Annotated in this window: 53 protein-coding genes and 1 pseudogene (2 of these 54 running past the window's edge); 33 read left to right on the top strand and 21 right to left on the bottom strand. The window is 58.9% G+C overall.

The window, feature by feature from the left end:
• The 5 genes from AO353_RS03445 to gap form a co-directional block, all read right to left on the bottom strand.
• Positions 1–2350, bottom strand: partial view of a TonB-dependent receptor gene (locus tag AO353_RS03445; RefSeq protein ID WP_054593693.1) — the 5' portion only. It extends 215 nt beyond the left edge of the window; 2350 of the gene's 2565 nt are visible here — the first part of the coding sequence; its start codon is at positions 2348–2350; its stop codon lies off the left edge, out of view.
• 120 nt (positions 2351–2470) lie between these two features.
• Positions 2471–3442, bottom strand: a complete 972-nt coding sequence (locus AO353_RS03440; protein ID WP_054593692.1) for a FecR family protein — start codon at positions 3440–3442, stop codon at positions 2471–2473.
• Between the two features lie 118 nt (positions 3443–3560).
• The gene (locus tag AO353_RS03435; protein WP_054593691.1) at positions 3561–4079 is read right to left on the bottom strand and encodes an RNA polymerase sigma factor; all 519 of its coding nucleotides are present in this window, start codon (positions 4077–4079) and stop codon (positions 3561–3563) included.
• 75 nt (positions 4080–4154) lie between these two features.
• Positions 4155–4619: a methylglyoxal synthase gene (locus tag AO353_RS03430; RefSeq protein ID WP_054593690.1), complete on the bottom strand. Its 465-nt coding sequence runs from the start codon at positions 4617–4619 to the stop codon at positions 4155–4157.
• A 24-nt stretch (positions 4620–4643) separates the two neighbouring features.
• Positions 4644–5645: a type I glyceraldehyde-3-phosphate dehydrogenase gene (gap, locus tag AO353_RS03425; RefSeq protein WP_054593689.1), complete on the bottom strand. Its 1002-nt coding sequence runs from the start codon at positions 5643–5645 to the stop codon at positions 4644–4646.
• Between the two features lie 224 nt (positions 5646–5869).
• On the opposite strand from gap, the gene edd reads away from it, so the two are divergent.
• The 11 genes from edd to AO353_RS03370 all read left to right on the top strand — a co-directional run bounded on the left by edd (position 5870) and on the right by AO353_RS03370 (position 19485).
• Complete coding sequence (gene edd, locus AO353_RS03420; protein WP_054593688.1) at positions 5870–7696, top strand: phosphogluconate dehydratase; 1827 nt, start codon at positions 5870–5872, stop codon at positions 7694–7696.
• Entirely contained in the window at positions 7693–8643 is a 951-nt protein-coding gene (locus AO353_RS03415; RefSeq protein ID WP_054593687.1) for a glucokinase, read from the top strand. Before edd ends, AO353_RS03415 begins: the two co-directional genes overlap by 4 nt.
• A 206-nt stretch (positions 8644–8849) precedes the next feature.
• Complete coding sequence (locus AO353_RS03410) at positions 8850–9581, top strand: response regulator (protein ID WP_019693222.1); 732 nt, start codon at positions 8850–8852, stop codon at positions 9579–9581.
• Positions 9582–9612: 31 nt separating this feature from the next.
• Positions 9613–11034: an ATP-binding protein gene (locus AO353_RS03405; RefSeq protein ID WP_162491278.1), complete on the top strand. Its 1422-nt coding sequence runs from the start codon at positions 9613–9615 to the stop codon at positions 11032–11034.
• A 130-nt stretch (positions 11035–11164) separates the two neighbouring features.
• Positions 11165–12424, top strand: a complete 1260-nt coding sequence (locus tag AO353_RS03400; protein ID WP_054593685.1) for an AGE family epimerase/isomerase — start codon at positions 11165–11167, stop codon at positions 12422–12424.
• A 117-nt stretch (positions 12425–12541) separates the two neighbouring features.
• A complete protein-coding gene (locus tag AO353_RS03395; RefSeq protein WP_054593684.1) occupies positions 12542–13849 on the top strand; it encodes an ABC transporter substrate-binding protein in 1308 nt (435 codons plus the stop codon).
• 122 nt (positions 13850–13971) lie between these two features.
• Positions 13972–14880: a carbohydrate ABC transporter permease gene (locus AO353_RS03390; RefSeq protein ID WP_019693218.1), complete on the top strand. Its 909-nt coding sequence runs from the start codon at positions 13972–13974 to the stop codon at positions 14878–14880.
• On the top strand, positions 14873–15718 hold the full coding sequence (locus AO353_RS03385) for a carbohydrate ABC transporter permease (protein ID WP_054593683.1): 846 nt from the start codon (positions 14873–14875) through the stop codon (positions 15716–15718). The genes AO353_RS03390 and AO353_RS03385 overlap by 8 nt, the downstream gene beginning before the upstream one ends.
• Before the next feature lie 3 nt (positions 15719–15721).
• On the top strand, positions 15722–16882 hold the full coding sequence (locus AO353_RS03380) for an ABC transporter ATP-binding protein (RefSeq protein WP_019693216.1): 1161 nt from the start codon (positions 15722–15724) through the stop codon (positions 16880–16882).
• 105 nt (positions 16883–16987) lie between these two features.
• Positions 16988–18334 carry a carbohydrate porin gene (locus AO353_RS03375; protein WP_054593682.1) on the top strand — a complete coding sequence of 449 codons (1347 nt, stop codon included), beginning with the start codon at positions 16988–16990 and terminating at the stop codon, positions 18332–18334.
• A gap of 296 nt (positions 18335–18630) precedes the next feature.
• On the top strand, positions 18631–19485 hold the full coding sequence (locus AO353_RS03370; protein WP_054593681.1) for a D-hexose-6-phosphate mutarotase: 855 nt from the start codon (positions 18631–18633) through the stop codon (positions 19483–19485).
• 72 nt (positions 19486–19557) lie between these two features.
• On the opposite strand, the gene AO353_RS03365 is transcribed toward AO353_RS03370, so the two are convergent.
• Entirely contained in the window at positions 19558–20418 is an 861-nt protein-coding gene (locus tag AO353_RS03365) for a MurR/RpiR family transcriptional regulator (protein ID WP_173859948.1), read from the bottom strand.
• Between the two features lie 206 nt (positions 20419–20624).
• Here AO353_RS03365 and zwf point away from each other — a divergent pair, with 206 nt between their 5' ends.
• The 4 genes from zwf to AO353_RS03345 all read left to right on the top strand — a co-directional run bounded on the left by zwf (position 20625) and on the right by AO353_RS03345 (position 24568).
• Positions 20625–22094: a glucose-6-phosphate dehydrogenase gene (gene zwf / locus AO353_RS03360; protein ID WP_054593680.1), complete on the top strand. Its 1470-nt coding sequence runs from the start codon at positions 20625–20627 to the stop codon at positions 22092–22094.
• Complete coding sequence (gene pgl, locus AO353_RS03355; RefSeq protein ID WP_054593679.1) at positions 22081–22794, top strand: 6-phosphogluconolactonase; 714 nt, start codon at positions 22081–22083, stop codon at positions 22792–22794. The genes zwf and pgl overlap by 14 nt, the downstream gene beginning before the upstream one ends.
• A gap of 17 nt (positions 22795–22811) precedes the next feature.
• Positions 22812–23477, top strand: coding sequence for a bifunctional 4-hydroxy-2-oxoglutarate aldolase/2-dehydro-3-deoxy-phosphogluconate aldolase (locus AO353_RS03350; RefSeq protein WP_024264889.1), 666 nt, complete (start codon positions 22812–22814; stop codon positions 23475–23477).
• A gap of 365 nt (positions 23478–23842) precedes the next feature.
• A complete protein-coding gene (locus tag AO353_RS03345; protein ID WP_054593678.1) occupies positions 23843–24568 on the top strand; it encodes an intradiol ring-cleavage dioxygenase in 726 nt (241 codons plus the stop codon).
• Between the two features lie 24 nt (positions 24569–24592).
• Here the strand turns inward: AO353_RS03345 and AO353_RS03340 are convergent, their stop codons facing one another.
• Together AO353_RS03340 and AO353_RS03335 are read right to left on the bottom strand one after the other, a co-directional pair.
• On the bottom strand, positions 24593–25774 hold the full coding sequence (locus AO353_RS03340) for an aminotransferase class V-fold PLP-dependent enzyme (RefSeq protein WP_054593677.1): 1182 nt from the start codon (positions 25772–25774) through the stop codon (positions 24593–24595).
• Positions 25775–25795: 21 nt separating this feature from the next.
• Positions 25796–26032, bottom strand: a complete 237-nt coding sequence (locus AO353_RS03335; protein WP_019693207.1) for a DUF3820 family protein — start codon at positions 26030–26032, stop codon at positions 25796–25798.
• Between the two features lie 203 nt (positions 26033–26235).
• Here AO353_RS03335 and AO353_RS03330 point away from each other — a divergent pair, with 203 nt between their 5' ends.
• The gene (locus tag AO353_RS03330; RefSeq protein ID WP_054593676.1) at positions 26236–26703 is read left to right on the top strand and encodes a PA2169 family four-helix-bundle protein; all 468 of its coding nucleotides are present in this window, start codon (positions 26236–26238) and stop codon (positions 26701–26703) included.
• Positions 26704–26770: 67 nt separating this feature from the next.
• Here AO353_RS03330 and AO353_RS03325 read toward each other — a convergent pair whose 3' ends face one another.
• Both AO353_RS03325 and AO353_RS03320 read right to left on the bottom strand, forming a co-directional pair.
• Positions 26771–27241 carry a MaoC family dehydratase gene (locus AO353_RS03325; protein WP_054593675.1) on the bottom strand — a complete coding sequence of 157 codons (471 nt, stop codon included), beginning with the start codon at positions 27239–27241 and terminating at the stop codon, positions 26771–26773.
• 42 nt (positions 27242–27283) lie between these two features.
• On the bottom strand, positions 27284–28228 hold the full coding sequence (locus tag AO353_RS03320; RefSeq protein WP_054593674.1) for an alpha/beta hydrolase: 945 nt from the start codon (positions 28226–28228) through the stop codon (positions 27284–27286).
• A 492-nt stretch (positions 28229–28720) separates the two neighbouring features.
• Between AO353_RS03320 and fadD2 the strand changes: the two genes are divergently transcribed.
• Entirely contained in the window at positions 28721–30409 is a 1689-nt protein-coding gene (gene fadD2, locus AO353_RS03315; RefSeq protein ID WP_054593673.1) for a long-chain-fatty-acid--CoA ligase FadD2, read from the top strand.
• A gap of 380 nt (positions 30410–30789) precedes the next feature.
• Positions 30790–32490 carry a long-chain-fatty-acid--CoA ligase FadD1 gene (fadD1, locus tag AO353_RS03310; protein WP_054593672.1) on the top strand — a complete coding sequence of 567 codons (1701 nt, stop codon included), beginning with the start codon at positions 30790–30792 and terminating at the stop codon, positions 32488–32490.
• Between the two features lie 227 nt (positions 32491–32717).
• Here the strand turns inward: fadD1 and AO353_RS03305 are convergent, their stop codons facing one another.
• Positions 32718–33095 carry a hypothetical protein gene (locus AO353_RS03305; protein WP_054593671.1) on the bottom strand — a complete coding sequence of 126 codons (378 nt, stop codon included), beginning with the start codon at positions 33093–33095 and terminating at the stop codon, positions 32718–32720.
• A gap of 197 nt (positions 33096–33292) precedes the next feature.
• Between AO353_RS03305 and AO353_RS03300 the strand changes: the two genes are divergently transcribed.
• The 3 genes from AO353_RS03300 to def all read left to right on the top strand — a co-directional run bounded on the left by AO353_RS03300 (position 33293) and on the right by def (position 35150).
• Positions 33293–33484, top strand: a complete 192-nt coding sequence (locus AO353_RS03300; protein ID WP_054593670.1) for a CsbD family protein — start codon at positions 33293–33295, stop codon at positions 33482–33484.
• 179 nt (positions 33485–33663) lie between these two features.
• On the top strand, positions 33664–34608 hold the full coding sequence (locus AO353_RS03295; protein WP_054593669.1) for a YihY/virulence factor BrkB family protein: 945 nt from the start codon (positions 33664–33666) through the stop codon (positions 34606–34608).
• Positions 34609–34610: 2 nt separating this feature from the next.
• Positions 34611–35150: a peptide deformylase gene (gene def, locus AO353_RS03290; protein WP_054593668.1), complete on the top strand. Its 540-nt coding sequence runs from the start codon at positions 34611–34613 to the stop codon at positions 35148–35150.
• A 20-nt stretch (positions 35151–35170) separates the two neighbouring features.
• On the opposite strand, the gene AO353_RS03285 is transcribed toward def, so the two are convergent.
• Together AO353_RS03285 and gstA are read right to left on the bottom strand one after the other, a co-directional pair.
• Positions 35171–35587 (bottom strand): GNAT family N-acetyltransferase, encoded by a 417-nt coding sequence (locus AO353_RS03285; RefSeq protein ID WP_054593667.1) that lies wholly within the window; start codon positions 35585–35587, stop codon positions 35171–35173.
• A gap of 287 nt (positions 35588–35874) precedes the next feature.
• Complete coding sequence (gstA, locus tag AO353_RS03280) at positions 35875–36483, bottom strand: glutathione transferase GstA (RefSeq protein ID WP_054593666.1); 609 nt, start codon at positions 36481–36483, stop codon at positions 35875–35877.
• Between the two features lie 99 nt (positions 36484–36582).
• Here gstA and AO353_RS03275 point away from each other — a divergent pair, with 99 nt between their 5' ends.
• The 3 genes and pseudogenes from AO353_RS03275 (at position 36583) to AO353_RS32015 (ending at position 39225) form a co-directional block, all read left to right on the top strand.
• On the top strand, positions 36583–37461 hold the full coding sequence (locus AO353_RS03275) for a LysR family transcriptional regulator (protein WP_054593665.1): 879 nt from the start codon (positions 36583–36585) through the stop codon (positions 37459–37461).
• Between the two features lie 444 nt (positions 37462–37905).
• Positions 37906–38676, top strand: a pseudogene (locus AO353_RS32020) (PAS domain-containing protein); the annotation flags it as partial.
• 9 nt (positions 38677–38685) lie between these two features.
• Complete coding sequence (locus AO353_RS32015; protein WP_371917621.1) at positions 38686–39225, top strand: methyl-accepting chemotaxis protein; 540 nt, start codon at positions 38686–38688, stop codon at positions 39223–39225.
• 77 nt (positions 39226–39302) lie between these two features.
• Here the strand turns inward: AO353_RS32015 and AO353_RS03265 are convergent, their stop codons facing one another.
• From AO353_RS03265 to AO353_RS03255, 3 genes are all read right to left on the bottom strand, one after another.
• Positions 39303–41213, bottom strand: coding sequence for an IucA/IucC family protein (locus AO353_RS03265; protein ID WP_054593663.1), 1911 nt, complete (start codon positions 41211–41213; stop codon positions 39303–39305).
• A gap of 170 nt (positions 41214–41383) precedes the next feature.
• Positions 41384–42127 carry an NAD-dependent epimerase/dehydratase family protein gene (locus AO353_RS03260; RefSeq protein ID WP_054593662.1) on the bottom strand — a complete coding sequence of 248 codons (744 nt, stop codon included), beginning with the start codon at positions 42125–42127 and terminating at the stop codon, positions 41384–41386.
• Positions 42128–42433: 306 nt separating this feature from the next.
• Positions 42434–43465 (bottom strand): LacI family DNA-binding transcriptional regulator, encoded by a 1032-nt coding sequence (locus tag AO353_RS03255; protein WP_054593661.1) that lies wholly within the window; start codon positions 43463–43465, stop codon positions 42434–42436.
• Positions 43466–43680: 215 nt separating this feature from the next.
• On the opposite strand from AO353_RS03255, the gene AO353_RS03250 reads away from it, so the two are divergent.
• The 3 genes from AO353_RS03250 to AO353_RS03240 all read left to right on the top strand — a co-directional run bounded on the left by AO353_RS03250 (position 43681) and on the right by AO353_RS03240 (position 47576).
• Positions 43681–44214 (top strand): gluconokinase, encoded by a 534-nt coding sequence (locus AO353_RS03250; protein WP_054593660.1) that lies wholly within the window; start codon positions 43681–43683, stop codon positions 44212–44214.
• Between the two features lie 82 nt (positions 44215–44296).
• Positions 44297–45649, top strand: a complete 1353-nt coding sequence (locus tag AO353_RS03245; protein WP_054593659.1) for a GntP family permease — start codon at positions 44297–44299, stop codon at positions 45647–45649.
• Between the two features lie 223 nt (positions 45650–45872).
• The gene (locus AO353_RS03240; RefSeq protein ID WP_054593658.1) at positions 45873–47576 is read left to right on the top strand and encodes a glycosyl hydrolase family 18 protein; all 1704 of its coding nucleotides are present in this window, start codon (positions 45873–45875) and stop codon (positions 47574–47576) included.
• 92 nt (positions 47577–47668) lie between these two features.
• Here the strand turns inward: AO353_RS03240 and alaC are convergent, their stop codons facing one another.
• On the bottom strand, positions 47669–48874 hold the full coding sequence (alaC, locus tag AO353_RS03235; RefSeq protein ID WP_054593657.1) for an alanine transaminase: 1206 nt from the start codon (positions 48872–48874) through the stop codon (positions 47669–47671).
• Positions 48875–49103: 229 nt separating this feature from the next.
• Between alaC and AO353_RS03230 the strand changes: the two genes are divergently transcribed.
• The 3 genes from AO353_RS03230 (at position 49104) to AO353_RS03220 (ending at position 51143) form a co-directional block, all read left to right on the top strand.
• Positions 49104–49766: a LysE family translocator gene (locus tag AO353_RS03230; RefSeq protein ID WP_054593656.1), complete on the top strand. Its 663-nt coding sequence runs from the start codon at positions 49104–49106 to the stop codon at positions 49764–49766.
• Between the two features lie 66 nt (positions 49767–49832).
• Positions 49833–50321, top strand: a complete 489-nt coding sequence (locus tag AO353_RS03225; protein WP_054593655.1) for a GyrI-like domain-containing protein — start codon at positions 49833–49835, stop codon at positions 50319–50321.
• Positions 50322–50645: 324 nt separating this feature from the next.
• The gene (locus AO353_RS03220) at positions 50646–51143 is read left to right on the top strand and encodes a GNAT family N-acetyltransferase (protein WP_054593654.1); all 498 of its coding nucleotides are present in this window, start codon (positions 50646–50648) and stop codon (positions 51141–51143) included.
• Between the two features lie 155 nt (positions 51144–51298).
• On the opposite strand, the gene AO353_RS03215 is transcribed toward AO353_RS03220, so the two are convergent.
• Positions 51299–51904, bottom strand: coding sequence for a pyridoxamine 5'-phosphate oxidase family protein (locus tag AO353_RS03215; RefSeq protein WP_054593653.1), 606 nt, complete (start codon positions 51902–51904; stop codon positions 51299–51301).
• Positions 51905–51937: 33 nt separating this feature from the next.
• Positions 51938–52423: a GNAT family N-acetyltransferase gene (locus AO353_RS03210; protein WP_054593652.1), complete on the bottom strand. Its 486-nt coding sequence runs from the start codon at positions 52421–52423 to the stop codon at positions 51938–51940.
• A 233-nt stretch (positions 52424–52656) separates the two neighbouring features.
• On the opposite strand from AO353_RS03210, the gene AO353_RS03205 reads away from it, so the two are divergent.
• On the top strand, positions 52657–53004 hold the full coding sequence (locus AO353_RS03205) for a YciI family protein (RefSeq protein WP_054593651.1): 348 nt from the start codon (positions 52657–52659) through the stop codon (positions 53002–53004).
• Between the two features lie 19 nt (positions 53005–53023).
• Positions 53024–54259: an RNA polymerase sigma factor gene (locus AO353_RS03200; protein WP_054593650.1), complete on the top strand. Its 1236-nt coding sequence runs from the start codon at positions 53024–53026 to the stop codon at positions 54257–54259.
• Positions 54260–54376: 117 nt separating this feature from the next.
• On the opposite strand, the gene AO353_RS03195 is transcribed toward AO353_RS03200, so the two are convergent.
• Positions 54377–55231, bottom strand: coding sequence for a LysR family transcriptional regulator (locus AO353_RS03195; RefSeq protein ID WP_054593649.1), 855 nt, complete (start codon positions 55229–55231; stop codon positions 54377–54379).
• A gap of 89 nt (positions 55232–55320) precedes the next feature.
• Here AO353_RS03195 and AO353_RS03190 point away from each other — a divergent pair, with 89 nt between their 5' ends.
• Positions 55321–55758: a multidrug/biocide efflux PACE transporter gene (locus tag AO353_RS03190; protein WP_054593648.1), complete on the top strand. Its 438-nt coding sequence runs from the start codon at positions 55321–55323 to the stop codon at positions 55756–55758.
• A gap of 46 nt (positions 55759–55804) precedes the next feature.
• Here AO353_RS03190 and AO353_RS03185 read toward each other — a convergent pair whose 3' ends face one another.
• Positions 55805–56109, bottom strand: the final stretch of a protein-coding gene (locus tag AO353_RS03185; protein ID WP_054593647.1) for an SDR family NAD(P)-dependent oxidoreductase. 454 nt of this gene lie beyond the right edge of the window; the window shows 305 of its 759 coding nt (coding positions 455–759); its start codon lies off the right edge, out of view; the stop codon is at positions 55805–55807.

Raw genomic sequence — 56109 nt, 5'->3', positions numbered from 1 at the left:
AGCCCGGCGTCTTGAACTGGCTGCTGACGCCATCCGGCGACTTGAAGCTGCTGCTGTCGACGAGGTTTTTCTTCTGCACCAGGGTCCAACTGAGCAAGGCACCGTAGTTGTCCTGGTCGTAACCCAGGCCGAACACGCCGGTCAGCGGGTTGACCGCGTTGAGCGGTTCGCCGGTGTCGTTGTTGCGACCATGGGCATAAGCCACCGAACCCCGGGTGTAGAGGCCTTGCGGTGCGCCGAAGGTGTCGAGGTTCAGACGGCCTTTGAGCTCAACGCCCTTGATGGTTGCGCGTTTGATGTTGTTGCTCTGGAACGTCAGCTCGTTGTAGCCCGGGGTGACGGCGTCTTCGTTGATGAAGTCGCGGTACTTGTTATAGAACACCGCCACATCGAAGTGACCGGACTCGAAGTTGCCACGCAGGCCGGTCTCGTAGCTCTGGCTTTTTTCCGGCCCCAGATTCGGGTTCGGCTCCACGCGGTAGCCGGTGGTGGTGTTTTCGAAACGGCCATACAGCGCCTTGGCGGTCGGGGTGCGGAAACCTTCGGCGTACTGACCGTACCAAGTGTAGTTGTCGGTCAGGGCGTAGGTCAGGCCGAACTTGGGCGATACGCGATGCCAGGTTTTGTTCTCGTCGCTAACTGAGCCTTTGCCGTCGGCGGCCACGGTGTTGAGGAATTCCTGGGTGATATGCGGCTTGAGCCGGGTGTAGTCGTAGCGCAGGCCCGGCAGGAAGGTCCATTTGTTCCAGCGGATCTGATCCTGGGCGAACAGGCTGTAGGTGTTGATGGTCGGGTCCGGGAAGTCGCTGGACTTCTTTAGCACATCGCTAGGACTGGTCGCGCCGATCGCTGTGCAACCACGGCCAACGGCCAGGCAGGTTCCGCTGCCGCTGCGCGAACCGCTGACTTTCTCTTGCTTGATGGTGGTGCCGTACGTCAGCAAATGGTCGGTTTCACCGATGTTGAAGGCCTTATCGAGCTGTGCGTCGAATACCCACTGCTTTTCTTCATAGAGGGTTTCGCGGCTGCGCATCACATTGCGGCTGAACGGGAAGTAGTTTTCCAGGGTGCTCTGATCGGTCTTGGCGATCTGGTAGTTCAGGCTCCACTTGAGGTGATCGACCAGCAAGGAGTCGAGGGCGAAGCTGTTTTCCAGGCCGAAGCGTTCGCGGGTGATGGTGTCGTTGCCGGTGCGCGAGCGGTACATGCCCATTGGCTGGCCATTGTTGAACGGGCCACCGACGGCGCTTCGCTGGTCGGTGTCGCGGTCGTCCTTGTACTTCTCGTAGGTCAGGCCCAGGCGCGCGTCATCGGCATAATTCCAGCCGGCTTTGGCCAGCACGTTGGTGGTGCGGACGTCTTCCGGGTTGGCGGCGGTGCGATTGAGACCCGTGCCGTTGTTGCTGCCGAAGGATTCGGTTTCGTGACCGTCACGCTGACTGAAGTGCAGCAAGCCGTCGAACTGCTCGGCGCGCCCGGCGACGCTGGCGGATTTGAGCCAGCTGTCGTCGGCAGAGTTGTAGCCGGTTTTCAGGCGGGCGCCGACGTCTTTGCCGGGCTTGATGATGTCGTTCGGGTCGAGGGTGAAGTAGCTGACCGCGCCGCCGATGGCGTTGCTGCCGTAGAGCACCGACGCCGGGCCGCGGAGGATTTCCACGCGTTTGATGATTTCCGGGTCGACGTAGTTGCGCTGGGTCTTGGCGTACGGACCGTTGAAGAAACCGTTGGGCACTTCGACGCCATCGACCTGGGTCAGGACCCGGTCACCGTCGATACCGCGAATATTGTAGCCGCTGATGCCGCCACGGGTGCCGGTGCCGCCGACCGAAACACCCGGTTCGTAGCGCACCAGTTCCTTGATGGTGTTGACGTTGTCGTGGTCCAGCTCTTCGCGAGTGTGCACGGTGACGGTGCTCGGTACGCTGTCGACACTCTGCTCCTGACGGGTGGCGCTGATGGTCATTTGTTGCAGGGCGAGGGTGCCGTCGACATTGCGTTTTTCCAGCACGATGTTGTGATTGCCCAACTTGCGATAGCGGAGGTTGGTCCCCACCAACAGGCGATCGAGGGCTTTGTCCGGGGGCAGCGAGCCGTGTACGCCCGGCGAGGCGACGCCTTCAGCCAGTTCGGCCGGCAAGCCGACCTGCCAACCGGTTACGGCGGTAAAGGCATTGAGTGCCGACACCAATGGCTGCTGGGCAATCGCGAACGAGTAGTCGCCCATGTTACGGCTCGGTTGTTCGACGGTGGCGGCCGAGACCTGTGCCGTGCCGGCCAACAGAATGGCGGCAGTCAGCAGGGACAGCACGCAGGAAGGTGAAGAGGACCGGCGGGTAAGGCGAGAGGACATCGATAGCGCTCCGTGTCGCACGAATCTTATAGGTGCAGACTCACATCAGAGATGCGAATCAATTGCATTGGCTATAACGAGACGAACGATGAAGCGCTATCGAGTAAAAATAATTCTCATTTAGTTCAGGATCACCAGTGCCGGAAATTCCTCGAGCCTGGCCGAGGTGATGTGGGCCAGCGAGCGCACCACGTCCAGCGGTTGGTCGAGACGGTAATTACCGGTCACCGCGACGTTGGCCAACTGTTCATTGGTGTTGATGATCCAGCCTGGGTAGTAGCGGCGCAGCTCGGCCAGCACTTGGCTCAATGGGCAGTTTTCAAACACCAGTCGGCCCTGGACCCAGGCCAGATCGGTCGCCGGGTCGAGTCTGGCCGGTTGATCGAAGCCATTAGGGCCGATACGAATGCTTTCGCCCGCGCTCAGGCGCACGCGGGCGTTGCTGTGGGTGGTGCGCAAGTCGACGTCGCCGCGTTGCACGCGAACCTGCGCAATGCCGTCCAGGTAACGCACGGCGAACGTGGTGTCGCGCACGCTGGCCGTGACCGGGCCGGCGTCGATTTCCAGTGGCAGGCCGCGATTGGCCGCCACCTCGAAATAGGCCTCGCCCTGATACAGGCGGGCAATGCGCTGCTGGTCGTTGATGGTGCTGGAGAACGCCGAATTGGTATTGAGCAGGACTTTTGAACCGTCCTCCAGTTGCAGGCGCTGACGCTCGCCGACCACAGTCAGATGATCCGCCTGAATCCGCATTGGCAGGTTGCTGAAGCTGAACAGCCCGAGGATCAACACTGCCGCCATGGCCAGCGGTTTCCAGTGCGGGCGCAGGCGCTCAAGTTTTGAGACCTTGCGTTTGGTCGTGCTCAAACCCAGCGCGGCTTGCGCGACCTGCGGCCCGTCCCAGATCGCCTGGGCCTTGGCGAATGCTTCGGCGTTGCGCGGGTCGGCGGCAAGCCAGTCGTGGAATTCGCGGCTTTGTTGCTCGCTCGGACTGTCCAGCACGATCAGCCAGTCCAGCGCCTGGTCCATGGCGCTGGTGCTGGCTGAGTCCCGCGCCGGGAGTGGCGGGTGGGAAGGTGGGCTGTCCGTCACGGGTGTTCCTCGGCTGCGTCTGCGCGCGGCTGGTTTTTGATAAGGGGAGTGCAAACGACGGCTAAGGGTAGCAAAGCCTGAGTCATGACGTCGTTGTGCAAAATAATGGCTGGCAGACTCAGTGCTCGTTGAGGCGATCAGCGACACCGACGCAGATCGCCATGATCAGCTTCAGGTCTTTTTGCACGGTGCTCAAGGACACGCTGAGCTGTTCGGCGATCTCCAGATAGCTGTGCCCATGCAGGCGGCTGAGGATGAAGATCTGCTGTTGGCGCGGGGTGAGTTGGCTGAGGCTGATGTTCAAGCGTTCGAGCAACTGTTCGGCATGGGCGGCGTCTTCGGCACTGCTGAGCGGCGCGGCGATGTTTTGCACGACATCCAGCGGAACGTCTTCGAGCATCGTTCGGGACTGAATGCGCCGTGCGCGCAAATGGTCCAGCGCCAGGTTGCGGGCAGTTTGAAACACGAAAGGTTCGAGGTGATCGATGGCCCGCTCACTTAACGCGCGGGTCACTCGCAGGTAAGTTTCCTGCAAGAGGTCCTCGGCAGTGCTGTGGTTGTTGACCATCCGCTCCAGGGTCCGCAGCAGCGAGACTCGCTGCGCGAGGAAGACATGGTTGAAGCGCGATTGACTCACAGTAGGACCTGATCCATTTCAAGCGAATGATAATGCTTATCATCTGCTTGAAAGGTCAAGCGCTACCGGTGAGAATTATTTGCGGCCTTGCAGGTACGCCGGGTAATCGGGGATCCGGTACGCGTGCGGCTGATCCATCAGCGGGCTGCTGAGCAGGTAGTCGGCGCTGCATTCATTGCAGGCCACTGGAATGTTCCAGACTGCGGCGACCCGCAGCAATGCCTTGATGTCCGGATCGTGAGGTTGCGGCTCGAACGGGTCCCAGAAGAACACCAGCATGTCGACCCGCTGCTCGGCGATTCGCGCACCCAGTTGTTGGTCGCCACCCAGCGGGCCGCTGATCATGCTTTCAACGGGCAGGTCCAGGCGCTTGCTCAACAGCATCCCGGTGGTGCCGGTGGCCACAAGCTCGTGTTGGGCGAGCTTGTCCTTCTGCCGCTCGGCCCAGTCCAGCAAGAACACTTTGCAGTGGTCATGGGCAACCAGGGCGATGCGTTTGCGCGCCGCCATGGTTTTTTGGGTAAAGCTGATACCGATCATCGGCTGCTCCACGGACAATCGGCCTTATTCGGCGTTGCACAGGGCGAGGCAGTTATCGAGCATGCGGTTGGAGAAACCCCATTCGTTGTCGTACCAGGCCAGCACCTTGAGCAGCTTGCCGCTGGACTTGGTGTGGTTGGCATCGAAAATCGACGACAGCGGATTATGGTTGAAGTCGCTGGAAACCAGCGGCAGGGTGTTGTAACCAAGGATCTTCGAGTGCTGGCTGGCTTCTTTGAGCAATGCGTTGACCTCGCCAGCGCTGGCTTCGCGCTTGAGCTGCACGGTCAGGTCCACCAGCGACACGTTGATCACCGGCACGCGCACCGACATGCCGGTCAGTTTGCCAGCCAGTTCCGGCAGCACCAGGCCCACCGCTTCGGCGGCGCCGGTCTTGCTCGGGATCATGTTCTGGGTGGCCGAACGCGCACGGTACGGGTCGACGTGGTAGACATCGGTAAGATGCTGGTCATTGGTGTAGGCGTGGATGGTGGTCATCAGACCGCTCTCGATGCCCAGCTCGCGGTGCAACACCTGAGCCACCGGGGCCAGGCAGTTGGTGGTGCACGACGCATTGGAAATGATCTGGTGCGATTGGCGCAGGATGTCGTGGTTGACCCCGTACACCACGGTGGCGTCGGCGCCTTTGGCCGGGGCCGAGATAATCACTTTGCGCGCGCCGGCGCTAATATGGGCGGCGGCTTTGGCACGGTCGGTGAACAGGCCGGTGCATTCGAACACGACGTCGACCTTTTCAGCAGCCCACGGCAATTCGGCCGGGTTGCGAATGGCGCTGACCGAAATCCGGTCGCCGTTGACGGTCAGGCTTTCCTGATCGTGCTGCACATCGGCATCGAAGGTGCCGTGCACGGTGTCGTACTTGAGCAGGTGGGCGTTCATCGAGCTATCGCCCAAATCGTTGATGGCGACGATCTGTAAATCCTGACGGTAGCCTTGGGTATACAGTGCGCGAAGGACATTGCGGCCAATGCGGCCAAAACCATTGATTGCAATTCGTAGAGTCATATGAAAAGCGCCTTCGTCATATTTGTTGTTGGAATTACAAGATTATTCGCAAAAAAATAGAAAACAAGCCTTTTTAGTGGCAATATTTTGTTTTATCTACAACGAGTGACCTGAATCAACTGGTCCGAGTGGTCAAGAAAACCGTCAGCGCGTCACGCGTCGATGCCTCTTGATCAGCATAGACACGAACAGGTCGCCACATCCGTTAGCCTGGAGTTCTACACATGCATCCCCGCGTACTTGAGGTCACTGAACGGCTTGTCACCCGTAGCCGCGCTACCCGTGAGGCCTACCTTGCACTGATTCGCGGCGCCGCCAGCGATGGCCCGATGCGCGGCAAGCTGCAATGCGCCAACTTCGCCCACGGCGTGGCCGGATGTGGCACCGAAGACAAGCAAAGCCTGCGGATGATGAACGCCGCCAACGTGGCGATTGTTTCGTCATATAACGACATGCTCTCGGCGCATCAGCCGTACGAGCACTACCCGGAACAAATCAAACACGCATTGCGCGAGATCGGTTCGGTCGGCCAGTTCGCCGGCGGCGTACCGGCCATGTGTGACGGCGTGACCCAGGGCGAGCCGGGCATGGAACTGGGCATTGCCAGTCGTGAAGTGATCGCGATGTCGACCGCTGTCGCGCTGTCGCACAACATGTTCGACGCGGCAATGATGCTCGGCATCTGCGACAAGATCGTGCCGGGCCTGATGATGGGCGCGCTGCGTTTCGGTCATCTGCCGACGATTTTCGTTCCGGGTGGGCCGATGGTGTCGGGCATTTCCAACAAGGAAAAAGCCGACGTGCGCCAGCGCTACGCTGAAGGCAAGGCCAGCCGCGAAGAGCTGCTGGAGTCGGAAATGAAGTCCTACCACAGCCCTGGCACCTGTACCTTCTACGGCACCGCCAACACCAACCAGTTGCTGATGGAAGTCATGGGCCTGCACTTGCCGGGCGCGTCCTTCGTCAACCCGAACACCCCGTTGCGTGATGCCCTGACCCGTGAAGCTGCGCACCAGATCACCCGCCTGACCAAGCAAAGCGGCAACTTCATGCCGATCGGCGAAATTGTCGACGAGCGTTCGCTGGTCAACTCGATTGTTGCGCTGCACGCTACGGGCGGCTCGACCAACCACACCCTGCACATGCCGGCCATCGCCATGGCGGCCGGTATTCAACTGACCTGGCAGGACATGGCCGACCTCTCCGAGGTGGTGCCGACCCTGAGCCACGTCTACCCGAACGGCAAGGCCGACATCAACCACTTCCAGGCCGCGGGCGGCATGTCGTTCCTGATCCGCGAACTGCTGGAAGCCGGCCTGCTTCACGAAGACGTCAACACCGTGGCCGGCCATGGCTTGAGCCGCTACACCCAGGAACCGTTCCTGGAAAACGGTGAGCTGGTCTGGCGCGAAGGTCCGATCGAAAGCCTCGATGAAAACATCCTGCGTCCGGTCGCCCGTGCGTTCTCGCCAGAAGGCGGCCTGCGGGTGATGGAAGGCAACCTCGGTCGCGGGGTGATGAAAGTCTCGGCCGTGGCACCGGAACATCAAGTGGTCGAAGCACCGGCGATGGTCTTCCAGGATCAGCAGGACCTGGCCGATGCGTTCAAGGCCGGCCTGTTGGAGAAGGACTTTGTCGCGGTGATGCGCTTCCAGGGCCCGCGCTCCAACGGCATGCCGGAACTGCACAAGATGACGCCGTTCCTTGGCGTGTTGCAGGACCGCGGCTTCAAGGTTGCGCTGGTGACTGACGGGCGGATGTCCGGCGCGTCGGGGAAAATCCCGGCGGCGATTCACGTCAGCCCGGAAGCCTTTGTCGGTGGTGCTTTGGCTCGCGTGCAAGAGGGCGATATCATCCGCGTCGATGGCGTCAAAGGCACCTTGCAGCTGTTGGTGGACGCCGATGAATTTGCCGCTCGCACACCGGCCAAAGGCCTGCTGGACAACGGCATTGGTTGCGGTCGCGAGTTGTTTGGCTTCATGCGCATGGCCTTCAGCTCGGCAGAGCAGGGCGCCAGCGCCTTTACCTCTGCCCTGGAGACCCTTAAGTGAAACTAGCGCTGGTCGGTGACATTGGTGGAACCAATGCGCGTTTTGCGTTGTGGAAAGACCAGCAACTGGAGTCGATCCAGGTGCTGGCGACGGCCGACTATGCCTGCCCGGAAGACGCCATCGGCGTCTACCTGAGCGGCCTCGGCCTGGCGCCCGGTTCGATAGGCGCGGTGTGCTTGTCGGTAGCCGGCCCGGTCAGCGGTGACGAGTTTCGTTTTACCAACAACCACTGGCGGCTGAGCCGCAAGGCCTTTTGCCAGACCTTGCAGGTCGACCGGCTATTGCTGGTCAACGATTTTTCGGCCATGGCGCTGGGCATGACGCGCCTGCAACCAGGCGAGTTCCGGGTGGTCTGCGAAGGCACGCCGGAGCCGTTGCGCCCGGCCGTGGTGATCGGTCCCGGTACTGGCCTTGGGGTCGGCACCTTGCTGGATCTTGGTGAAGGCCGTTGGGCCGCATTGCCAGGGGAGGGTGGACATGTCGACCTGCCACTGAGCAGTCCGCGAGAAACCCAACTGTGGCAGCACATCTACAACGAGATCGGTCACGTCAGTGCCGAAACAGCGCTGAGCGGCGGCGGTTTGCCGCGCGTCTACCGGGCGATCTGTGCTGTCGACGGGCATGAACCTGTGCTCGATACTCCGGAAGCCATCACTGCCGCCGGCCTTGCAGGCGACCCGATTGCCGTGGAAGTGCTTGAGCAGTTCTGCTGCTGGCTCGGTCGGGTGGCCGGCAACAACGTGCTGACCGTCGGTGGGCGTGGCGGTGTCTACATCGTCGGCGGGGTGATTCCACGGTTTGCCGATTTCTTTCTCAAGAGCGGTTTTGCCCGCTGCTTCGCTGACAAGGGCTGCATGAGTGAGTACTTCAAGGGCATTCCGGTCTGGCTGGTGACCGCACCGTATTCCGGTTTGACCGGCGCGGGAGTGGCACTGGAACAGGCTTGATACCTGTGGCGAGGGGGCTTGCCCCCGTTCGGCTGCGAAGCAGTCGCAAAACCTGACACCGCGGTTCTCGGATAATCCGCGTTCGCCGGGTTCAGGAGCGCTTCGCACTCCAGCGGGAGCAAGCTCCCTCGCCACAAAAGCTCGTTCGCGATGCATTTTTGATCAGGCATAATCCGCCCCAACACTAACAACAAGGATGCCGCCCCGTGAGCTCAGTCAACAAGTCGATTTTGTTGGTCGATGACGATCAAGAGATACGCGAGTTGCTGGACACCTACCTCAGCCGCGCAGGGTTTCAGGTGCGGACCACGCCCGACGGCGCCGGCTTTCGCCAGGCGCTGAACGAGGCGCCGAGTGATCTGGTGATCCTTGATGTGATGTTGCCAGACGAAGACGGCTTCAGCCTGTGCCGCTGGATTCGCCAGCACCCGCGCCAGGCCCAGGTGCCGATCATCATGCTCACCGCCAGTTCCGACGAGGCCGACCGGGTCATTGGCCTGGAACTCGGCGCCGACGATTACCTTGGCAAACCCTTCAGCCCCCGTGAATTGCAGGCGCGAATCAAAGCCTTGCTACGACGTGCCCAGTTCGGTCAGGAGCGCTCTGGCGGAGAGGTGTTGGCCTTCGATGAATGGCGGCTGGACATGGTCAGCCACCGGCTGTTCCACACCGATGGCGAAGAGGTGATTCTCTCCGGCGCCGATTTCGCGCTGCTGAAACTCTTCCTCGATCACCCGCAGGAAATCCTCGACCGCGACACCATCGGCAATGCCACCCGTGGCCGCGACCTGATGCCGCTCGATCGCATCGTTGACATGGCCGTCAGCCGTTTGCGCCAGCGTTTGCGTGATACCGAAAAACCTCCTCGCCTGATCCGCACCGTGCGCGGCAGCGGTTATCAACTGGCCGCCAATGTAGTCGCCAGCAATGGCCACTGAGTTCTTCACTCGCCTGATACGGCGGGTGCCGGTGCCGCGTTCGCTGCTTGGGCGGATGTTGCTGCTGACCCTGCTGGCGGTGCTGTTTGCACAGACGCTGTCGAGCGTGATCTGGGTTTCGCAATTGCGTGCCACGCAGCTGGAAGGACTGGTCACCGCGGCCCGCAGCCTGGCCCATTCGATGACCGCCAGCGTCAGTTACTTTCGTTCCTTGCCGGTGGCGTACCGGCCGCTGGTTCTCGACCAGTTGCGCAGCATGGGCGGTACTCGTTTCGTGGTGACGCTCAACGACAAACCGCTGGAAATGCAGCTGTTGCCGCCGACCCCGCGCAAAGAAGCGGTGCTGGCGGCAGTGGATGACGTGTTGCGCGAATCGCTGGGCGCGGACACCAATATCTCGGTGCAATTCGTCAGCCCGGACGATCTGCGGATCTTCAATGGCGGTTTGAAACTCGATGAATTGCCGCGTTCCTGGGCGCATTACGCGCTGACCCTGGAGCCAGTCAATCCACCAGTGCTGGTTACCCAAATCAAACTGGCCCAAGGCGAATGGCTGTACATCGCTTCGCTGTTGCCCGAGCCCTATACCAGTCTGGAAGAGCAGGGCCTGCCGTCGCAGCAGGTCTGGTTTATCGTGCTCACCAGCGGTTTTCTGTTGTTGTTTATTGGCCTGTTGGTGCACTGGCAGAGCCGGCCGCTCAAGCGTCTGGCACGGGCGGCGCGGGACATGTCGCTGGGCGCCGAAGTGGAGCCGGTGGCCGAGGGCGGCGGCAGTGAAGTGGTCGAAGTCGGCCGGGCATTTAACGCCATGCGCGAGCGCATCAGCCGCTACCTGACGGAGCGCAGCCAGTTGTTCAGTGCGATTTCCCATGACTTGCGCACCCCCATCACACGTCTGCGCCTGCGGGTCGAGTTGCTGGAAGACGAGCGGCTGCAAGCCAAGTTCGGGCGTGATCTGGATGAGCTGGAGCTGCTGGTCAAAGGCGCACTGCAATGCGTCAAGGACACCGACATTCACGAAAACATCGAGCCGGTGGACCTCAATCATGTACTCGATTGCCTGGTCGAGCCTTACCTGGCGCCCAACGGCAATGGTCGCGTAACCCAGCAAGGCCGGGCGCTGGCGCCGTATCCCGGCAAGCCGCTGGCGCTCAAGCGCTGCATTGGGAACCTGATCGACAACGCCCTCAAGTACGGGCAGAACGCCCATCTGCACATCGATGATGATGACAGCGCGTTTATCTTGCACGTCGACGACGAAGGCCCGGGCGTGCCTGAGCAGCGACTGGAGCAAGTGTTCGAGCCGCATTTTCGTCTGGCCGGACAGCAGCAGGGTTACGGGTTGGGGCTGGGCATTGCGCGCAATATCGCCCATAGCCATGGTGGAGAAGTCAGCCTGCAGAATTTGCGCGAGGGCGGACTGCGGGTAACGTTGCAGCTACCCAGAGATTGATGATCGTTCCCACTCTGCGTGGGAACGATCAATGTCACAAGTCAGTGACATACCCGGCCCCCTTCGTTACCTGCTCGCCACCGCCCGTTGTTTAGACTCTTCCCAGTCATAACAAAAAAAAAGGCACCCCATGAACACTGCCCCTCCTGCTTTCAGCAGTTGGCTGAACGCACCTGCCCATCAGCAATGGCTGGCCGACGAAGGCTTGCGCCTGCTGGCTTTCGCCAAGGCATCGAAGCTGCCCGAAGGCTTCGGTAACCTGGACGAACACGGCCAATTACCGGCCGACGCCCAGGCCCACACCATGAACACCGCCCGCATGACCCACAGCTTCGCCATGGCCCACATCCAAGGCTTGCCGGGGTTTGCCGAGCTGGTGGATCACGGCATCAATGCCCTCAATGGCCTGCTGCGTGACGCCGAGTTCGGTGGCTGGTTTGCGGCGCCCGATCACCGTGATGGCGATACCGGCAAGGCCGCTTATCTGCATGCTTTCGTGGCACTCGCGGCGAGTTCTGCGGTGATTGCCCAAAGGCCCGGTGCAGAGGCGTTGCTCAACGATGCCATCGCGATTATCGAGCAGCATTTCTGGAGCGAAGAGGAGGGCGCGATGCGCGAATCCTTTAATCGCGACTGGAGCGAAGAGGAACCCTATCGCGGTGCCAACAGCAACATGCACGCCACCGAAGCCTTTCTCGCGCTGGCCGATGTCACGCAGGACAGCCGTTGGCTGAACCGCGCCCTGCGGATTGTCGAACGGGTGATTCACCGGCACGCAGCGTCCAACGACCATTTGGTGGTCGAGCATTTTGATCGCGATTGGCAACCGTTGCGCGACTACAACCAGGCCAATCCGGCTGACCACTTCCGACCGTACGGCACCACGCCGGGCCATGGTTTCGAATGGTCACGACTGCTGTTGCACCTGGAGGCTGCACGCGGGCAGGCCGGGATGTTAACCCCCGGTTGGCTGCTGAGCGACGCGCAACAACTCTTCGCCAACAACTGCCTTCACGGATGGGACGTCGATGGCGCGCCAGGCATTGTCTACACCCTCGACTGGGACAATCGCCCGGTCGTGCGCCAGCGTTTGCACTGGGTTCATTGCGAAGCCAGTGCCGCTGCCAGTGTCTTGCTCAAACGCACCGGTGAGGCGCAATACGAAACCTGGTACCGGCGTTTCTGGGAGTTCAGTGACCGCTGTCTGATCGACCGGATTCACGGCAGCTGGCACCACGAGCTCGACCCGCAAAATCGTCCGAGCACCGAGATCTGGGGTGGCAAACCAGATCTTTATCACGCCTGGCAAGCGGTGTTGATTCCACGCTTGCCACTGGCGCCGAGCATGGCCAGTGCATTGGCTCAAGGCTCTGTCTCGGTACTTATGTAACCATGCGGTGACATTTTGCCGTCGCTTCGTTACCTGCCAAGCGATCTACGCTGTTTAAACTCATTTGCAGCGCAAGCACCAGACTTGCATGCATAACAACAAGAAAGGTACTGCTAGATGAATGCGATTTCTCGCCTCGCCACTGTCGTTTCTCTTGCCACGCTGTTTCCCCTGACTGCATTTCCTCTCAGCGCCCTTGCCGCCGATTCCAAAGGTTCCGTGGAAGTCGTGCACTGGTGGACTTCGGGTGGTGAAAAAGCAGCGGTCGATGTCCTCAAGGCTCAAGTCGAAAAAGACGGCTTCACCTGGAAGGACGGTGCAGTCGCCGGCGGTGGTGGCGCTACGGCCATGACCGTACTCAAAAGCCGCGCCGTAGCGGGTAATCCGCCAGGCGTTGCGCAAATCAAAGGTCCGGATATCCAGGAGTGGGGCAGCACTGGCCTGCTCAGCACCGATGCGCTGAAAGGCGTTTCCAAAGCTGAAAACTGGGATGGCCTGCTCTCGAAGAAAGTCTCCGATACCGTCAAATACGAAGGCGATTACGTCGCCGTTCCGGTGAACATTCACCGCGTCAACTGGCTGTGGATCAACCCGGCGGTCTTCAAGAAAGCCGGTATCGACAAAGCCCCGACCACCCTCGAAGAGTTCTATGCCGCTGGCGACAAACTGAAAGCTGCGGGCTTCATTGCCCTGGCCCACGGTGGTCAGCCTTGGCAGGACAGCACCGTGTTTGAAGACGTGGTGCTCTCGGTCATGGGCCCTGAGGGCTACAAGAAAGCCCTGGTCGATCTGGACCAGAAAACCCTGTCCGGCCCGGAAATGGTCAAGTCCTTCACCGAGCTGAAAAAACTCACCGGCTACATGGACCCCAACCGCGCGGGCCGTGACTGGAACATCGCTGCCGCCGACGTGATCAACGGCAAGGCCGGTATGCAGATGATGGGTGACTGGGCCAAGAGCGAATGGACCGCCGCCCACAAGGTAGCGGGCAAGGACTATCAGTGCGTGCCGTTCCCTGGCACTGAAAAAGCCTTCACCTACAACATCGACTCTCTGGCGGTGTTCAAGCTCAAGGCTGATCGCACCGGCGATATCGCCGCTCAGCAAGACCTGGCCAAGGTCGCGCTGGGTAAAGACTTCCAGAAGGTCTTCAGCATCAACAAAGGTTCGATCCCGGTGCGCACCGACATGCTCAATGACATGAGCGCGGCGGGCTTCGACTCCTGCGCCCAGGCGTCGGCCAAAGACTTCCTGGCTGACGAGAAGACCGGCGGCCTGCAACCGAGCATGGCGCACAACATGGCCACTTCCCTGGCTGTGCAAGGCGCGATCTTCGATGTGGTGACAAACTTCATGAACGACAAGAGCGCTGACCCGGCCAAGGCCAGCGCCCAACTGGCATCGGCCATCAAAGCCGCCCAGTAACACCAGGACCGCCGCGGGCCCGACCTGCGGCCAACCCCAGATCTTCGTCTCCCTGCACGGGCCATGGCTCGTGTAGTGGGGGCGCTCGGTCCGGATTTCACTTCTTCAACTGGATTATCCCGATGAGCTCTGTGGCGGTTTTCAGCAAAGCCTCACCGTTCGACGCACTGCAGCGCTGGCTTCCCAAACTGGTTTTGGCGCCGAGCATGCTGATCGTCCTGGTTGGCTTTTACGGTTACATCATCTGGACATTCGTTTTGTCCTTCACCAACTCCAGCTTCATGCCGAGCTACAAGTGGGTCGGCCTGCAGCAATACGTCCGGTTGATGGAGAACGACCGCTGGTGGGTCGCGAGCAAGAACCTCGCGGTCTTCGGCGGCATGTTCATCGGTATCAGCCTGGTGCTCGGGGTGTTTCTGGCGGTGCTGCTCGATCAGCGCATTCGCAAGGAAGGCTTCATCCGCACCATCTACCTGTACCCGATGGCGCTGTCGATGATCGTCACCGGTACTGCCTGGAAATGGCTGCTCAACCCAGGCCTGGGCCTGGACAAGATGCTGCGTGACTGGGGCTGGGAAGGCTTTCGGCTGGACTGGCTGGTGGATCAGGATCGCGTGGTTTACTGCCTGGTGATCGCTGCCGTATGGCAAGCCTCCGGGTTTGTGATGGCGATGTTTTTGGCCGGCCTGCGCGGTGTCGATCAGTCGATCATCCGTGCCGCTCAAGTCGACGGTGCGAGCCTGCCGACCATCTATTTGAAGATCGTCCTGCCAAGCCTGCGTCCGGTGTTTTTCAGTGCCTTCATGATCCTCGCGCACATCGCGATCAAGAGCTTCGACCTGGTGGCGGCGATGACCGCGGGCGGTCCGGGTTATTCCTCCGACTTGCCGGCGATGTTCATGTATTCCTTCACCTTCAGCCGTGGCCAGATGGGCATCGGTTCGGCGAGCGCGATGATGATGCTCGGCGCGATCCTGGCGATTCTGGTGCCGTACCTGTACTCCGAACTGCGAGGCAAACGCCATGAGTAATCAACTTGGCAAACCAGCCTTGAGCTTTAGCCGCATTGCGATCTACGCGACCTTGTTGCTGGCCGCTGCGGTGTACCTGATTCCGCTGGTGGTGATGTTGCTGACCAGCTTCAAATCCCCGGAAGACATCCGCACCGGCAACCTCTTGAGCTGGCCGCAAGTGATTGATGGCATTGGCTGGATCAAGGCTTGGGACGTGGTAGGCGGCTACTTCTGGAACTCGGTGAAAATTACCGTGCCGGCGGTGCTGATCTCGACCTTCATCGGTGCAATGAACGGCTACGTGCTGTCGATGTGGCGCTTCCGTGGTTCGCAGTTGTTCTTCGGCCTGCTGTTGTTCGGCTGCTTCCTGCCATTCCAGACCGTGCTGCTGCCAGCCTCGTTCACCGTCGGCAAACTCGGCCTGGCCAACACCACCACAGGGCTGGTGCTGGTGCACATCGTCTACGGGCTGGCGTTCACCACGCTGTTCTTCCGTAACTACTACGTGAGCATTCCGGATGCGCTGGTCAAGGCGGCGCGGCTGGATGGTGCGGGCTTCTTCACGATCTTCGGGAAGATCCTGCTGCCGATGTCGATTCCGATCGTGATGGTCTGCCTGATCTGGCAGTTCACCCAGATCTGGAATGACTTCCTGTTCGGTGTGGTCTTCGCCAGTGGCGATGCCCAGCCAATCACCGTGGCCCTGAACAACCTGGTCAACACCAGCACCGGGGTCAAGGAATACAACGTTGATATGGCGGCGGCGATGATCGCCGGGCTGCCGACACTGCTGGTCTACATATTCGCTGGCAAGTATTTCCTGCGTGGGCTGACGTCCGGCGCGGTCAAGGGGTAGAACATGGCAACTCTCGAATTACGCAACGTCAACAAAACCTACGGCAGCGGCTTGCCGGACACCCTGAAAAACATCGAACTGAAGATCGATGACGGTGAATTCCTGATCCTCGTCGGCCCGTCCGGTTGCGGCAAGTCGACCTTGATGAACTGCATCGCCGGCCTGGAAAACATCAGTGGCGGGGCGATTCTGGTGGATGACGCTGACATCAGCGGCATGAGCCCCAAGGATCGCGACATCGCCATGGTGTTCCAGTCCTACGCGCTGTACCCGACCATGAGCGTGCGCGACAACATCGCCTTCGGCCTGAAGATCCGCAAAATGCCGGCGGCTGAAATCGACGAAGAAGTGGCGCGGGTCGCCAAGCTGCTGCAAATCGAACACCTGCTCAGCCGCAAGCCCGGCCAGCTCTCTGGTGGTCAGCAACAGCGCGTGGCCATGGGCCGTGCGCTGGCGCGGCGGCCGAAGATTTATCTGTTCGACGAACCGTTGTCCAACCTCGACGCCAAGCTGCGGGTCGAGATGCGCACCGAAATGAAACTGATGCACCAGCGCCTGAAAACCACCACGGTCTACGTGACTCACGACCAGATCGAAGCCATGACTCTGGGCGACAAAGTGGCGGTGATGAAGGACGGGATCATCCAGCAGTTCGGCACGCCGAAGCAGATCTACAACGATCCGGCCAACCTCTTCGTTGCCAGCTTCATCGGCTCGCCCCCAATGAACTTCATCCCACTGCGTTTGCAGCGCAAGGACGGCCGTCTGTTGGCGTTGCTCGACAGCGGCCAGGCGCGTTGCGAGCTGCCGCTGGGCATGCAGGACGCCGGTCTTGAGGACCGCGAAGTGATCCTCGGCATGCGCCCGGAGCAAATTGTCTTGGCGAACGGCGAGGCCAATGGTTTGCCGACCATTCGCGCCGAAGTCCAGGTTACCGAGCCGACCGGTCCCGATACGTTGGTGTTCGTCAATTTGAACGAAACCAAAGTCTGCTGCCGTCTGGCGCCGGATGTTGCGCCGGCCGTGGGCGAGACCCTGACCTTGCAATTCGACCCATCGAAAGTGCTGCTGTTCGATGCCAAGACGGGCGAACGCCTGGGGACGGCCGGTCAAGCGAAAACCGGGACTCACAGCGACAACGTCGCTCAGTTCAAAGGGCGCTGAAGATCAAGTTGTGGGGGATTCGCGGCGGATGGGGACATCCGTCGCAACCGCTGTAAACCGCGTTAGATAAAAACAGTTAATAACAATAAAGACGAGGATGTAGGGATGAAAAAGAAGAACAACGCTCTGCTTATCTGCCAATTGTCGGCTGTTGCGGTGCTGACCATGGCCGGTAACGTACACGCAGCTGATGCATTCAGCGCCGACTCCAAGTGGATGACAGGTGACTGGGGGGGCGAGCGGACCAAGCTGATCGACCAAGGTATCGACATCAAGGCGGATTACGTCGGAGAAGTGGGCGCCAACCTTCACGGCGGCTACAACCACGACAAGACCGCACGTTACGCCGACCAGTTTGGCCTGGGCGTGGCGCTGGACCTGCAAAAGCTGTGGGGCTGGGACAACACCCAGGCCAAGATCCAGCTCACCAACCGTAACGGTCAGAACATTTCCAATGACCGTGTCGGCGACCCGCGTGCCGGCACCTTGAGTTCCTCCCAGGAAGTCTACGGTCGTGGCCATATGGTCCGTCTGACCCAATTGTGGGTCCAGCACCAGTTCCTCGACGGCAAACTGGACGTCAAAGCCGGTTACTTCGGCGAAGGCGAAGACTTCAACACCTTCCCTTGCGAGTTCCAGAACCTGGCGTTCTGCGGTTCCCAGGCGGGTAACTGGGCGACCGGTATCTGGTACAACTGGCCGGTCATGCAGGCGGCGGTTCGCGTGAAGTACAACATCACGCCTGAGTTCTATGCGCAGATCGGCGCATACAACCAGAACCCATCGCAACTGGAACACGGTAACGGCTTCAAGCTCAGCGGCAGTGGTACCAAAGGCACCGTCTTGCCGGTCGAACTGGTCTGGTCGCCGAAGGTCAACAACCTGCCGGGCGAATACCGTGTCGGTTACTACAAGAGCACTGCCGACGCCAATGACGTCCGTAAAGACGACAATGGCGATGATGCAGCGACCACAGGCAAGGCCTTCCGCAGCCACGACAGCAAGCATGGCTACTGGTTTGTGGCGCAACAACAACTCACCACCCACAACGGTGATGCTTCTCGCGGTCTGAACGTCGCGGCCAACGCGACGTTCCACGACAAGGACACTAACGTCGTCGACAACTACCAGTCGCTGATGTTTGTGTACAAGGGCCCATTCGACGCACGTCCAAAAGATGACGTCGGGATCGGTTTTGCCCGTATCCATGTCAACGATGACGTGAAGAAAAATGCCGAGTTGGTCAACGCCGCCAATGGTGTCAGCGACTACGACAATCCGCTGTTCTCGCCACTGCGTTCCACCGAGTACAACTACGAGATCAACTACGGTTTCCACGTTACCAACTGGCTGACGGTGCGTCCTAACCTGCAATACATCACTCACCCAGGCGGTGTTGATGAAGTCGACAACGCGCTGGTCGCCGGTTTGAAAATTCAGTCGGTGTTCTAACGCAGCTGCGATAAGCTCCTCTCCATGTGCGCATTTTTGCGGACGGCCAAGGCTGTCCGCTTTTTTTTGGGGCGCCGCACACGACGGTTTTCTGTGGTGAGGGAGCTTGCTCCCGCCGGCCGGTCCGCGCTTGGGCGCAGCAGTCGTAAATCCGCTAAATGTGGTTTAGCTGAAGCAGCGCGATGACTGGTTTTGGGGCCGCTTCGCAGCCCAGCGGGAGCAAGCTCCCTCGCCACAAAAAAGCGCTGTTGTGACAATGGTGATGAGTACATCCATGATTTTCAGGACCGCGGCACATGCTTGAGCATCCGCTACAACGCTTCTTCAAATCCCTGCGCGAGCGCCCGGTGTTTGCCTGGGAGCGCTATCAGCAGCGTGAGGTGCTGGTGATCGACCATCCGCTGTGTCAGGCGGTGTTCAGTCGTCAGGGCGCGCAGTTGCTGCATTTCCAGCCCACGGGCCAGAAGCCCTGGCTCTGGTGCGCGGCGAAGTGGCCGCAGGTCGGCGCGATTCGCGGTGGCGTACCGGTGTGCTGGCCGTGGTTTGGCCGTCATCCCAGCGAAAATGCCTGGCCGTCCCATGGTTGGGCGCGGCTGATCGACTGGAAACTGATCGACAGCAGCACCGATGACGACGGCGTGCGCCTGCATTGGCAATTGCAGTTGTGTGACTGGCAGGTGGACCTGCATGCGCACTTGGGCGAGCGTATGGATTTACGCCTGAGCACTGAGCATCAGGACAGTCTGCCGTGCCAGTTGAGCCATGCATTGCACGCCTATTGGCGTATTGGCGACGTTGCTGAGATAGCGCTGTCTGGACTCGATGGCGCGCAAGGTTATGACCAGCTCAAGCGCGAGTTCTGCGAGCAAAAGGGCGAGTTGCGGGTTGAAGGTGGCTGTCAGCGGGTGTTCCAGCACGAGGGCGAGTTACAGCTCAAGGACCACGCCTGGCAGCGCCAGTTGTGCATCGATACCGGCGACAGCGCTGACACCGTGGTCTGGCACCCCGGGTCACGGCCGCTGTTGGGAGTGAGCTGGAATGAGGTCTCGGAGTTTGTCTGCGTAGAGGCAGCCTGCGGAGGCACCGATAGCCTGAGCCTGGCACCGGGGGAGCGGGCGCATTTGAGTTTGCAGGCGCGGATGGGAGGGTAGAGGTGGCACACAAACCCTGTGGCGAGGGGGCAAGCCCCCTCGCCACAAGTGGGCACTCGGCTTGGACAGACGTCAGCTGAACTCATCCCCGATCGGATACCGGCTGGCGTTGAGGCTTTCCTTGATCTTGCGCAGGTGCGGCTGGAAGTCGACGCCGCGGCGCAGGGTCATGCCGGTGGCGAGCACGTCGAGCACGGTCAGCTGGATGATTCGCGACGTCATCGGCATGTAGATGTCGGTGTCTTCCGGCAGCGGGATGTTCAGGCTCAAGGTGCTGGCCTTGGCCAGCGGCGAACCCTCGGCCGTCAGACCCAGCACCGAGGCACCGTTCTCACGGGCAATGCGCGCCACCTCGACCAGTTCGCGGGTACGCCCGGTGTAGGAGATGATCACGAACAGTTCGCCGGTGTGGGCCACCGAGGCAATCATCCGCTGCATCAGCACGTCGGCATGGGCGGTGACCGCCAGGTTGAAGCGGAAGAACTTGTGCTGCGCATCCAGCGCCACCGGGGCTGACGCACCGAGGCCGAAGAAGTGGATCTGCCGGGCCTGGATCAACAAATCCACGGCGCGGCTGATCAGGTTCGGGTCCAGTGCCTGGCAGGCGCTGTCCAGTGAGGCGATGGCGCTGCCAAAGATTTTCTGGGTGTAGGCTTCAGGGTTGTCGTCGGCTTCCACGGCGCGGCTGACATAGGCCGCGCCGCTGGCCAGGCTTTGGGCCAGTTGCAGTTTGAGTTCCGGGTAGCCGCTGACACCGAACGAACGGCAGAAACGGTTGACCGTCGGCTCGCTGACCGAGGCGGCCTGGGCGAGGGCGGCAATACTGAAGCGAGTGGCCTGCTGCGGGTTGAGCAGGATCACTTCGGCGACCTTGCGTTCGGCCTTGTTCAGGTCTGCAAGGCGATTCTGGATTTGTTCCAGTAAATTTCGCACGCGGTCCATTTATGTTCCTTAGGTCGGCTATGCAGATTGGGCCTGTGAAGCGGCCCATAATGGTGGCCTATCCTACTGATGGCCCCGACCGACCACCACTCGGAATCTATATTTTGGAAAAATGTTGTGGTTATTACTACATTTTTCCTTGAGCGATGCCTTAAAAAAAGGTATTTGTAGCTTAACTTGATAAAAGAACAAACATCATGCCTTCGATTACGGTTGAACCGTGCACCTTTGCCTTGTTCGGCGCCTTGGGCGATCTGGCCCTTCGCAAGCTGTTTCCTGCTTTGTACCAACTGGATGGCGCTGGCCTGCTGCACGAGGACACGCGCATTATCGCGCTGGCCCGTGAACCAGGCAGCGAGCAAGAGCATCTGGCATTTATTGCCCGTGAACTGCGCCATTACGTTGATGCCAAGGAACTCGACGAAGCGGTGGTCGAGCGCTTCCTGGCACGCCTGACGTACCTGCATGTCGACTTCCTCCAGCCTGACGACTACGTCGCCTTGGCTGAGCTGGCCGGTTCGACGCAGCGGATGATTGCCTACTTCGCGACGCCCGCTGCGGTGTACGGCGCGATTTGCGAGAACCTGGCGAAGGTCGGCCTGGCCGAAAACACCCGTGTGGTGCTGGAAAAGCCAATCGGTTCGGACCTCGAGTCGTCGCGCAAGGTCAACGACGCAGTGGCGCGGTACTTCCCGGAAAACCGCACTTACCGTATCGACCACTACCTGGGCAAAGAGACGGTCCAGAACCTGATCGCCCTGCGTTTCGCCAACAGCCTGTTCGAAACCCAGTGGAACCAGAACTACATTTCCCACGTGGAAATCACCGTCGCCGAGAAAGTCGGGATCGAGGGCCGTTGGGGCTACTTCGACAAGGCCGGCCAACTGCGCGACATGATTCAGAACCACCTGTTGCAGTTGCTGTGCCTGATCGCCATGGACCCGCCAGCGGATCTTTCGGCCGACAGCATCCGTGACGAGAAAGTCAAAGTGCTCAAGGCGCTGGCGCCGATCAGTCCGGAAGGCCTGACCACCCAGGTGGTGCGCGGCCAGTACATAGCCGGTCACAGCGAAGGCAAGTCGGTGCCGGGTTACCTGGAGGAGGAGAACTCCAACACCCAGAGCGACACCGAAACCTTCGTCGCCCTGCGTGCCGACATCCGCAACTGGCGTTGGGCGGGCGTGCCGTTTTACCTGCGTACCGGTAAACGCATGCCGCAGAAACTGTCGCAGATCGTCATCCACTTCAAGGAACCGTCGCACTACATCTTCGCTCCCGAGCAGCGCTTGCAGATCAGCAACAAGCTGATCATCCGTCTGCAACCGGACGAAGGTATTTCCTTGCGCGTGATGACCAAAGAACAGGGCCTGGACAAGGGCATGCAGCTGCGCAGCGGTCCGTTGCAGCTGAATTTTTCCGATACCTATCGCAGCGCGCGGATTCCCGATGCCTACGAACGGTTGTTGCTGGAAGTGATGCGCGGCAATCAGAACCTGTTTGTCCGTAAAGATGAAATCGAAGCCGCGTGGAAGTGGTGTGACCAGCTGATTGCCGGGTGGAAGAAGTCCGGTGATGCGCCCAAGCCGTACGCGGCGGGCTCCTGGGGACCGATGAGTTCCATTGCACTGATCACGCGGGACGGGAGGTCGTGGTATGGCGATATCTGAATTCAAACTGCCTAAGGGCGTCAGCGCTCATGAGTTTCGCAGCCCGGTGTTGCTGGCCGAAGGCCTGGCACTGAAGGTGGCCAAGCAACTCAGCGACGCTATCGATGCCCGAGGCGCCGCGACGCTGGTGGTCTCCGGCGGACGCAGCCCGGTGGCGTTTTTCCAGCATCTGGCCAAGCAGACGCTGGACTGGTCCAAGGTCGTGGTGACCCTGGCCGACGAGCGCTGGGTACCGGTAGAGCACGCCGACAGCAATGCCGGTCTGCTCAAGCGTTACTTGTTGCAGGGCCCGGCGGCCAAGGCGAAGTTCCTCAGCCTCTACAGCGCCACCGCCAACCTTGAACAGGCTGCCGAGCAGGCCGATCGCTTGCTCGCCGAGTTGCCGGCAATCGACGTGCTGGTGTTGGGGATGGGCGACGACGGCCACACGGCCTCGCTGTTCCCCAACAGCCCGAACCTGGTCGAAGCCTTGCGAGCCGACGGCACGCGCCGATGCTGGCCGATGCTGGCGCCGACCGTGCCGCATCAGCGCCTGACCATGAGTCGTGCGCTGCTGGCCTCGGCACAGTTCACCGTACTATCGATTTCCGGTCAGTCCAAGTTGACCACCCTGAGTGCCGCACTGGCCGGTGACGATGTCGCCGCAATGCCGATTCGCGCGTTTCTGCAACCCACGTTAGAGATTTACTGGTGCCCATGAACCAAGGATCAGCCGCTATGACAAACACTCAACCGACCGTTTCCATGGCGGACAAAGTTGCCCTGATCGACAGTCTCTGCGTCAAGGCGCGGATTCTGCCGGTGATCACCATTGCCCGCGAACAAGACATTCTGCCACTGGCCGATGCCCTTGCCGCAGGTGGATTGACGGCCCTGGAAGTCACCCTGCGTTCGCAGTTCGGCCTCAAGGCCATCCAGGTATTGCGTGAGCAGCGTCCAGAGCTGGTCACCGGTGCCGGCACCGTGCTCGATCGCAACATGCTGGCTGCCGCTGAAGCTGCCGGTTCGCAGTTCATTGTTACTCCGGGTATTACCCGCGACCTGCTGGAAGCCAGCGTTGCCAGCCCGATTCCGCTGTTGCCAGGCATCAGCAACGCCTCCGGGATCATGGAGGGCTACGCCCTGGGCTATCGCCGCTTCAAGCTGTTCCCGGCGGAAGTCAGCGGTGGCGTGGCGGCGATCAAGGCCCTTGGCGGCCCGTTCGGCGAAGTGCGTTTCTGCCCGACTGGCGGTGTTGGCCCTGCCAACATCAAGAGTTACATGGCACTGAAAAACGTGATGTGCGTTGGCGGTAGCTGGATGCTTGATCCGGAGTGGATCAAGAACGGCGACTGGGCACGTATCCAGGAGTGCACCGCCGAGGCGCTGGCCCTGCTGGACTGATTGGTTTTACCGGCTGTTTTTTACGCAGAATCGTTGTAGTTGTGTTCTACGGCTTTACGGCGCACTTGGTCAGTGCGCCGTTTTTTTTTGCCTGTGGAAAAGCGGCGGCCCTGTAGCAGCTGTCGAGCCTGCGAGGCTGCGTTCGGCTGCGCAGCAGTCGTAAAATCAGGCAGCGGATTCTTCCAGGCAAACCGCATTCGCAGGATTTGCGAGGACTTCGCCCGAACGCGGTCCGCCTCTAACGCTGCCTCGCGGGCTCGACAGCTGCTACGGGGAGTTGGAACGCCTATAGCGGCATACATAGTTACCGCAACCCACCCCGCAGATCTGTTTATCCTTCGAGCAACTTATGGAGGAAGCGACTCATGGAAGAACACGCAACAACCAAGGCAACCGGGCCGGTCTGTTTATTGGCTCCCGAGCAGATTGCCGGCCCGTACTTCAGGAACCCCAGGTTGATCCGAAGGAACATCAGTGAAGGCGCCAGTGGCATTCCCTTGCTGCTCAAACTGAGCCTTGTCGACGTCAGCACCTGCGAACCGGTGACGGATGCCCTGGTGGATATCTGGCAATGCAATGCGCGAGGGGCCTATTCAGGCTGGAGCAAGATCAATCCGGATAAAGAGGTCGATGTCGGCGATATCGGCTCGGTTCCACGTACCGATGACGACACTTATTTGCGCGGTGGGCAATTCACCGATCGCAAAGGCGCCGTCAGGTTTACCACGATTTATCCGGGGTTTTATGCGGGGCGCAGCGTGCACATCCACGTTGCCGTTCGAATCGTAACCGGCAGCAATCACCTGGAGGCGCGGCATGTTGCCTGGGTCGGTCAACTGTACCTTCCCGAGGTGACATCGCGTTCGGTACTGGGCGCCAAAGACTATACCGGGCGAGGCGTCTCACCGTTGCGCAACGATCAGGATGAGCTTTTTACCCAAATGCATGGGGAAGACTCGATCCTGAAAATCCACACCATTGCCCGTGATTCCTGGGAAGACGGTTATTTCGGGCAGTTGACCATCGGGATCGACAAGCGTGCGATGTCTGCGCAGATCAAACCCGAAGACTTCGACATCTATACCGTGTGAACACCAGCCTCGGTGTTCATCACCTCAACTCAGCTCGATCAGGGCCTGAGCCAGCAGCTGCATTTCCTGAGAGGTGTTGGTCAGGCCCGGTGTAATGCGAATACAGCTGCCGCACGCCGAACCGTTGCGGGTCACGGTGAACAGGTTGTAGTCATTGAGCAGGCGCTCGACCATCGCTTGCTGGTCGGCATGCCGGGTGAAGCGCATCGAGGTGATGCCGCAATACAGGCGCGGATCATCCGGGGTCATGACTTCAATGCCCTGCACATCGCGAACAGCCTTGACCCACAGATTGCGCAGGTAGTTAAGCCGTGCACCCTTGGCGGCTGCGCCACCGATGGAGCGATGTTCTTCGAACACCAGCGGCAAGGTCAGTAACGCCGGAATGTTTGGCGTGCTGTAAGGCGTGCGCGAGCGGATGTCGGTGGGCGGGAAGTGAAACTCGTCCATGTCCGGATCGATATCGGCCAGACGTTGTGGTGCGATGTAGATGAACCCCAGGGTCAACGGTGCGCCGATCCATTTGTGCAGGTTGTAGCCGGCAAAAGAGATGCCCAGGTCATCAAGGTTGAATTCGATCTGACCGAGGGCGTGGGCGCCGTCGAGGATCACGTCGATTCCGTGCTCTTTGGCCGCAGCGGCAATCGCCTTGACCGGCATCACCAGGCCGGTGCGATGGGTGACGTGGGTCAGTGCCATCAGCTTGAGCCGCGGATAACGCACGAACGCCTCGCGGTAGCTCGCCACCAACGTCTCGAAGCTGGCGGGATGAGCATGCTCGATCTCGATCACTTCGACGCCGCGATAGCGTGCCAGCCAGCGCATCGCACTTTTGACCGTGTCGTATTCCAGATCGCACAGCAGCACCTGATCGCCCGGTTGCAAGCCGTTGTAGTTGCGAATCAGCGATTGCAGTGCGTCCGAGGCGTTGCGTGTCAGGGCTACCGCTTCGGCGGGCACCTGCAAGAGCCCGGCCAGTTGCCCGCGTATTTTCAGGCTTTCGATTTTTTCGAAGTGCTGGCGCACATGCACCGAGTTGCTGCGGTTGATGAGCTCGATGTTGCGCTGGTACTCCTCGACCACGGTACGCGACATGCGGCCGAAGTAACCATTCTCCAGATTGATCGGGCCTGGCTGGACTTCGTAGCGGTCGGCGAACGTCTGCCAAAAAGCTTCATCAAGGGCACGGCGGGTGTTTTCGGGCATGGGGGCGACTCGTTCAGTGGTTCAGTGGCGTGGCTTGGGTTTGCCATGTTTGGCGCGCAGCGGGTCGAGCAAGTCGGACAGGCCGTTGTGATCTATTTCTTGCATCAGGGCCAGCAAGCCACCCAGTTCACCGTGGGGGAAACCCTCGCGGGCGAACCAGTTCAGGTATTGGCCGGGCAGGTCGGCAATGATGCGCCCCTTGTATTTGCCAAAGGGCATTTCGCGGGTGACCAGCAGTTCAAGCTTTTCGGGATTCATCGATCGCTCGTCTTGATTCAAACAATCTGGAAAATACAGGCATTCTGCATGCAGGCCAATTGACAGATCATGCAAATAACTCGGGTGCAGATGTTTGCTTAAAAGTTAATGTATTGAAATTTATCGTAAAAACTTCAACTCGAGGGCTGGCACACGAGATGCAGTGTTTTAGGTATCCCTCTTGGTCTGCGAGGAATTGAAGAATGACTGACATCAATAGAGAAGTGATTTCAGTCCTGAACGACCTGATCGAGATCAGCAAGGACGGTCAGGAGGGTTTCAAGACCTGTGCCCAGGACATCAAGCATCCTGAACTGAAGGCGCTGTTTGTCAAACGCGCTGCCGAGTGCGCCACCGCCGCTGCCGAACTTCAACGTACCGTGCGTTCGATGGGTGGCGATCCCGAGACCAGAACCCATGTCGGCGGTGATAGGCATCGTCGTTGGGTCGGCGTCAAATCATTGGTCACTGGAAAGAGCGAAGAAGTGGTGCTCAACGAAGCCAAGCGTGGCGAGGACCATGCCCTGAAGGCTTACAAAGCAGCGCTCGAGAAGATCAACGAAGACAATCTGCTGGGGATTCGTGATCTGGTCGAACGTCAGTATCACGGGGCGCAACGCAACCACGATCAGGTCAAAGCCTTGTGTTATCAGGCTCGTGCCCGGTCGTAAGTCGGTTAAAAACGCCTGGATCAGAGGATCGTTCCCACGCGAGCGTGGGAGCGATCATATATGAGGATCAGCCAATGCTGATCGCGGGCAGTGTCGGCAAGGTCACGGTCTGTTGCTTGCGCGGTGCGAGGATTTCGGCCTCGCCGTCGACGACCAGTTCATCGCGCTGGTTGAATACCCGAGTGGCGATGCGCACGCGGAACTTCGGCAGTTTTTCGAGGATTTCCAGGCGTACGGTCAGGGTGTCGCCGATTTTTACCGGCTTCTGAAAGCTCATTTGCTGACCGATATAGATAGTCCCCGGCCCAGGCAGCTCGCAGGCGACGGCGGCGCTGATCAGCGCACCGCTGAACATGCCGTGGGCGATGCGCTCCTTGAACATGCTCGCTGCCGCAAACTCGGGGTCCAGGTGCACCGGGTTGTGGTCTCCGGACATCGCTGCGAACAGCTGAATGTCGCGCTCCTCGACGGTCTTGCTGTAGCTGGCGGTCTGGCCGACTTCGAGGGCTTCGTACGGGGTATTGGTAACCTGGGTCATGTGTCTTGAATCCTGTGACGAGTTAAGTGTAATAACCAAACATTATTCGGTTCGGGGTGGCCGGCGATGGCTCAATGCCTCAGCCAGCCATTTGAGCAGGTCCGCGGTCACTTCATCGCGGTTGCTCTCGTTGAACAGTTCGTGCCGGGCTTGCGGGTAGATATTCAGTTGCATGCACTGGTTGCCGGCGCCGCGCAGTGCGTCGGCCAGAGCCTTGAGACGTTTGCCTTCGCTCACTGGATCACATTCACCACCGATCACCAGCAACGGCAGGCCCGGATCGATCTCCGCGAGATTGGACGCTTTGCTGATTTGCTGCAAGCCGCCGAGCAGGTCGATCCACAGCTGGTTGGTGCAACGGTAGCCGCAGAGCGGGTCGTGGACGTACTTGTCGACTTCGTCCGGGTCGCGGCTGAGCCAGTCGAATCGAGTGCGATGAGGCTTGAAGGGCTTGTTGAATGAACCGAACGACAACCACTCGATCAGTGCACTGCGACCGGTAGGCCCCTGGCGCCAGCGTTCGAAACGCGCAATCAGGCGCGCTACTCGGTAAAGCGCGACGGGCTGGAAGTTCGAGCCACTGAGCACGGCAGCGTGCAGGCTGGCGCTGTGGTGCAGCAGGTACGCCTGGGCGATGTAACTGCCCATGCTGTGACCGAGCAGTACGATCGGTACGCCCGGATGGTGCTGACCGATGTGCTGATTGAGGCTGGCCAGATCACCGACCACTTTGCACCAGCCGTCCTGATCGGCGAAATGCCCGAGCAGGCCGTATTCGGCGGTTTTGCCATGACCGCGCTGGTCCAGCGCATAGACGCCGTAACCCTCGGCACATAAAACCTGCGCCAGCCGCGCATAACGACCGCTGTGTTCAGCCATACCGTGGGACAGCAGAATCACCGCCTTCAGCGGGCCTTCAGGCAACCACTGGTTGACGAAAAGTCGACTGTGATCGCTCGCGGTCAACCAGAAAGTGTCGTGGATCATGGCGATTCCTTTGCACGGTTTTGTTTAGGTGCGGCGTCGTTGCATTGTATAGCTCATCAACCGCAGGACGTGCGATGTGGGTGTCCCTCAGCAGCAAGATTCACACTGTCAATGAAGCTGGTGCGTATATTTGCCTGAATCACCATAGCTGCTAGGGTCTGTTGACGCTTGGTGGCGAACCGCGTTGCGATGCCAGCGTGTGCGAGGCAAGGCGCGGGATGCCGCTAATGGTTGTTCCCTTGGCAAATCCTGCAACGCAGCCTCGCGCACGTTGGCGCGCAACCCGAAGGGACGGGACCCATTTGGCGCAGGGCGGCGTTGCTCGGAACTTATTTGGAACGACCAAATCGCGTTCCTCGCGCCTTGCCCTGCGCCAAATGGGTCGCCGTCGCGGTCGTCACCAAGCGTCAACAGACCCTAGGTCCCAGAAGCCCCGCTTTTCAGCGTCACAGAGAGCGGCCCGGATTCGCTCAGGTAAAGAGGACAAGTACAATGCAACCTGATTTCTGGAATGACAAACGCCCGGCCGGCGTACCCAATGATATCGAACCGGGTGCCTACAAGTCGGTGATCGAGGTGTTCGAGCGTTCCTGCAAGAAATTCGCTGACCGTCCGGCGTTCAGCAACATGGGTGTGACGCTCACCTATGCCGAGCTTGAGCGCTATAGCGCGGCGTTCGCTGGCTACCTGCAAACACAGACCGACCTGTTGCCCGGTGATCGCATCGCGGTGCAGATGCCCAATGTCCTGCATTACCCGATTGCCGTGTTCGGCGCGTTGCGAGCCGGGCTGATTGTGGTCAACACCAACCCGCTGTACACCGCGCGTGAGATGCGTCACCAGTTCAAGGACTCCGGTGCCCGGGCGCTGGTGTACCTGAACATGTTCGGGCAGAAGGTCCAGGAAGTACTGCCCGACACCGAGATTCAGTACCTGATCGAAGCGAAGATGGGCGACCTGATGCCGACCGCCAAGGGCTGGCTGATCAACACCGTGGTCGACAAGGTCAAGAAGATGGTCCCGACCTACGACCTGCCGCAGGCGATTTCCTTCAAGAGCGCGCTGCGCCTGGGCCGAGGTCAAAGCATCAAGCCGCAGAACGTCAGCCTCGATGATGTCGCCGTGCTGCAATACACCGGCGGCACTACCGGGCTGGCCAAGGGTGCGATGCTGACCCACGGCAATCTGGTCGCCAACATGCAGCAGGCCCGCGCCTGTCTTGGCCAGTTCGGCAGCGATGGCAAACCGCTGCTGCGTGAAGGTCAGGAAGTGATGATCGCGCCGCTGCCGCTGTACCACATCTATGCCTTCACAGCGAACTGCATGTGCATGATGGTGACCGGCAACCACAACGTGTTGATCACCAATCCACGGGACATCGCCGGTTTCATCAAGGAGCTGAAAAACTGGCGGTTCTCGGCGCTGCTGGGGCTCAACACGCTGTTCGTCGCGTTGATGGATCATCCGAACTTCAAGACCCTGGACTTCTCGAGCCTCAAACTCACCAACTCCGGCGGCACCGCACTGGTCAAGGCCACCGCCGAACGCTGGGAGCAGATAACCGGTTGCCGGATCACCGAAGGCTACGGCTTGACCGAAACCTCGCCAGTGGCCTGCACCAATCCGTATGGCGACAAGTCGCGTATTGGCACGGTCGGCCTGCCGGTGCCGGGTACCACGTTGAAAGTCATCAATGATGACGGTGTCGAACAGCCCCTGGGCGAGCGCGGCGAGCTGTGCATCAAGGGCCCGCAAATCATGAAAGGCTACTGGCAGAAACCCGAAGCCACCGCCGAAGTGCTGGATGCCGACGGCTGGTTCAAGTCCGGCGACATCGCGGTGATCGACCCGGACGGATTCGTACGGATTGTCGATCGCAAGAAAGACATGATCATCGTTTCGGGTTTCAACGTTTACCCGAACGAAATCGAGGATGTGGTCATGGCGCACCCGAAAGTCGCCAACTGCGCGGTGATCGGTGTGCCGGACGAACGTTCCGGGGAAGCGGTGAAGCTCTTCGTGGTAGCGCGTGAAGCGGGGATCAGCCTTGAAGAGCTGAAGGCCTACTGCAAGGAAAACTTCACCGCCTACAAGGTGCCCAAGCACATCGTGCTGCGCGAGTCGCTGCCGATGACGCCAGTGGGCAAGATCCTGCGACGGGAGCTGCGCGATATCGCGTAATCGTTAGAGGCCGCGCTTCGTGCGATCGCGGGCAAGCTTTGCTCCTACAGGTTTAGTGTCGATCAGCCAATTGTGGCACGACACAAATCCGTAGGAACAAGGCTTGCCCGCGATGCTTTTCAGCGGGGGTAAACGCCAATTTCAGGGCGTTTCAAGGGAGTATAGATTTTTTGCTCTAAAACAGACCATTTACAGGTCTTGAGTCATTAAAGTGACTGTAGGGGCTTCTTTTGGCTCTAGTAGGGCCTTGGCAAAGCTGCTACTCTCGGCGCGCTTTGTGACTTCTCGGCCTAGGTAAAGGCCAGATTCACCAACAAAAAGACACCAATAATAATCGCAAAATGCGGTGAAGAATTCGCGTTGCTGAGGAGTGGGCTTCCATGATCGAAGACTTTTGGAAGGATAAGTACCCAGCTGGAATTGCTGCCGAGATCAATCCAGACGAGTATCCGAATATTCAGGCAGTGTTAAAGCAATCCTGCCAACGCTTCGCCAACAAACCGGCCTTTAGTAACCTCGGCAAGACACTCACCTACGGTGAGCTGTATGAATTGTCCGGTGCTTTTGCTGCTTACCTGCAACAGCATACCGATTTGCAGCCGGGTGATCGAATTGCCGTACAACTGCCAAACCTGTTGCAATACCCGATCGCCGTATTCGGTGCCATCCGCGCTGGCTTGATCGTGGTCAACACCAACCCGCTGTACACCGCGCGGGAAATGGAACACCAATTCAACGACTCCGGCGCCAAAGCGCTGGTGTGCCTGGCGAACATGGCGCACCTGGCCGAGGCCGTGGTGCCCAAGACAGGCGTCAAGCACGTCATCGTCACCGAAGTGGCCGACCTGCTGCCACCGCTCAAGCGCTTGCTGATCAACAGCGTCATCAAGTACGTGAAGAAGATGGTTCCGGCCTATCACCTGCCCAAGGCCGTCAAGTTCAATGACGTGTTGAGCAAAGGCCATGGCCAGCCCGTAACCGAAGCCAACCCGGCCAGCAGCGACGTTGCCGTGCTGCAATACACCGGCGGCACCACCGGCGTGGCCAAGGGTGCAATGCTGACCCACCGCAACCTGGTGGCGAACATGATGCAGTGCCGGGCGCTGATGGGTTCCAACCTGAATGAAGGTTGCGAAATCCTCATCACGCCGCTGCCGCTGTACCACATCTATGCCTTCACCTTTCATTGCATGGCGATGATGCTGATTGGCAACCACAACATCCTGATCAGCAATCCGCGCGACCTGCCGGCGATGGTCAAGGAACTGTCGAAGTGGAAGTTCAGCGGTTTCGTCGGCCTGAACACCTTGTTCGTGGCGCTGTGTAACAACGAAGCGTTCCGCAAGCTGGATTTTTCAGGCCTGAAAATCACCCTGTCCGGTGGCATGGCCCTGCAACTGGCCGCTGCCGAGCGTTGGAAAGCCGTCACCGGTTGCGCCATCTGCGAAGGTTACGGCATGACCGAAACCAGCCCGGTGGCCACCGTCAATCCAAACCAGAACATTCAGATAGGCACGATCGGTATTCCGGTTCCGTCGACCCTGTGCAAAGTCATCGATGACGCCGGCGTTGAACAGCCGTTGGGCGAAATCGGCGAACTGTGCGTGAAAGGTCCGCAAGTGATGAAAGGCTACTGGCAGCGCCAGGAAGCCACCGATGAAATCCTCGACAGCGAAGGCTGGTTGAAGACCGGTGACATCGCGCTGATCCAGCCAGACGGCTACATGCGCATTGTCGATCGCAAGAAAGACATGATTCTGGTCTCCGGTTTCAACGTCTATCCGAACGAGCTCGAAGACGTACTGGCCACCTTGCCGGGCGTACTGCAATGCGCAGCCATTGGTGTACCGGACGAGAAGTCGGGCGAGGCGATCAAGATTTTCATCGTCGCCAAACCGGGGGTAACCCTGACCAAAGAGCAGGTGATGACGCACATGCGTGCCAACGTCACCGGCTACAAAGTGCCGAGAGCCATCGAGTTCCGCGATGCGCTGCCGACCACCAACGTCGGCAAGATCCTGCGTCGCGAACTGCGCGACGAAGAGCTGAAGAAACTCGGCTTGAAGAAGGTCAGCGCCTAAAACAAAAGCCCCGCAGATGCGGGGCTTTTTTTCAGATACCTGGATCGTTTTTTGTGGCGAGGGGGCTTGCCCCCGTTGGGGCGCGAAGCGACCCTGAATTGGGCCTGCTACGCAGTCCAGCGGGAGCAAGCCCCCTCGCCACAGATACTTCTCAGGCCTCCAGACTTCCTTAAGTGAACAGCATTGCCGCATTTGCGGGGCTTTTTGTTTCTTCAGATCTTTTGCTGTTAGAGGCGGAACTGCGCGAAGTTGACGTTGGTACCGGCCGGGCGCATGTCCTGAAGGTACGAGTCCTTGTCAGCGCTCAGTTCCAGGCTCAGGGCCGCCTTGCGCTTGCCTTCATTGCGCACCACCAGGCCTTCGAGCTTCTCGCGCAGGAACACCGTCGGCACTTTCAGGTGCAGCAGTTCGTCGGTGGCCGGCGTGTACATCAGCAGGTGAACCCATTCGTACTGACCAATGGCCAGGCGCGCAACCGGGATATCAAACCACCAGATATTGCGGTTGCGGTTCAATTCGGTGAAATGGCAGTTGTTGACGCCAAGCACTGCACCGCCGAGTTCCTGGTTTCTGCGGGCAATGGCCTGCTTTTTATCGAGTTTCATAACGTTCCTACGGGATTGGATCTTCAGCGCCACGGCCTGAATACGTTGCGCATTCTCGGGGCAAAGCCTGCAAACATAAAGCCCAACCTGCATGTGCGGTTGAAATGACCGGGTGAAAATAAATGAAACTCTGTGCAACACCCTTCGGTCAACCTCTACGTAGTCACTGACCTTTGAGTGTTCACAGGAGAAATACCATGAGCAGCACTGGCGATAAAGTTAAAGGCCTGGCCAACGAAGCGGTCGGCAACGTCAAGCAAGGTGTGGGTAAAGCCACCGACAATCCCAAGTTGCGAGCCGAAGGCAAGCTTCAGGAGAAGAAAGGCGAAGCCCAGCAAGCGCTCGGCAAGGCTAAAGACGCGATCAAGAAAACCATCGATAAAATCTGACCCGATAACCTGTTTTAGTGCAGTGTGACGGCCATCCGAGGATGGCCGTTTTTCTGTGGCTTATTGTTATGAATCCCCCCCGAAATTGTTCCAAAGTCGCCAAGTAGGTTACTTTGATGTAGAAAACGGCCCCCTGAGTCGCCCCCGACTTCAACCTTTTTGCGGCGAAAGGAGACGCTATGATGTTCCCCGAGTTGAAAGGCTTGCCCTTGCACCGCGTGATGATGCGCACCGTCACCGAGTTTATTAATGACGAGATGTCGACGTATGCCTCGGCGCTGGCCTATCAGATGCTGTTCTCGCTGTTTCCCTTCATTCTGTTCCTGATTGCCCTGATCGGTTTCCTGCACCTGCCGGATTTCTTTTCCTGGCTGCGCCTTCAGACAGAGCTGGTATTGCCGCCGCAAGCGCTGGAACAAGTGAACCCGGTGATTGACCAGCTCCAGCAATCCAAGGGTGGATTGCTCTCGGTGGGTATCGTCATCGCCCTGTGGACCGCCTCGGCGGGTGTGCGGCTGATGATGAGCGCGATGAACGCAGCCTACGATGTGGTCGAAGGCCGGCCGATCTGGAAGCGCTTTCCGCTGTCGGTCTTCTACACCGTGGGTATCGCCGGCATGCTGCTGGTCGCTGCCGCCTTGATGGTGCTCGGCCCGCAAGTGATGGAATGGATTGCGTCACAGATCGGCATGGAAGAGTTCATCGTCACGCTGTGGACGATACTGCGCTGGCCGGTGATCGTCATATTGCTGATGGTCGCGGTCGCCTTGATGTACTACGTGATGCCTGATGTGAAACAGCGGTTTCGCTTCATCACACCGGGCTCGGTTCTGGCAGTGGTGGTGTGGATCATCGCTTCGCTGGGTTTTGGTTACTACGTCAAAACCTTCGCCAACTACAATGCCATGTATGGCAGTATCGGCGCGATCATTGTGCTGTTGTTGTACTTCTATATTTCCGCTGCGGTGCTGTTGCTCGGCGCGGAAATGAATGCGGTGATCGATCACATGTCGACCGAAGGCAAGCATCCTGGCGCCAAGGGCTTCGGTGAACACGACGAAAAACAACACGTTTCGGGACTGGGCCGGGACCACTCGCTCAACCCGACCACTGACGAAGCCTGACGATGATCCGTGAAATTCTGAAAATGGGCGATGAGCGCCTGCTGCGTATCGCTCCGCCGGTACCGGCCGAAATGTTCGACAGCCCGGAACTGTGGCAGTTGATCGATGACATGTTCCAGACCATGGAAAGTGTCGGTGGCGTTGGCCTGGCTGCCCCGCAGATCGGCGTCGACCTGCAACTGGTGATCTTCGGCTTCGAGCACAGTGAACGTTACCCGGACGCTGATGCCGTACCGCAGACGATCTTGATCAACCCGTTGATTACGCCACTTGATCCGACGCTGGAAGAGGGCTTCGAAGGTTGCCTGTCAGTGCCGGGGCTGCGGGGGGCGGTTGAGCGTTATCAGCACATTCGTTATGAAGGCTTCGATCCCAAGGGCGAGCCGGTTGTGCGAATCGCCTCGGGGTTTCACGCCCGAGTGGTGCAGCACGAATGCGATCACCTGATCGGCCGGTTGTACCCGTCGCGGATCACCGACTTTCGCAAGTTTGGGTTTACCGAGGTGATGTTCCCGGATCTCGACCCGACGGCTGATGACTAAAGGCGCTAAAAGATCGCTGTTTACCTGCCCGGCTCCAGGCCCATGGCGATCATCGGCTTGTTGCGTTTATAGCGAGCCAGGCGCTCGGCTAGTGCATAGGGCAACAACGGGTCCGCAGTGAAGCCATTGCACTCATAAAAACTGCGCAAGTCCGGGTGGCAGAACAGCCATACCGGCGCCTTGATCTGCACCAGCGCCTGGGCCATCAACGCCCCCGCAATACCTTGTCCCCGAAGGGCCGGGTCGACAAATAACCCCGTCAGCCAAAACCCCTCCGCCATCGGCCGCAAACAGAGCCCGGCGATGATCTCGTCGCGCTTGCCTACCCACAGTTGAGCGTCGCGAACCGCTTTCATCGATGACTGGTGACTGCGGTAAAACTTGTTCAGCAAAGGCCACAGTGGCTCGGCAAGCTGGGTGTACTGGGTATTGGGCATGTGCGAGAGGGTCACTGCGAAAAATGCGCCTATTATAAAAGAACCAACGCTGCGAGATAGGTGTATACCTGATCTCATATTCCCAGTTGGTGGAGCGTGCATCATGAGCAAAGGCATGGATTCGAAGAAAGCGGCGAAAAAGAAACCGACCAAGACAGCCGTTGAAAAACGCGCTGACAAGAAGGCCAAAAAGGTCGGTGTGTTCGGGCACTGAGCCCGCTTTGACGGAGCCCGGCAATCGGGCTCCGCGTTCATTTCCAGCTACGTCATTCACCGGTAATCAATCTTCAGTCGTGCGCCACTTCCGCCGCCAGCGCCTCGCTTACCGCAGGCCGTGAGCCAATCCGTACCTGAAAACGCTCCATCGACGGCCATTGCTTCAGGTCGATATCAAACAAGGAAGTCCACCGCAGTACGCTGAACAGATAGGCATCAGCGATGCTGAAGCGTTCGCCCAGCAGATAATCCTGTTGTTCCAGTGTCTGGGTCAGCACGGCAAACCGCTTGAACAGTTTCTCCTTGAAGAGCGCTTTCACCTGATCAGGAAACTGCACGTTGAACAGCAGTCCCAGGCCGCCGTGAATCTCACTCGAAATGAAGTTCAGGACCTCCTGCAAACGCACTCTTTCCCAGGATCCGCATGTCGGTGCAAGGCCGGCAAGCGGGCGAAGATCCGCCAGGTATTGCAGGATTGCCGGTCCCTCGGTCAGCACATCGCCGTTATCCAGTTGCAGCGCCGCGACATAGCCTTTCGGATTGATCGCAAGAAAGTTGGCACCGTCGCCGGTCTTCTTCGTTCGGTTGTCGACGCGGACCAGCTCGAATGGCAACTGCAGTTCACGCAGAACAATGTGCGGTGCAAGGGAGCAGGCTTGAGGCGAAAAATACAACTTCATGATCAGGGTTCCAGGTGAGGATTTTGATCAGTGTCATAGTCGCCCGCGCATGTCGTAAAATTAATCTTTCAGACATCAGCCATAAGGATAGCTACTGCCATGATGAACCTGATGCATTGGCGGATGCTGGTGGCTATCGCCGACACGGGCAACATTACTCGCGCTGCCGAGCGTGTCGGCATGACTCAGTCGGGGGCCAGTCAGGCGCTGGCCTTGCTTGAGGACGTGCTCGGTATTCAACTGTTTGTCCGGGAAAACCGTCAGACCTTGCCGACCGCGGTCGGAGTGCACGTGATCGAACAGGCGCGGGTGATGCTTCAGGCCCTTGAGACCATCCGGGCTACTGCCGACGCGGCGCGGGATATTCAGCGTGGCACGATTCGCCTGGCCAGTTTTCCGATGGTGCTTGCAACGTTTCTGCCGCCGCTGTTGCGCCAGTTCAAGCAACTTTATCCCGGTATTCAGGTGGTGGCGCTGGAGGTCAGCGACAACGAAGTCGAAGCGTTACTCGGCGCTGGCCTGGTTGATCTGGGCGTGGTGCTCAATCCTCCACCTGAACGCAATGCCGGAATGTTGGGGCGAGATACCTGGGTTGCGGTGCTGCCGATGGCGCACCCATTGGCTCGAGGAAACCACGAGCACGGATTGAGGTTGGAGACGTTGGTCGGGCAGCCATTCGTGCTGGCCACTGGTGGATGCAGCGTCAATGCCCGCAGCCTGGCAGCGGATGCAGGTCTTGCGCTACTGGATGTCCGGGTTGAAGTTCGAGAGTGGGGCAGTGCGTTCGCGCTGGTTCGGGAAAACGTCGGGGTGACACTGGTTCCGGAAATGACCTTGCCAGCCAATCGCAAGGGGTTGCGCGTGCTGCCGTTGGCGGTGCCTGTTCATCGAGAGTTTGCGTTGGTCGCGACACCGTTGAGGGAACCCTCTGCGGCGGTGCAGGCGCTGCTGGCGATGCTCCAGACTGCGGCGCTCTGACCATCGATAAAAAGATGGCCTATTGATGGCCTTGCATCCGTGGCGTTGCTGTCTATGCTCACTCGTAGCTACTGATGCCGGTCAATTTATAAAGCGTGAAAGTCTCGATGCCTCAGCCCGATTGTGCTTGAGTCAGTGTTTTGCGGCCGGCTGTAAATTGAATGATCGATAAGAGTGCGCCACTTAAGGCACTGCGGTGAAAAGGAGTGTTTCTTAGAGGGAATTACTTGTGAATGTTGGGTTGGCCCCTGCACGGGGCGTCAAGAAAAGGATGGCTTGATAAGAGCGTTGCGTTATGGACACTCCGATTAATCATCATTGATCACCTGACTCTTATCCTTCGTCTGAGGATGCGTTTGCCTGTTCTGTGGAAAGTCGTCGTAAGTCCAGTGAAAGACTAGGAACTTCCGTTCATCAAAAGACAGCGCTGAAGGTGATACCACCATGTTCAATCGACACCACAAGTCTGACTTGCTTGAGATAGAGCGATTTAGCTGCGCATTGACTGAGGCCAATGCCAAGTTGGCGGCAATCAGCCGCTGCATGGCAATGATCGAGTTTGACCCCACCGGTGTGATCCTCGAGGCCAACGAAAACTTTTGTAAGGCCGTCGGCTATTCCATCGAGGAGTTGCGCGGCAAGCATCACCGGATTTTTTGTGAAGAGGATTACGCCAAAAGCGAAGATTACCAGCGCTTCTGGCGTGAATTGGGTCGTGGCGAATCAAACAGTGGCACCTTCTTGCGCATGAACAAGAGTGGCAAGGAAGTCTGGCTTGAGGCCAGTTATATGCCGGTGATCGGGACTGACCGGCACGTACGAAGCGTGATCAAGGTGGCCTCGGACATCACGGCCCGAATCAATAAAGAGCATGAAAACCAGAGCGTAGTGAATGCCTTGGGCCGTGCCATGGCGGTGATCGAATTCTCCCCCGATGGCAGGGTGATTACTGCCAACGATAACTTCTTGCAGACCATGCACTATTCACTTAACGAAGTAGTGGGTCAGCACCACAGCCTGTTCTGTCATCGCTCGGAGAGCGAGTCGGCGGCCTACAAGGCATTCTGGGCTTCGCTCAACCGAGGTGAATTCCATTCGCGTCGGTTTGAACGGGTCGACAAACACGGTCGCATGGTCTATCTCGAAGCTTCGTACAACCCGATCTTCGACACCAAGGGCCGCTTGTACAAAGTGGTCAAGTTCGCCAGCGACATCACCCGGCAAATGACCACGTTGCAGACTGCCGCCGAGTCGGCCCATTCAACCTCGGTGCAAAACGACGCGTGCGCCCAGAAAGGTTCGCAGGTGGTGCAGCAAACCGTGCAGATCATCGAAGAGATCTCCAGGGATCTCAACGAAGCGGCCCTCAGCATCGATGCGGTGAGCAAACAGTCCGACATCATCGGCACCATTGTTCAGACCATTCGCGGTATCGCCGATCAGACCAATCTGCTGGCACTCAACGCCGCAATCGAGGCTGCGCGGGCCGGCGAACATGGGCGAGGATTTGCGGTGGTTGCCGACGAGGTGCGTAGCCTGGCGGCACGAACCAGCCACGCAACCGTGGAAATTGTGGAAGTAGTGCGCAAGAACCACGACTTGTCCTTGAGTGCAGTGTCGAGCATGCAATCAAGTTTGAGTCGTACTGGACTTGGCGTGGAGCTGGCCAATGAAGCGGGCGAGGTGATCCTGGAAATTCAACAGGGTTCACGGCATGTGGTGGACGCCATCAGTCAATTCAACTCGACATTGCAACTTGGTTAAAACGTCATGCAACTAAAAGGATTTCGATCAAGTGTCATTACTTGATCGAGAATCCTTTTTGTCGTTCCAGCGACTATTTAAGAGTGCACGCGAAGCGGGTTGTTCAGACGACCGACGATATCGAGCGCACTGTCGAGCAAGCGCATACGCATGAACGATTTGGCCGGCCAGTCCTGTTTCAGCAAAGCCAGACGCTCGATTGCCCAGCGTTGAGGCTCGACCCGTTCGCGCAGGTGGTCAAAGCAGTCGCTGACCTGAATGGCCAACTCATTCCAAAGTGCATCTTCCGGCATCTTCCAATGCCGGGCGCAGAGCAGAACCAGTTCACCGAGATGGCACATGAAGGTGGTGTGCAAGAGTTTGTCGCGCACGAAGTCCGCATTGTCATACAGCGTCATCTGCGGGTCATGCAACTGAAGGTCTAGGCCTTGCCGGTGCAAAGTCTGGCGGTGAATCCGAATGTCGCCGAAGTCACGTACCAGCAGTCGGCTTAACTGTCCCTCGGCACTCATGACCATGAAGCTGTTCTGCTGGTGCGCCTCAAAGGCGACCCCGTAGATCAGGTACAGACCGAGCAATCCGGGAACAGCGATCGATAGATAGTCACGGCAAAAACGCAACAGTTCCGGTCTGCCGTCGCCTCCTTGGGCCAACCGGACCCACTGGCGCAGTAACGGTTGTCCGTGTTCATCCAGGGCGAACAGGCTGCCAACGGGAACGGCCATCTCGCCCGGCTGCAACACGCTTGACGGGTTATCCCGGTAAAGCACCGCCAGGTGCCGGGAGCGTTGATCATCTGCCGGTTGCGGCGAGTAATGCACGCCGATACGTTCCGGCACGATGTTCAACACGGCTCGAATCTGCGGCTCCTGCTTGAGTATTCGCAGCAACAATCCGCTAACCCTTGGCCCCATCCGCGCAGAGCGTGGCGAAAGGGTGCGCTGCACGCTGGTCAGTCGTAGCGCCACCGGAAGCTTGACCATCGGTGAGCAGCTGTTTGCAGTGGGCGCCAGGGTGCGAAACGACATGGTCGGCTGACCGTTGAACGCAATGATGGTGGTCACGACCAGCACGCGGTCGGCAATTTCGCGAGCAAACGAGCGCGGTAGTTCCTCTGCGGCTTGCCACGGATGGACGGGGAGGGGCAGATAGTCATCCGGGTCGAGACCTTGGGTTAGAAGGTGCTGGATCAATTGTCCGGCCGCGAGCGGGAAATGCCCTTGCCACCAGTCGCGGTAATGCTCAGGTCCGATCAACGATTCGACGTGAGCCCATTGCCGGTGCAAGGCGCACAGGACGACTGGCACGCAGGCTTCGAATTCCGGTGATAGAGCAATGACCTCCGTGGTGCCCAAGCCAAGCTTGGTCTTGTAGTTCGGGTGCCAGGGATGACCCAGCGTGCCCCACTGTTCAAGCACCGATGTCGGGTTCGGGTGGGCGGTGTTGCTCTTGAGCCAGGTCAGCAGATTATCGTCATCGGCGAGCTTGAACTGTTCACGCAGTTGCCGGCTCCAGCCGTGGTGAAAGGCCTGGCACAAGGTGGCGTTGCAGAAGCTGTCATCGAGCTCCTCGCATAGGCGAACGAGGACTTCGGGTGACGGTAAAGGCTCAAGTTGTGTGCAGAGCAGGTTTAGCAACTGTGAAGGAAACAGCAGTTTTTGTGCTGGGCATTCAGAGCGATGCAGTGTGATGTCGCCCTGTAGGTCCCAACTGTTCATCCGCGCCGGGATAAGCCCTTCGAAACACAACCGGGCACCATCGAGCAGCGTAAGCCAATGCACCGAGCCTTCGGCTTTCAGGCTTTTTGGATTCAGCAGGCCTTCGCGCAGCAGCGCCTGCAATAAGCGCTGAAAGCTTGCGCGGGTGCTGAACTCGAGTGTATCGGCCAGATGGCCGAGGCTTATCCGGCGAGACGTGAACGCCTCGGTCGCCAGGGCTTCGCTCCAGCGTGAGAGTAACCCTTGCTGTTTTTGCGGGTCCGTGTGCATGACATAAGACTCCTTGGGGCGGTTAAAGCAGCTCCAAACAGGCTACGGCACGCGCAAAAAAATCGATGGCAAGCGTTTCCGACAAATCTGTGGGACGCATCCGATGCTGTTGGCGGGAAGGTCCGAGAGCGGTTTGCGCGAGGCATTTCGCTCATTGTCGGGCGAGGTACTCAGAGGGGCGCGATGGGGATGTCAAACAGCTGGAATGCATCATCTACTGGTTCATAGCCAAGCACCCGCGTGGTTTCGCTCAGGTCCAGACGCTTGAAGCGATTATTGGAAATCCCGTGGCCGATCAGGTACTGCACACCTTCAACCTCCACCGAGCGCTGGAGTAACTGCACCGCGTCGCGGGGGCTGAGCCATGCACTCAGGTCCCGGGCATTGGTCAGTTCATGACGATCCGGGAACTCGAATGCGCCAATGCGCAGCGCGATAGTCGACAGACCACGCTTGGCCGAATAGAAAGCACACAGGGCTTCGCCATAACATTTGCTGACACCGTAAAGATTGGCCGGCATGACGGGCATGCCCGGTGTGATCTGCCGGTCCACCGGGTAACCTTCGATGGTTTGCGCACTGCTGGCGAACACCAACCGCTTGCAACCGGCCGCCACCGAGGCCTCAAACAGATACGTGGTGGCCAGGATGTTGTTGGGTAACAACTCGTCGAACGATGCCGTGGCGTGAGGAATGCCGGCCAGGTGCACGATGACGTCGATGCCTTCGAGCGCGGCACTGACGGCTGCCGCGTCACTCAGGTCGAGGCAGAAAAACCGATGTGGCGCGTTGACCGTGAAGCCGGGCTCGACCCGGTCGGTGAGGGTGAAGGTGTAGCGGTCTTTCGAAGCTTCGAAAAAAGTTTTGCCAATTCTGCCGCAGGCGCCGGTCAGCAGTACCTTGAGTCCGTTCATGTCTGTCTCTTTCTGGGGAGGAGGCGAGCGTCTGGAATCTATCAGCCCCCCCTGCATTGGGCGATCTTAAATACTCGATAGTGAGGTCGGTGGTCATTACCCACACTTCATCGAGGTTGGCGTGCCCTGCATTCATCACAAGCGCCGGACCGTCTCCTTTGGATGGGCGGCAAGGCAGTTTTTGATCGCCGGCATCAAGCGTGGATCGCGGGTGTGCCGGATAATGATGTTTCAACGTTTGGCCGGCTGCCCTCGACGCAGCGGGGTCAAGGGCAACGCTCACATTTGCACGTAGAGCTGTCGGGCTCAGGTACTCTCGCGAACCTTTAATTCAAACCCCATATCGACCACTGGATTGGCCACCGAGTTGCCGGCCATCAAGGTCAGCATGTGTTCGGCGGCGCGCCGGCCGATGGCTTCACGCGGGGTGCTGATGCTGCTCAGGCGCGGCACCATGTGCGCCGAGGCCGGCAGGTCGTTGAAGCCGAGGACGGCGACTTGTTCGGGGATCTTGATCCCGTGACGCATGGCTTCGAGCAGGGCTCCATGGGCCAGGTCGTCGTTGCCGAAGAAAATCGCGTCAACCTGCGGATGGCTGGCCATCAGCTGCAGGAATAATTCGCCACCAAGGCCCACCGAAGAGGGACGCGGTGTCAGCAACTCAAGGTCCGGGTCGTACAGGCCGGCTTGCTGCAAGGCGCGCCGGAAGCCTTCGCCGCGCAGCAAGGTGCGTTGGTCGAGCTGTGCGCCAATGTAGGCCAGGTGTCGCCGCCCGCGGGAGATCAAGTGTTGTGCGGCGGTTTCGCCGGCACTCAATTGCGAGAAGCCGACGCAGTTCAGGCCGGCGCCCGGGTCCAGGTCCATCATGTAGACGCAGGGGATATTGCTGGTTTCGATCATCCGGCGGGCACTTTCGGTGCGATCGAAACCGGTCAGCAGCAGCCCTCTTGGCTGATAGGCCATGTAGTTGCGCAGCAGGTTTTCTTCTTCATCACGGGAATAGTGATAGTTGCCGATCAGCACTTCGAAGCCTTTGGGACGCAGCACCTGATGGATGGCTTCAAGGGTTTCGATGAACAGCAGGTTCGACAGCGACGGCACCAGCACCACCACCGAATGGCTCTGGGCCGAAGCCAGGGCGCGGGCAGCGGGGTTGACCACGTAGTTCAGTTCGAGCGCGGCCTGCTGGACCTTTTCCACCAGCTCGGTGGCGACGGTGCTGATGCCGCGCAAGGCCCTGGACGCGGTGATCGGACTCACACCCGCCAGACGGGCGACTTCATTGAGGGTAGGGCGGCCGGTGGTGCGAGTATTTTTATCGTTTTTAGTGGAGGTCATCGGGCAGCTTGCCAAACAAAATTCAAGGCACTAAGGTAGCGCTGTCTCGATGCGGCTGCAAATGCTTGAGCAGGGATTGCCTGATCCCTGTTGTTTGGCGTTGGGAAAGAACGTGCTGCAACCCATAAAAATGACAAGAAGGCGTCGGCAATGCCTGCTTTTGCACTAGAGTTTCACGTAGCAAAGGTAGCGCTGTCTGCGCGCTGAGGTGTTACATGAGTCAACCCATCACCGCCCTGGTCATCATGGGCGTGGCCGGCTGCGGCAAGTCCAGCGTTAGCGAGGCCCTGTGCCAGCTGAGCGGTGCAACCGGCATTGAAGGCGATACCTTTCACCCTGCCGCCAATATCGAAAAGATGAGCGCGGGTATTCCCCTCAACGACGACGATCGTGCCGGCTGGCTCGACAGCCTGTGCGAGGAGTTGCGTCGAGTCGATGCCTCGGGCGCACGCCCGGTGTTGACCTGCTCGGCGCTCAAACACAGTTACCGTGAACGCTTGCGCAGCGCCTTGCCGGGCCTGGGTTTTGTGTTCCTCGAGTTGACCCCTGAAGTCGCCGCCGACCGCGTGGCTCATCGTCCGGGGCATTTCATGCCGTCGACCTTGATCGCCAGCCAGTTCGCGACCCTTGAATCCCCCGTTGGCGAGCCACTGACCCTGGCGCTCGATGCCTCGAAGCACAACGTCGATGAACTCGCCCGGCAGGCTCACGCCTGGTGGCTCAGTCATGGTTTGAAACTCGCCGGCTGAGTGTTGCTGCAAGAGATAGCGCTGTCCTGACGGCTTCTGAATAACCCGCTTCAATAACAACAACAAACAGGAGATACCCCCCATGTTTGGCATGTCCCACGAGTCGTTTTTGCTGCTTGATGCAGTGATCACCGTGATTGGATTAATCGTCCTGATCACCAAGTTCAAGCTTCATCCTTTCATTGCATTAATCATCGCTGCGGCTTTTCTCGGGCTGACCTCGGGCATGCCGATTGGCACCATCATCAAGGCGTTCCAGGACGGTTTTGGTGGGGTACTCGGGTTTGTCGGGATCATCCTTGCGTTGGGCACCATGCTTGGCAAAATGATGGCCGAGTCGGGTGGGGCGGATCAGATCGCCCAGACCCTGATTCGCGCGTTCGGCAAAGAGCGCGTGCAATGGGCCATGATGTTTGCGGCCTTCCTGGTCGGTATCCCGTTGTTCTTCGAAATCGGCTTTGTACTGCTGATCCCGCTGGTGTTCATCGTTGCCCGGCGCACCGGCGTTTCAATCATCAAGATCGGTATCCCGTTGCTGGCCGGTCTGTCCGCCGTGCACGGTCTGGTTCCGCCGCATCCGGGGCCATTGCTGGCCATCGGGGTGTTCGGTGCGGACATCGGTAAAACCATTCTCTACGGTCTGATCGTTGCCCTGCCGACCGCGATCATTGCCGGTCCGATCTACGGCACGTTCATCGCCAAGTACATCCCCGGCCATCCTAACCAGGAACTGGTGGATCAACTGGCTCGCGAGCCGCACTCCAGCACCTTGCCGAGCTTCAGCATCACGCTGATCACCGTGCTGTTGCCGGTGTTCCTGATGCTGCTGAAAACCTTTGCCGACATCGCACTGCCGGACGGGCATTTCTTCCGCACCTGGATGGACATGATTGGTCACCCGATCTCGGCGTTGCTGCTGGCGCTGCTGCTGTCGCTGTACACCTTCGGGCATCGTCAGGGCATCGGTTCCAAACAGATCCTCAAACTGCTCGACGCCAGCCTGGCGCCGACCGCGGCGATCATTCTGATCATCGGTGCCGGCGGTGGCTTCAAGCAGATGCTGGTGACCAGTGGTGTGGGCGATGTGATCGGCCACATGGCGGTGAGCGCGCAGATTTCGCCGATCCTGCTGGCCTGGCTGGTCGCGGCGGTGATCCGCGTGGCGACCGGTTCCGCGACCGTGGCGACCATTACCGGTGCAGGCATTGTGGTGCCGGTGGTGGGGATGATTCCGGGCGTGAACCGCGAGTTGCTGGTGCTGGCCACCGGCGCAGGATCGTTGATCCTGTCGCACGTCAACGACGCCGGTTTTTGGCTGGTCAAGCAGTACTTCAACATGACCGTGGCCGAAACCTTCAAGACCTGGACCGCGATGGAAACCATCCTGTCCGTCGTTGCACTGGGCTTTATTTTGTTGTTGTCGCTGGTGGTTTGATTTATTGCGGTGCCTGCACGTTGTGCAGGTGCCGGACTTACAGAGTCATCTGAGCCGCGAGAGGATATTCAATCCTTGTCGCGGCTTTCTTCTTTGCGATCCTCAATCCCTGAATACCACTCGTCGGCACTGTCAACTTTGACAGGTAGGCGCTGTGTTGTGCCGCGCGTAAAAGTTGCTCATGAACTTTTGACTCATTTACACGTGTGGGGGAGAAAACATCATGACCACCAAACAACCAGGTGCATCGCAGGCAAACCGAAAAGTCAGGGTGAGCCAACTTGTTTATGATACGGACCCCGGCACCCTGGTTAACGGTGAAGTGTGGGGGGGAGGGGCTGCGGAACTAACCTATGCGCTCAATAACTTTGATCCCGCCACACGAGATGATCAGCTGTCCTATACCCCCGGTCGGATGGCCAAGAATGTCTTCAATCAGTATGAAGACAATGACTACAGGTGTTTTTGCTATTACAGCGACTGGGGTATCGGCGATCCACGTTATGGCATTAAACCTGCTCCTGAGCCAACGCCAGCACTTGCAAAGGGAGGGCGTGGAACCGACATCATGCGGCTTCTAGGCAAGACCGGAACCTTCGATAAAATCGTTGTTGGGTTTGCTGCGATTGTGGGGGACAAAGGGGTCAATCGAGATGTGATCAATAAGGCCGTGATCAATTGGGGCCTCTCTCCTGCGCTAGATCCGGAAAATCCGACGCGAGAAGAGCTGGATGCTGCAGAGCTTATCGCTCTTGCGCTCGCGATGTTTATCGATCCCTGGAACGATGTTGCCGCCTATATCAATTGCGGATTCAACGGGTGGAAAAGTAACGACTATGCAGACCTCTATGATCCCGCCAAAGCGCAAGGCGTATTGGGTGCGCTGCTTAAACTTCAAACGGCTAATCCAGACCTGAAGCTTTCCTTGAGCCTTGGCGGTTGGTCAATGAGTCATGCCTTTTATCACATTGCGCGTGACCCCGAAAAAACTGCACGTTGCATCGACTCCCTTGTCGCGATCTTTACGCTATGGCCGATGTTCAACGAAATCGATATCGACTGGGAGTACCCATCGGTATCCGGGAATGAGCCGCAAGTGGGGGATGAATGGAAAGCTAATGACTTCGATGATGACGATCCGGCTTACTTTGCGGTGTTTATTCAGGCGCTTAAAACCAAACTGACTGCCATCGGGAAAGGCAGTGTAAAAATCAGCATCGCGGCAATTGCCGACCCGGTCAAGTTAGCCAAATCCAATATTCCGTTGCTGATCCAAGCGGGTCTTGGAGGCATCAACCTCATGTGTTATGACTTCTTCGGCACGCCCTGGGCACCTAAAATCCAGCACCATTGCAACCTGTATCGCGGCGATCCCGCTGATATTACCGAGAACTCCGTGCACTCAGCGGTGCAGTACCTGCTGGGGTTGGGCGTGCCGTCGAAAATAATTTTTATCGGCTACGCTGGATACAGTCGAAATGCTCAGCAAGCGGTGCTGACGAGCGTGTCACCGCTGCTGGGAACATACACCCAACGCCCGGGAACCGAGGATGTCCCTAACTCGACGCCAGGCTGTTTTGAACCGGGCATTACCGAATGGCCGGGCGCGATGAAGCATTATCTGGATCTGGAAACGAAGCAGCCGATGAATGGCTTTACTCTGTACACCGACGAAAAGGCAGATGCAGACTTTCTCTACAACCGAACGACCCAAGTGTTCATGTCCCTGGATACACCCCGTACCGTCAAGGCCAAAGGCGAGTACGTGGCTAAATGGAATCTGGGAGGTCTGTTCAGCTGGATGGGGGACCATGACAACGGCATGTTGAACAATGCTGCTTGTGAAGGGGTGGGTCGTACGGTGAAAACTCAAGTTATCGACATGGCACCTTTCTACTACAAAGGCGCGACTACGTTACAGCCATAACGCTAGCGATCAACTTCCAGATACGAAAATGCCCCTGTGAGCGCAATATACTCACAGGGGCATTCTTCGTTCTACTGGCTTAAACGCAGGGATCAACCCGCCGCTGCATCCGCCCGGAACATCCCGCGAATCCCGCGAACCGCCTGACGAATCCGGTCCTGGTTTTCGATCAGTGCGAAACGCACATGATCATCGCCGTATTCACCAAAGCCCACGCCCGGCGAGACACAGACCTTGGCTTCGGCCAGCAGTTTCTTGGCGAACTCCAGCGAACCCAGGTGCGCGTAGGCTTCAGGGATCTTGGCCCAGACGTACATCGAGGCTTTCGGGTTTTCGACCATCCAGCCCAATTCATGCAGGCCTTTGACCAGCACGTTACGACGTTGCCGGTATTGTTCGGCGATGTCTTTGACGCACTGTTGATCACCTTCCAACGCGGCGATGGCGGCCACTTGCAGCGGGGTGAAAGTGCCGTAGTCGTGGTAGCTCTTGATCCGCGCCAGGGCGTTGACCAGTTCCGGGTTGCCGACCATGAAACCGATCCGCCAGCCGGCCATGTTGTAGCTCTTGGACAGGGTGAAAAACTCCACCGCGATGTCCTTGGCGCCCGGCACCTGCATGATCGACGGGGCTTTCCAGCCGTCGTAGACAATGTCGGCGTAGGCCAGGTCATGCACCACCAGCACGTCGTACTGCTTGGCGAGGGCGATCACCCGCTCGAAGAAATCCAGTTCGACGCACTGCGCGGTCGGGTTGGACGGGAAGCCGAGAATCATCATCTTCGGCTTCGGAATCGAGCCGCGAATGGCCCGTTCCAGCTCGGCGAAAAAGTCCACGCCGGGGATCAGCGGCACCGAGCGCACTTGTGCGCCGGCAATCACTGCGCCGTAGATGTGGATCGGGTAGCTCGGGTTCGGCACCAACACCGTGTCGCCCTGGTCGAGGGTGGCGAGCATCAAGTGCGCGAGGCCTTCCTTCGAGCCGATGGTGACAATGGCTTCGCTTTCCGGGTCGATATCAACTTGGTAGCGATCCTTGTACCAATTGGAAATCGCCCGGCGCAGACGCGGAATACCCTTGGAGGTGGAGTAGCCGTGGGTGTCTTCGCGCTGGGCAACGGTCACCAGTTTTTCGACGATGTGCGGTGGAGTCGGGCCGTCAGGGTTGCCCATGCTCAAGTCGATGATGTCTTCGCCACGACGACGGGCGGCCATCTTCAGCTCGGCAGTGATATTGAATACGTAAGGGGGGAGTCGATCTATGCGCGCAAAGCGGCGCGGCGAACCTTGTTCGGCCATTGTTGCCTCGAGTAACGTAAGCGCCCGGAACCGTCCGAGCGACGCTGGCCACTGCGGTGGCCTGTGGCGGAAGATAAGGGCGCTGGTGGCCAATTGTCTAGTGGCGAGGTCCAACTATTTTTCACTACACGGTTGATCGCATGCGCAAGTTTTCGCTCTCAATCAGTGCGCGCACGCTTTTTGCAGAAGTTGGCTTTTACTCAACTACCACTTTTAAACGAGATGAAAAATGGAGTTTTCCAGCGGCTTTTTACTGAGCCTTTCTTTGTGCCTGGACATCGGCGTGGCCAACATTGCGATGATCACACTGGCCATGCAGCGCGGGTATTTTCAGGGTTTTGCGTTGGGGCTCGGCACCTGTGTCGGCGACCTGGTATACGCGGTGCTGGCGCTGGCCGGCATGACGGTGCTGTTGCAGTACTCGGCAGTGCGCTGGGTGCTGTGGGTCGGTGGTTCGGCATTGCTGCTGTACTTCGCGGCGAAGATGATTCACTCGGCGATTTATCACAGCGCCATATTGGCAGAGGCCGGTGAGGTCAGTGCCGGTTCCCATCGGCGGGAGTTTTTCCGTGGGATTTTTCTGGCAATGTCGTCACCTAGCGCGATTCTCTGGTTCGCTGCCGTCGGCGGTACGCTGATTGCCCGTTCCGGGGGCGGTAGCCTGAGCAATGCCGCGCTGTTTCTGGCAGGGTTCTTTTGCGCCGGGCTGCTGTGGTGCGTTGCCCTGTGCCTGGCGGCGACCCAGGGCGGCAAACTCTTGGGTGACAAGCTGCTGCGCTACTCTTACCTCGCATCTGCTGCGATCTTCTGTTATTTCGCGGTCTACGTGATCGTTTCTGGCTATCAGGAGTTTATCCTTCCGGCGGCTGTTGCAGAACTTCCGGGCCTTTGACTGGGGGAATCCGGTTTGGCTTCTATACTTGCAGCCGAACCCACCTTCAGTTGCAGGAGTTGATTCATGGATGATCCAAAAAAGGGCGCAGTCGCTGAGCCGCGCTTCGAAGCGGGGCATTTTCTGCTGATCGCAGGACTTGGTGGGCGGTTTAGCGCGGACACCACCGAAGGCATTCCCAAGCTCTGGGAGAAATTCGTACCGCACATCGGTAACGTTCCTGGGCAGATTGGGGAGGTAACCTACGGCGTCTGCTGCAACCCGGACGGTAAAGGTGGATTTGAGTACATCGCCGGTGTCGAAATCAGCAAGCTCGATGACCTGCCAGAACTCTACCGCTGGATCGAAATACAGCCTCAGCACTATGCGGTGTTCAAGCACGAAGGTGCGCTGGACACCCTGCCGCAAACCTTTCAGTACATCTGGAAAACCTGGTTGCCAACGTCGGGTTACGAGGCCGCCGATGCCCCGGAGTTCGAGCGTTACAGTGACGACTTCAACCCGAAGCTCAATACCGGTGTGCTGGAAATCTGGGTCCCGCTCAAAACGGCCTGAACGGGTTGAGAGGCGGCGCACTCAAGCGCCGCCGCCACTCGGCATCTGCACTATTTATCTTTGCTGATTCGCCGCGCTCGCAACACATCGATCGCCAGCGTGATAAAGCCAAAAGCACTGATAGTGAACAGCATAAGAAGACCGACCTGAACGCTAGTCATGGTGAGTTTCCCTCTTCATGGCGAAAGACAGGGACAAGCAATAGCCCGAACCTTGCGCGAAAGAAAGCCGCTATACGAAGGCTTTACGGGCGTGCCGATGATCGATATGCAGACCTTATTAATTTATGATTCGCTCCCTCTTTTTCGCTGACCGGACCACGCCATGAACTCAACCACGACTGTCATTCGCCAGGTCACGCCGGCTGATCTGGATCGCTGTTTCGCCATCGAAATCGAAGCGTATGAAGGTGATGAAGCGGCCACGCGCGAGAAAATAGCCACGCGCATCGCCACCTGGCCGCAAGGTTTTATCGTGGCCGAGGTCGACGGTGTCGTCGCCGGGTTTATCAATTCGGGGGCGGCGTATCAGGTAGAAATGGCGGATGAGGCCTTCAAGGAGATGATCGGCCATGACCCGGATGGCCCGCAGGTGGTGATCATGTCGGTGGTGGTACACCCGGACTTTCAAGGACTGGGATTGGCGAAGCGCTTGATGAGCGAGTTCATTGTCCGCATGCGTGATTTGGGCAAAATCCGCATTAACCTGATGTGCAAGGAACGGCACATACCGCTGTATGCCGGGTTTGGTTTCGCCTACCTCAACGTATCCGCATCCGACCACGGCGGCATGGCCTGGCATGAAATGGCGCTGGATCTGTAACGTCCACTACAGATTTTGCGCCGAGCGCCCGTTCTGCCAACGCCTCATATCCCCTGTAGGAGCACGGCTTGCCGGCGATGGCGGTCTCTCGGACGCCATCGCTGGCAAGCCAGGCTCCTACAGGTTTTGTGCCTCGACGTTGGAGATGGCGATTCTTAATAAAGGCTGTCGTGCAGCCTGACAGGGGCTTCTCGATCATACGCCTCGGCATCGAACTGGCCGTCATTCAGGCGCTTGTGAAAGGCGCCTGCGGTGGGCAGGGCCGAGCGCTCCAGGTACTTTTCCGGGTTCCACAAATCCGAGCGGACGATAGCTTTGGAACAGTGGAAATAGGCGGCTTCGACCTCCACCAGAATCACTGTGCGCGCCGCTTTGCCGTTCACCGCAAAGCTTTCCAGCAGAGCAGGCTCGGCGCTGATCCGTGCGCGTCCATTGACCCGCAATGTCTCGCCAATCCCCGGAATGATGAACAGCAACGAGATCCGCGAATCGAGGACGATATTGCGCAAGGTGTCGATGCGGTTATTACCCGGACGGTCGGGAATCGCCAGGGTTCGTTCATCGATGATCCGCACAAAACCCGGTGTATCGCCACGCGGTGAACCGTCCATGCCATCGGGGCCGACCGAGCTCAGGATGACCAGTGGCGAGGCGCGCACCATCGCCTGGTAATCGAGGTTGAGAAAGGGGATTTCCTTGCGCACGGCGCGGTCGTGAGGGCGGCCGTAAATCGCTTCAAGTTGTTCGATAGTGGTCAGCATTGTGCACTTCATCCATGAAAGGTTATCGGGTGTTCAGAACGCCAGGGCCATGCGCCGCTCATAGCCGATCCGGCCTTTGTAGGCGTTGCCGCTGTCGACCCAGCCTTGCTTGAGGTAGAGCCCGAGCGCCGATTCGTTGTGTGCATCCACCGACAGCTCCAGCCCCTTGATTTCTGGCCAGGCCTGGCGCGCAGCGAGTGGCAGGGCCTGCAGGAGTGCGCTGCCATAACCCTTGCCCTGGTGGCGGTGATCGACCTGTAGCGCGTGCAGGGTCGCGGTGTCTTCATGGGCCCAGTGCGGCAGGAACGGTGGACGCTTGAGCAGCAGGAACGCTACCGGAATCTCATCGACGAGCAGGGCAAAGCCCTTGATGCCGTCACGCGGTGCTGACAACAAGGTGTGCAGGGCCATGTCGATATCGCCGGAGAATTGCTTCTGCCGGTCAGGGATCTCAATGGCTTCCAGTTGCTGGCATTGAGCGGGTGTCAGCTGTTCGTAGGGAACGAGTTGGGTCGTCACTGGCGGTGTCCGTGGTCCGACAAAGGTGAACTGCGGATTTTAGCCAGTTTGTCTCTTCGACATTTATTTTATTTGAGCGGTCGATTTGGTGTGTTGCCAGACGACTAGGGGTGTCCTCACACAAAAGCCCACTGATGTTCAGACGCTGTTCAAGCGGCCACCCTGATCGTCGGGATTTTCGCCAAATGCTCAATCTGCAGCCATAGTTGATCAGCCTGATGACGGAGAGTCTTATGAAATACCTATGCCTGGTCTACAGCGACGAACAGCTCCTGCACAGCTCGCCCGACAGCCCCCACGACGCCGAGTGCATAGCCTACGCCGAGTCGGTTCAGGGCAGCGGCCGGATGCTCGCCGCCGAGGCGCTGGAATCCGTTCAGACCGCCACCACGGTGCGTATGCGCGGCGGCAAGCTGTCGATCACCGATGGCCCGTTCGCCGAAACCAAGGAGCAACTGGCCGGTTTCTACCTGATCGATGCGAAGGACCTGAACGAGGCCATTCAGGTCGCCGGTAATATCCCTGCCGCCCGGGTCGGCAGCGTTGAAGTGCGCCCCGTCCGTGAGTTGAACCTAGGGTGATTACAGGCATGGCAAACTGATGCCGGGCGAGTCGGTCAAGGCGCTGGTCGAGGCGGTTTATCGCAACGAATCGCGGCGCATCCTTGCCACGTTGATTCGCTTGCTGGGGGATTTCGATCTTGCCGAAGAGGCTTTGCATGAAGCCTTCTTTGTCGCAGTCGAACGCTGGCAGCGCGATGGCGTGCCCGATAATCCACGCGCCTGGCTGGTGTCGACCGGGCGTTTCAAGGCCATTGACGGTTTGCGTCGCCGGGCACGATTTGCCGCCTCCCAAGCAGCGTTGGTGGCACAGCTGGAAGAGCTCGAAGAGACCGACTGGAGTGCTGAGGATGTGGAAGACGATCGCTTGCGGCTGATCTTCACCTGCTGCCACCCGGCCCTCGCGGCGGATGCGCAGGTGCCGTTGACGCTGCGCGAAGTCTGCGACCTGACCACTGAGGAAATCGCCCGGGCGTTTCTCGTTGCACCGTCCACCATTGCCCAGCGCATCGTGCGTGCCAAAAGCAAAATCCGAGACGCGAAAATTCCCTATCAAGTGCCTTCCATGGCCGAATTGCCCGATCGCCTCGACAGCGTATTGCGGGTGATTTACCTGGTATTCAACGAAGGGTATTCGACGTCGGTCGGCAGTGAGCTGACCCGTGAAGACCTGACTCGCGAAGCAATCCGGCTTGGCCGCTTGCTGATGGAGCTGTTGCCGGAAGCAGAAGTGATGGGGCTGTTGGCGCTGATGCTGCTCAATGAATCGCGACGCCCGGCCAGAACCTCGGCGTCGGGTGAGTTGATCGTGCTTGATGAGCAGGATCGTTCGCTGTGGAATACCCAGATGATTGCCGAAGGCTGTGCCTTGATCGAGCGCGCGTTGAGCACGCGTGGCTTTGGACCTTATTGCCTGCAAGCCGCGATCTCGGCGGTGCATGCCGAAGCCGCAACGGCCGAGCAAACCGACTGGCCGCAGATTGTCGGGCTGTATGACGTGTTGCTGCGAGTGCAGCCTTCGCCGGTGATTGAACTCAATCGCGCGGCGGCGCTGTCCCGGCGCGATGGGCCGCTGGCGGGGTTGACGCTGGTCGAAGGGATTCTGCAGCGAGGCGAGCTGCTTGACTATCACCTGGCCCATTCGGCGCGCGCCGAGTTCTGTCGGCAACTGGGACGTGTTGAAGAGGCAAGGGCGGCTTATTTGCGCGCCCTTGAATTGACTCGGCAAGCGCCGGAGCGACGGTTTATCGAGCGGCGGTTGAGTGAGCTCAAATGATGGCCGCACCGCATACCTCATCCGTATCTGTATCCGATCCCGCATCCGTATTCGTATCCCGCATCGGCAGCTGCTACGGATACGGATACGGATGCGAGATGCGAGATGCGCCCTGTTTCACTCCAGCATCTTCGCCAACAACCAGCTCCCTGCCGGCCCTGGCGGATGCAGGCGTGACCAAAGGGCATCAACCGCCACCGGTTTCGGCCAGCCGCGGACCTTGAGTTCCTGCAACGAGCCCGCGCCAAAGCGCTCGACCAACCAGCGCGGCAAGGGCGCCCAACCAAAACCGCCTTGGGCCATTTCCAGCAGCATCAGGTAACTGGGCGCCGACCAGACTCGGCCTTGGGCACGGGTTTCGTAGGGATTGATGATGGTTGCCAGGCGCAATTCACGGTGCTGCTGCAACGTTTCCTTATCGACTTTTTGCAGCGCCGCCAGCGGATGTTCGGTCGACACGAACAAGGCAATTTCCGTGCGCTCGTCGACCGTCGCACTGTTCAGGTCGGCCGGGTAGTCGGACTGCATTTCGGCGAAGGCGATATGCGCGCGCCCGCGTTGCACCAGGGCGATCAAATCGTCGCACTCGGCTATCAGGCATTCGAGTTCCAGGTCCGGGTAGCGCTGCTCGAAGTCACTCAACGCGGCTTCAAAACGATCGGACTGGTAGGTGTCGGAAATCGCCACCGTCAGCTTCGCCTCAACGCCTTGGGACAGTTGCGCGGCGGTCATTTCCAGGCGGCTGGTGGCGGCCAGAATGTCTTCGGCGCGTTGCAGCATGACATGCCCGGCCGAGGTCAGTCTGGGCTTGCGGCTGCTGCGATCGAAGAGTGTCACGTTCAGGTCGATTTCCAGGCTGGCAACCGCCGCGCTGATGGTCGACTGGCTCTTGCCGAGTTTTCGCGCCGCCGCAGAAAACGAGCCTTGGGTCGCTGCCTGGACAAACGCCAGCAGCACTTCATGTGAGGCCATGAACTATCGCCTTGATCGATGGTTACTAGTTATGAAGTATCGGTGTGGTGGTAGATGATGGCAACCACATTCACCCAGGGAGCTTGATGATGAGCACCAACAAATCCTTTACCGAACGTGTTTTTCAGGCCATTGGCTTCGAGCTGCTGGCGGTCATGCTGTGTACACCATTGCTGGCGTGGCTGATGGACAAGCCGATGCTCGAGATGGGCGCCGTGACCATTGCCATCGGTCTGATCGCCTTGGCCTGGAACGTGTTGTTCAACGGTTTGTTCGACCGTCTGCTCAAGCATCTGGCGCTTACCCACAGCGCCGCTACCCGAGTCGTGCACGCTTTGCTGTTCGAAGGGGGGCTGGTGGCGGTCAGCGTGCCGCTGATTGCCTGGTGGCTGAACGTCAGCCTGTTGCAGGCGTTGATTCTGGACATCGGCGTGTTGCTGTTTTTCCTGCCGTACACCTACCTCTACCACTGGGCGTATGACGTGGTGCGTGAGCGACTGGTAATGCGCGAGTCTTGCGAGGGATAAAAGCCAGGATCGTCCGAGCCGCGCTCGGACGATCTTTTGATCCTGATTACAAAAACATCCCGCCCGACGCTTCGACCCGCTGCCCATTGATCCACTGACTGCCCGGTGTCAGCAGCAGCGCAATGGCGGCGCCAATGTCGTCAGGTTGGCCGGTGCGACCCAGCGCCGTATTGCTGGCCACCAGTTGATTGATGTCCGCGTTATCGCGCACCGCACCGCCGCCGAAGTCGGTTTCGATGGCGCCCGGTGCCAGGATATTCACCGCAATGTTGCGCGCGCCAAGCTCCTTGGCCTGGTAGCGCGTCAGCACTTCCATCGCCCCTTTCATTGCTGCATAAGCCCCGTATCCCG

The sequence above is a fragment of the Pseudomonas fluorescens genome (genome assembly GCF_001307155.1).
Classification (GTDB): Bacteria; Pseudomonadota; Gammaproteobacteria; order Pseudomonadales; family Pseudomonadaceae; genus Aquipseudomonas; species Aquipseudomonas helvetica.
Note: the sequence above shows the minus strand (reverse complement) of the source record. Positions and strands in the feature narration are given on the sequence as shown.

What these genes read in the sequence shown, in the direction of transcription:
- AO353_RS03350 (WP_024264889.1), top strand. Translation starts at nt 22,812, where the DNA reads ATGACAAACACTCAACCGACCGTTTCCATGGCGGACAAAGTTGCCCTG.
- AO353_RS03265 (WP_054593663.1), bottom strand. Translation starts at nt 41,213, where the DNA reads ATGCACACGGACCCGCAAAAACAGCAAGGGTTACTCTCACGCTGGAGC.
- AO353_RS03295 (WP_054593669.1), top strand. Translation starts at nt 33,664, where the DNA reads ATGATGTTCCCCGAGTTGAAAGGCTTGCCCTTGCACCGCGTGATGATG.
- AO353_RS03260 (WP_054593662.1), bottom strand. Translation starts at nt 42,127, where the DNA reads ATGAACGGACTCAAGGTACTGCTGACCGGCGCCTGCGGCAGAATTGGC.
- fadD2 (WP_054593673.1), top strand. Translation starts at nt 28,721, where the DNA reads ATGCAACCTGATTTCTGGAATGACAAACGCCCGGCCGGCGTACCCAAT.
- AO353_RS03225 (WP_054593655.1), top strand. Translation starts at nt 49,833, where the DNA reads ATGGATGATCCAAAAAAGGGCGCAGTCGCTGAGCCGCGCTTCGAAGCG.
- AO353_RS03400 (WP_054593685.1), top strand. Translation starts at nt 11,165, where the DNA reads ATGAACACTGCCCCTCCTGCTTTCAGCAGTTGGCTGAACGCACCTGCC.
- AO353_RS32015 (WP_371917621.1), top strand. Translation starts at nt 38,686, where the DNA reads ATGACCACGTTGCAGACTGCCGCCGAGTCGGCCCATTCAACCTCGGTG.
- edd (WP_054593688.1), top strand. Translation starts at nt 5,870, where the DNA reads ATGCATCCCCGCGTACTTGAGGTCACTGAACGGCTTGTCACCCGTAGC.
- AO353_RS03250 (WP_054593660.1), top strand. Translation starts at nt 43,681, where the DNA reads ATGAGTCAACCCATCACCGCCCTGGTCATCATGGGCGTGGCCGGCTGC.
- AO353_RS03195 (WP_054593649.1), bottom strand. Translation starts at nt 55,231, where the DNA reads ATGGCCTCACATGAAGTGCTGCTGGCGTTTGTCCAGGCAGCGACCCAA.
- AO353_RS03215 (WP_054593653.1), bottom strand. Translation starts at nt 51,904, where the DNA reads ATGCTGACCACTATCGAACAACTTGAAGCGATTTACGGCCGCCCTCAC.
- AO353_RS03305 (WP_054593671.1), bottom strand. Translation starts at nt 33,095, where the DNA reads ATGAAACTCGATAAAAAGCAGGCCATTGCCCGCAGAAACCAGGAACTC.
- AO353_RS03335 (WP_019693207.1), bottom strand. Translation starts at nt 26,032, where the DNA reads ATGAATCCCGAAAAGCTTGAACTGCTGGTCACCCGCGAAATGCCCTTT.
- AO353_RS03200 (WP_054593650.1), top strand. Translation starts at nt 53,024, where the DNA reads ATGCCGGGCGAGTCGGTCAAGGCGCTGGTCGAGGCGGTTTATCGCAAC.
- AO353_RS03340 (WP_054593677.1), bottom strand. Translation starts at nt 25,774, where the DNA reads ATGCCCGAAAACACCCGCCGTGCCCTTGATGAAGCTTTTTGGCAGACG.
- AO353_RS03320 (WP_054593674.1), bottom strand. Translation starts at nt 28,228, where the DNA reads ATGATCCACGACACTTTCTGGTTGACCGCGAGCGATCACAGTCGACTT.
- AO353_RS03380 (WP_019693216.1), top strand. Translation starts at nt 15,722, where the DNA reads ATGGCAACTCTCGAATTACGCAACGTCAACAAAACCTACGGCAGCGGC.
- AO353_RS03300 (WP_054593670.1), top strand. Translation starts at nt 33,293, where the DNA reads ATGAGCAGCACTGGCGATAAAGTTAAAGGCCTGGCCAACGAAGCGGTC.
- AO353_RS03370 (WP_054593681.1), top strand. Translation starts at nt 18,631, where the DNA reads ATGCTTGAGCATCCGCTACAACGCTTCTTCAAATCCCTGCGCGAGCGC.
- gap (WP_054593689.1), bottom strand. Translation starts at nt 5,645, where the DNA reads ATGACTCTACGAATTGCAATCAATGGTTTTGGCCGCATTGGCCGCAAT.
- zwf (WP_054593680.1), top strand. Translation starts at nt 20,625, where the DNA reads ATGCCTTCGATTACGGTTGAACCGTGCACCTTTGCCTTGTTCGGCGCC.
- AO353_RS03395 (WP_054593684.1), top strand. Translation starts at nt 12,542, where the DNA reads ATGAATGCGATTTCTCGCCTCGCCACTGTCGTTTCTCTTGCCACGCTG.
- AO353_RS03255 (WP_054593661.1), bottom strand. Translation starts at nt 43,465, where the DNA reads ATGACCTCCACTAAAAACGATAAAAATACTCGCACCACCGGCCGCCCT.
- AO353_RS03240 (WP_054593658.1), top strand. Translation starts at nt 45,873, where the DNA reads ATGACCACCAAACAACCAGGTGCATCGCAGGCAAACCGAAAAGTCAGG.
- alaC (WP_054593657.1), bottom strand. Translation starts at nt 48,874, where the DNA reads ATGGCCGAACAAGGTTCGCCGCGCCGCTTTGCGCGCATAGATCGACTC.
- AO353_RS03430 (WP_054593690.1), bottom strand. Translation starts at nt 4,619, where the DNA reads ATGATCGGTATCAGCTTTACCCAAAAAACCATGGCGGCGCGCAAACGC.
- AO353_RS03190 (WP_054593648.1), top strand. Translation starts at nt 55,321, where the DNA reads ATGAGCACCAACAAATCCTTTACCGAACGTGTTTTTCAGGCCATTGGC.
- AO353_RS03275 (WP_054593665.1), top strand. Translation starts at nt 36,583, where the DNA reads ATGATGAACCTGATGCATTGGCGGATGCTGGTGGCTATCGCCGACACG.
- AO353_RS03230 (WP_054593656.1), top strand. Translation starts at nt 49,104, where the DNA reads ATGGAGTTTTCCAGCGGCTTTTTACTGAGCCTTTCTTTGTGCCTGGAC.
- AO353_RS03390 (WP_019693218.1), top strand. Translation starts at nt 13,972, where the DNA reads ATGAGCTCTGTGGCGGTTTTCAGCAAAGCCTCACCGTTCGACGCACTG.
- def (WP_054593668.1), top strand. Translation starts at nt 34,611, where the DNA reads ATGATCCGTGAAATTCTGAAAATGGGCGATGAGCGCCTGCTGCGTATC.
- AO353_RS03330 (WP_054593676.1), top strand. Translation starts at nt 26,236, where the DNA reads ATGACTGACATCAATAGAGAAGTGATTTCAGTCCTGAACGACCTGATC.
- AO353_RS03345 (WP_054593678.1), top strand. Translation starts at nt 23,843, where the DNA reads ATGGAAGAACACGCAACAACCAAGGCAACCGGGCCGGTCTGTTTATTG.
- AO353_RS03285 (WP_054593667.1), bottom strand. Translation starts at nt 35,587, where the DNA reads ATGCCCAATACCCAGTACACCCAGCTTGCCGAGCCACTGTGGCCTTTG.
- pgl (WP_054593679.1), top strand. Translation starts at nt 22,081, where the DNA reads ATGGCGATATCTGAATTCAAACTGCCTAAGGGCGTCAGCGCTCATGAG.
- AO353_RS03375 (WP_054593682.1), top strand. Translation starts at nt 16,988, where the DNA reads ATGAAAAAGAAGAACAACGCTCTGCTTATCTGCCAATTGTCGGCTGTT.
- AO353_RS03205 (WP_054593651.1), top strand. Translation starts at nt 52,657, where the DNA reads ATGAAATACCTATGCCTGGTCTACAGCGACGAACAGCTCCTGCACAGC.
- gstA (WP_054593666.1), bottom strand. Translation starts at nt 36,483, where the DNA reads ATGAAGTTGTATTTTTCGCCTCAAGCCTGCTCCCTTGCACCGCACATT.
- fadD1 (WP_054593672.1), top strand. Translation starts at nt 30,790, where the DNA reads ATGATCGAAGACTTTTGGAAGGATAAGTACCCAGCTGGAATTGCTGCC.
- AO353_RS03325 (WP_054593675.1), bottom strand. Translation starts at nt 27,241, where the DNA reads ATGACCCAGGTTACCAATACCCCGTACGAAGCCCTCGAAGTCGGCCAG.
- AO353_RS03245 (WP_054593659.1), top strand. Translation starts at nt 44,297, where the DNA reads ATGTTTGGCATGTCCCACGAGTCGTTTTTGCTGCTTGATGCAGTGATC.
- AO353_RS03220 (WP_054593654.1), top strand. Translation starts at nt 50,646, where the DNA reads ATGAACTCAACCACGACTGTCATTCGCCAGGTCACGCCGGCTGATCTG.
- AO353_RS03385 (WP_054593683.1), top strand. Translation starts at nt 14,873, where the DNA reads ATGAGTAATCAACTTGGCAAACCAGCCTTGAGCTTTAGCCGCATTGCG.